This window comes from Streptomyces sp. NPDC060031 (assembly GCF_042736805.1).
GTDB lineage: Bacteria > Actinomycetota > Actinomycetes > Streptomycetales > Streptomycetaceae > Streptomyces.
Genome location: NZ_JBHWVM010000067.1, coordinates 1 through 44,219 on the forward strand (window position 1 = coordinate 1; position 44,219 = coordinate 44,219).

The following is a 44,219-nucleotide window of genomic DNA, read 5'->3' on the forward strand; positions in this document are numbered from 1 at the left end:
GCGCCCCTCGCGGGGCGCCGGGCGGTCCGGTCGGCGGCTGTCCGAGCAGGTCAGTAGCACCACTTCACAGGGGTGAGGTTCTTGACGTAGCGGGCCGCGACCCAGCGCTCGTGGTCCTTCGCGTCCTTCGCGATCGGGCCGCCGACCCCGCCGTCCATGCCGACGTTCTCGTTCCGGCCGTCCAGGAGGTACCAGAGGTCGTTGCCGTCGATCCGCTCGCCGCGCTTCTTGCACTCGATCGCGAGCTTCTGGTGCGGGAACACCACGCCCACCTTGTGTGCGTGCGTGCTCGGCCGGCTGCGGACGGTCAGCTTGCCGTGCGCGACCACCACGCCGCGGGCGTGCTTGTACTCCTGCTGCCCGTCGGGCTGGAGGAGGTAGTCATCGTCATCGTCATCGTCGGCCACGACGGCCGCGTGCCCCGGCATGTCGGGCATCGGGTCCGCGTCGGCGACCGCGGCGGCCGCCCCCGCCAGGCCGAGCACCAGGCTTCCGGCGGTGAGGGCGAGGACGGTCCTGGTGGGCTTCAGCATGAGCCGGCTCCTCTATGAAGACATCCACCCCGACCGCGGTACGCGGCGCGGGGGCGGCGACCTGGCGGCCGCCACGGACGACTATGGCGAGGTCGCGCCGCGCGAACCGGCTGACTCACCGCGGGTTAGCCCGATACGAGCCAATCTCCGATCATATGAGGAGGCCGGATTTCAGGCCTCCTTTCGGGGGACTCCCGTGCTCGCTCTGCGTAGCTAGCATTCTCGCCAGTGGTTGTCGTGCAATCCCATATGGGATTGCACGATCAGGTGTGTCGGGCGAGGGAGAGGTTGAATCATGCAGTTGACCAATGGCATGGCCGCGAACGAAATCCCGGGTGCGGTCTGGGTCAAGAGCGCGGCCAGCGTGGGAAACGGGAACTGCGTGGAAGTCGCCGCGCTGACCGGCGGCGGTGCGGCGGTGCGCAACTCGCGCTTCCCGGACGGTCCGGCACTGCTGTTCACCGCCGCGGAGATCGAGGCGTTCATCGACGGCGTCAAGCGTTCGGAATTCGATCAACTGACCTGATGGCGACCTGACCTCAGGCCAAAGCTTGGAGGGTGCGCATTCAGACCCCATTCTGGTGACTGACAACTTCCTCAGTCATATTGGAGTTTGTATGTCCGCCCTCCCCGACCCGCTGCCCGACCCCGGAGCCTCCGTCCTGTCCATGGGAAAGGAGCCCGGACGGGCGGCGGCCGACCGCATGCTGGGGCAGGAACTGCGGGCCCTGCGGGAGGCCCGGAGTCTCACGCTGCGGCAGGTGGCTCCGGTCATCCGCGGTTCGGTGTCGAAGATCAGCCGGCTGGAGCGCGGCGAGAGCCCTCCGAAGCGGCGGGACGTCCTCGACCTGGCCCGCCACTACGGCGCCAACGCCGACGACATGTGGATGATCGAGCGGCTCCTCGAACTCGGCCGGACCTCCGAGTGGTACGAGCAGTTCAGCGATGTGACGCCCGACTTCCTCAAGCGCCTGATCCAGATGGAGGGCGACGCGGAGGAGATCTGCGTCTACGAGAACCTCGTCGTCCCCGGCATCCTCCAGACCCCCGACTACGCCCGGTGCATGGTCGAGGCCGCCATGCCCAGTGCCCATCCCGACGAGATCGCGCGGGTGGTGGAACTGCGCCGCCAGCGGCAGCTGCGGCTCATGGAGGGCTCCCTGCCGCGCGTCACCGTCCTGCTGGAGGAGGGCATCCTCTACCGCCGTTACGGCGAGCATGAGGTGATGCGCGAACAGCTGGACCACCTGCTGGAGGCGTGTGGGGTCGCCAAGGTGAACATCCGCGTGCTGATGATGTCCCGGGCCTACAGCGCCACGCCGCCCTACCCGATCATGCACCTGAAGTTCGGCGACCCCGAGCAGTCCGAGCTGGCGTACGTGGAACACATCAGCAGCGCGACGTACGTGACCCGGCCGCGGGCCCTCGACGACTACCGCAACGCCCTCACCAAGCTCCGGCAGGCGGCGGAGTCGATGGACGACAGCCGGGCCCTGATCGAAGCGGCGAAGGGCCGGTTCGCGTAGGGCGTCCCTTTCGCCGTAGGGGCGGCGGCGGTCAGAGCCGGCCCACGCCGCCCCACTCGACCCAGTCCGTGGGCCGGTTGGGCATGGGTGGGGGCGGGGTGTCCGGCCGCCAGTCCACCACGTCCACCAGGTCGGGGTCGAGGATCCGCAGGCCGTCGAAGTACCGCCGCACCTCGTGGCGTTCGCGGACGCGGCCCCAACGGCTGTGCGTGATGACGTCCATGAGCCGGGTGACGTCATTCCGTACGACCGGGTCGTCACTGACGAGCTGGCAGATCACCATGAAGCTGCCCGGGGGCAGCAGTGCGGCCGTGTTCCGCACGACCGCCGCGGGGTCGGCGTCGCCGTCCGCATCCGGGAGGCAGTGCAGGACCGACACGAACAGTGCGGCGATGGGCTGCTTCCAGTCGAGGAAGCCGTCGGTGTCCTCGCGGATCGCCCGGGTCAGGCGCATGTCCCTGGGGATGACGAGGGTGCCGGTGTTCTCGTGCAGCGTGGTCAGGGCGTGCGCGAGGACCATGGGGTCGTTGTCGATGTAGGCGACCTTGCAGTCCGGGTGGGCCCGCTGGGCCACCTCGTGCACGTTGTCCTGGGTGGGCAGGCCCGATCCGTGGTCCAGGAACTGGCGGATCCCGTAGTCCTCGACGAGGATCCGGACGACCCGGCGCAGGAACGCGCGGTTGTTGCGGGCGAGGAGCTGGGTGCTGGGGGCGATCTCCAGCAGTGCGGCGCAGGCCTGGCGGTCGCTGTCGTAGTTCTCCACCCCGCCCAGGAGCCAGTCGTACATCCGGGCCACGCTCGGGGTGTGCATGTCAATCGGGGGAATCCGGGAGTTCTGCCCTAAATCCATGTCCTGGGCCCACCTTGGTCAGAGGTTCGGCGGCTGGGTGAACGGCCCATGTTAGGGAGTCCGCCGGGGGCAGGCCAATCACTCGTACGGGGGTTCTGGTGTACGGACGGCGCGCGTGGCGTGAATGGCGCGAGTGACCCGAGTGACCCGAGTGGCGCGAGTGCGGTGGGGGCGGGTGAAACGCCGCCCCCACGAGGGGTGTCAGGACTCCCGGCGCCGGCGGCGCAGGAGCCGCAGGACCAACGGGGAGCAGATCGTGCCGAGGGCGGCCGCCAGGAGGGCCAGCAGCGGGACCGTGGGTGCCGCTCGCGGATGGCTGAACACCAGGGCCACCGCGACCACGAGATAGACGGCCACGATCAGGGTCGACCAGAAGCGCGCCCTGATCTTGTCGTCGGCGGAGGTTTCCCGGGAGGGAGGGTCAGGGATAATGCTGGGGCGAGGTTCGGGGTCGTCTGCACGGCCAACCCGTTCCTTTCCGCAGGCCATGGTGTGCCTTTCTATGAGGTGACTGGTCTGTCGGGTGGTCCCGGGCTGCAACCCGGGACCACCACGCAAGTGGCCGTCGGCCACTGCGCGATGCGGCGATCCTACAGTCACTCCGGATCAATTCGCGGCCGCCTCCATTCATCCTTCCGCGGCGCCCATTCATGCAACGTTTCCCGCGTGCAAGCGGGGCGCTCGGTAATGCCCGATTTCCCGCGAACCCCGTTGCCTCGGGGTCATTCGTGATCGTCAATGATTGAAGTGGTGTTAATTGATGGCGTAATTCGACGGCCGAAATGCGGCTGCATCCGCAGATGCACGTGCAGATGGGAAAGTTGCGGCGTCGCATCCGTGAATTCCGCCCCATCCGGCCGCGGATGTAAGGGGCTTGGTCGGGTACGCTGCCCGCAAGACGGTTCGCCGGACGTGTTTGCGACCGGGCGGTCCCGGGCGCCTTCCCGCCCCCGCACAGCCCGTGCAACGGGAGCACGGCCGCAGACCAAACGCGTGAATGAGTGAACGCCCCGCGTCTACGCTCAGGGCAGAACGCCCGGGAGGTGACGGGGCCGTGCCCGCCCCCGAACGGGCACGGCCGCGCGGCGGACCCCGGGGGGAACGGGCCGCTACCGGTCGTCGGGAACGGCGCAGGGAGATCTACGGCCGACACCACCCCCGCCTCGCCCATCCACGGGTTGAAACCCGCCTACCCCCACGGGTGGTGACCTCCGTCGCCTCCCTGCGCCGCCGCCCGGTCTCGGCCCGCTGCGCGGCCGGCGCGCTCCTCGTCCTCCTGTGGGGCACCCGGCTCGCCGCCCGGCATCGGACCGCTCAGCGTGGGCGACGTGATCGCCCACCACGTCTCGGTGATCTCCGTCCAGACCGGTCTCGCCGGGTACGTGTTCTCCTCCGACCCGCCGACCGCCCGCCGGGCCCTGGACACCATCGGGGACAGTGCCCACGAGGCCCTCGCCGAGATGCGCCGGATGCTGGTCGTGCTCCGCGAGGAGGATGCGGCCCCCACCGAGCGGACGCCCCCCCGGGTCCGGCGGTCTCGGGGGGACTCGACGAGCTGGTCAAGCGGGTGGGCGAGGCCGGCGTACCGGTGGACGTACGGGTCACGGGGACGGCGTACGACCTGCCGCCCGGGATCGACCTGTGCGCGTACCGCGTCGCGCAGGAGGCGCTCACCAACGTGGACGACGGGACCGGCCGGGCCGCGCCGGCGCGCCCGCGGGCGAGGATCTGCCACGGCACGGTGATCGCCGAACCCGCCCCGGAGGGCGGCTTCGAGAGCAGCCTGCGCGTCCCCGTGCCCCGGGCCGGCAGCCGTGGCTCCTGAGGAGAGGGGGGCGGCGATGCTGAGGGTGCTCGTCGTCGACGACCAGTTCCTGATCCGCTCCGGACTGACCGCGCTGCTCACCGCGGCGCCCCGGCTTCGAGGTCGTGGGCGAGGCCGGGGACGGCGAGGAGGCCGTACGGCTCGCCGCCGAGACCCGGCCCGACGTCTCGTGCTCATGGACATCCGGATGCCCGGCACCGACGGGATCGCCGCCACCGGGCGGATCCTCGCGGAAGCCGACGCCAGGGCGCAGGCCGAGCCCGAGGCCGCCGTGCCGCGGCCCAAGGTGCTCGTGCTGACCACCTTCGACTCCGACGCGTACGTCTTTCGGGCCCTGCGGGTCGGGGCCGGCGGCTTCCTCCTCAAGGACACCCCGCCCGCCCGGCTGCTCGCCGCCATCGCCACCGTGCACGGCGGCGAGATGCTCCTCAGCCCCGGAGCCCTGTGCGGGCTCATCGACACCTACGCCGCCCCGGTCACCCGCACCCCGCACCCGGGCCTCGACGACCTGACCCCGCGCGAACGCGAGGTGCTGGGCCTGGTCGGCGCCGGCCCGTCCCACGCCGACATCGCAGGCCGGCTCGTGCTCAGCGCCGCCACCGTCGTGGCGTACGAGTTCGGTCTCGCCGCCCGAATGCCGTGACCGCGGCGGCCTGCGGATGCGGGCCGCCGCGGGCGCCGCCACAGTGGGTCCCATGGGAATCGAAGACTACGGCGGCGGCCCCGGCGCCGAGCAGACCGGCGTCCTGGTCGTGACGACCAACGACGTCCCCGGCTACCACGTCGAACGGGTGATCGGTGAGGTCTTCGGCCTCACCGTGCGCTCCCGCCACCTCGGCAGCCAGATCGGCGCGGGCCTGAAGTCGATGATCGGCGGCGAACTCAAGGGCCTCACCAAGACCCTCGTCGAGACCCGCAACCAGGCCATGGAGCGGCTCATCGAACAGGCGAAGGCGCGCGGCGCGAACGCCGTGCTGATGATGCGTTTCGACGTCACCGACGCGGCCGACGTCGGGACCGAGGTGTGTGCGTACGGGACGGCCGTGGTGCTGGTGCCCGCCTCCCCCTGATCCCCCTGATCCCCCTGATCCACGTAAGTCCAGGACGGCGCTCCGCTTTGTCCATGGGCCTGCCGTGCCGCGGTCCGCAAGCTGACTGATCAGTGAGCGGACCGCCCGTGCCTTCGAGCCGTGCGGTCTTGCGCCAAGCAAGCGCCGACTCCCGGAGGCCCCATGAGAACCCCCCTCTGGCCGGCCGCGGCCGCGGTGGCCGGCCTGGTCGCCACCCTGGTCGCCGGTTGGTCGTCGAGTTCAAGGTGACCGCCATCGAGGACACCGCCGCCCTGCGCGTGCGCAGCCTCGCGATCCCCGACCACACCCTGGTCAGCGTCCGCAGCGACCAGCCGGGCGCCGTGCCGGCCGCGGCGAACATGCACACCGCCACCACCGGCACCGGGGACACCTTCACCGCGCTCAAGGCGAACACCCCCGTGGACCCCGCCGCCGTGACGGTGATGTACGGCCTCGCCAACACCGGCAAACTCGCGGCGGCCATCGACTCCAACTCCCTTTACGACAGCCCCTCGGGCGGCACCGCCCGCGAGAACGGCCGCATAGGCTCCACCATCTGGCACACCCGGTGGTACACGGCCGCCGCGCCGATGCCGCACGAGATCACCCTCGACCTCGGGGCCTCGTACAACGTCTCCGACCTGCACTACCTGCCCCGGCAGACGCAGAGCAACGGGCGCATCGCCGACTACCAGGTGTTCACCTCGACCGACGGGGTCACCTGGGGGACGGCTGCGGCTTCCCGCACCTTCGCCGACAGCACCGCACAGCAGGACGTCTCCTTCACCGCCAGGACCGCCCGGTACGTGAAGCTCAAGGCCACGAGGGAGGTGGGCGGCAATGCGTGGACCTCGGTGGCGGAACTGAACATCGGCTACCGGCCGTAGGGTCCGCCGGGCAGACTGGGAGCCGTGACTTCACTGAACAAGGGCGCCAACCTGCCGATCGGGGCGACCGCGGTCCGGGCCGTGCTCGGCTGGTCGGCCGGCCCCGGGGTCCCGGACGTGGACGCGTCCGCGCTGCTGCTGGGCGGCGACGGACGCGTCCGCTCCGACGCCGACTTCGTGTTCTACAACCAGCCGCGGCACGCGTCCGGGGCCGTGAGCCACCACGGCAAGCGGCCCGGCGCCGACACGATCGCCGTCGACCTCGGTGCGATCGAGCCCGGCATCGAGCGCGTCGTGTTCGGCGCTTCGGCGGACGGCGGCTCCTTCGGGCAGGTGCCCGGGCTGCACCTGCTGCTGCTCGACGCGGTGTCCGGGGCCGAGCTGGTCCGCTTCGACATGGCGGCGGGCACGGAGACGGCGTACGTGAGCGGCGAGCTGTACCGGCGGGCCGGGGCCTGGAAGTTCCGGGCCGTCGGGCAGGGGTACGCCCACGGGCTGGCGGGCCTGGCGACCGACTATGGCATCAGCGTGAACGAGGATCCGGCGCCGACGACGTCCGCGGTGCCCGCACCGGCACCTGAACCGGCACCTGCCCCGGCCGCCGTCCCCGCCGCCGGCGCCGTCCGGCTGACCAAGGGCGAGGAACTGTTGCCCCCCGAGGTGCGCGAGCGCCTGTCGCTGCGCAAACGTCAGGTCGCGGTCAGCCTGAGCAAGCACGGGGTCGGCGCCCTCACCGCCCGCGTCATCCTCGTGCTCGACGCCTCCGGCTCGATGGCCTTCCACTACAGCCGCGGCACCGTCGCCCGCGTCGCCGAGCGGATGGCCGCCGTGGCGGCGCAGCTCGACGACGACGGCGAGATGCAGGCCTGGACCTTCGCCTCCAGCCCCGCGCGGCTCCCCGACCTCGTGATCGCCGAACTCCCCGAGTGGCTGCGGCTGCACGTACGCGTCGGTGAGCTGAGCCTGTTCAGCCGGCGCAAGCCGCGCAAGGGTCTGGTCCCGGGCCAGGTCGACATGCGCGCGGTCGGCGTGGGCAACGAGGAGCAGAAGGTCATCGCGCAGGTCCGCGCCTACGTCCGCGAAAGTCCCGTCCCGGACCCGACGCTGGTCCTCTTCTTCTCCGACGGCGGCGTCTACCGCGACAACGCGATCGAACGGGAGCTGCGCGCGGCGGTGGAGGAACCGCTGTTCTGGCAGTTCATCGGCCTCGGCAGGGCCAACTACGGGGTGTTGGAACGTTTTGACACCCTGCCCGGCCGTCGCGTGGACAACGTCGGCTTCTTCGCCGTCGACGACATCGAGACCCTCTCCGACCCGGAGCTGTACGACCGGCTGCTGTCGGAGTTCCCGTCCTGGATCCGCGCCGCCCGCCAGGCGGGCATCCTGGGGTGACGTACGGCGATGAAGGGGAGCGGATGAGCGATCACGGTTCTGCGGCTGAGGTGTTCGACGCGCTCGCCGAGCGCTACGAGGAGGCGTTCGGGCAGGTGCCCGCGCAACGGGAGGCCCTCGACTGGCTCACCGCCAGACTGCCGCGCGGCGCCCGGGTGCTGGACGTGGGCAGCGGCACGGGCCGGCCCACCGCCGAGGCCCTGGCCGCGGCGGGCTGCGCGGTGACCGGTATCGACGTCTCGCGGGAGATGGTCGCCCTCGCGCGCGCCCGGGTGCCGCGGGCGCGCTTCGAACAGGCCGACGTGCGCACGTACACGCCCGCGGAGGACGGCTTCGAGGCGGTGTGCTCCTTCTTCCCGCTGCTGATGATGGACCAGCCGGAAGTGGCCGCGGCCCTGGGGCGGATGGCGTCCTGGGTCGCGCCGGGCGGGTACTTCGTGATGGCCACGGTGCCGGGCGACATCCGCAACCTCGACATCGAGTGGATGGGCCACCGGGTCACGGTCAGCAGCCTCTCCACGGAGGACCACCTGACCACGCTGGCGGCCGCGGGCCTGGAAGTGCTGGACCACCACACGCGGGTCTTCCACCCCCAGGGAGGCCTGGCCGACCCCGAGGAGCACCTCTTCTGCTTCGCGCGCCGGCCCTGACGCGGGCATCGGCCGGCGCAGCGCAGGAGCCCGCGCGCCGACTGCTGGGCGCGGAACCGGACCGGGGCCATGCCCACCCTGCGGCGGATCGGGCGTAGCGCAGCGCGACGAGCAGCCCGTGGACCGCCGCCGCGGCCTCCACTTCCAGCAGCGGTCCGCCGCGCCGGGCCGCCCGTACGATCCCGTCGACCACGTGCAGCACCCCGGCACTCCCGCTCAGCGGCACCAGCGGGCGGTCCGGGGTGATGTAGCCGAGGACCACCGCCACGTGGTGGTCGAGCGCGCGGGGGCCGACGACCGGCAGGAGGCCTGCTGCACCCCCACCCCGAGGCAGACCAGGCCGAGCCGGCGGTGGTTGGCGGTCGGCGAGAAGTACCGCATCCAGCTGCTGTACGGGGGCGTTGCCATCTGCGGATTGTGATCCACAAGGCCGAGCGCCCTCAAGGGTGGGGGCGGGTGCGGGCCCTCAGGGAGCCGCCGGTGCCCGTTCCGCGCCGTTTTCCGCCACGGGTGCGGCGGGAGTGGCCGGACCCGCGGGGGTACGGCCCGGCCGAAGTCCCGCCGCCAGCCCGGCGATCACGACCCCGAGCCCCAGCCACACCGCGGGGCCGGGCACCCCGCCGCCGGTGAGGGCGCCGGCGGCCGCCGCGGCGAGCGGGGCGACCCCGGTCAGCAGCCCAGCCCGGCCCGCGCCGACGGCAGCCACCGTGCGGTACCAGAGCAGGAAGGCCACCGCGGTCACCATCACGGCCAGGTACCCGGCGGCCGCCCACTGCCCCGGCGCAACCGACGCCAGCTCGGAGGGCCCCTCGACGAACACCGTCAGCGCCGCGAACATCACCGCCCCCAGCCACACCGCGTGCACCGACACCCCCCAGGCGCCGTGCCGCCGCAGCACCGGCACCGCGAGCAGGGTGAACCCTGCCTCGCACCCCAGCGCCAGCGAGGCCCACGCCACCCCGGCGGCGTCGGTCCGGCCCGTCCCCTCCACGAGCACCGCCCCGGCCATCACCACCGGCGCGGCCAGCAGGACCTGTCGACTGGGGCGGCGCCCCTCCAGCAGCGGGCCCATCAGCCCGAGGAGGATCGGTACGGAGGCCACGGCGACCGCGATCACGGCCGGCTCCGCATGCGCCACGCCCCGTACGACGGCCAGGTTGAACAGCACCAGCCCGGTCGCCGCGATCCCGGCCAGCCACAGCCACTCCCGGCCGCGCGGCCGCAGGACCGCCACCCGGGCCAGTCGGGCGAGGACGAGCAGGATCAGCGCGGCCGCCGCGTACCGGACGGCCTGGACGCCGAACAGCGGGGCGTCGACGAGGGATCGGGAGACGGTGACACTGCTGCCGACGAGCGCCATGCCGGCGATGCCGGGGGCGAGGTCGCGCAGGGGAGCGGACGGTGTGTTCATACCGTCGAGCCTGACGCCAGAATGGACCCATGAGCAGGTCCAAAGAACACCCGACACTGGGGTCCAAAGCGGCGACCGGCGGCGTCGGGGCCGAAGCCGGCCCGGAGGCCAAGGCGAAGGCCAAACCCACGGTCCAGCCCACGGCCGGGCCCACGGCCGGGCCCACGGCCGGGTCGGACTTCCTGCAACTCGACATCGGCCGGGTCCCGGCGGGCGGCCGTACCGAGTGGCTGGCGGAGCGGCTGCGCGCCGCCATCGCCGACGGCACGCTCGCGGTCGGCAGCCGGCTCCCGGCCAGCCGGGTCCTCGCCGCGGAGCTCCGGGTCTCCCGGGGCCTGGTGACCGAGGCGTACCAGCGGCTGGCCGAGACCGGGCAGGTGGCCGGGCGCGGCCGGGCCGGGACCGTGGTCGTCGCGGCGCCGCCACCGGTGGCCGCGGCCTCGGCGCCGCCGCTTCGTGGCGGGCTCGTGGACGCCCTGCGCGCCGTACCGTGCCGGATCGACCTCTCGCCCGGCGTCCCCGACCTGACCGCCTTCCCGCGTACGGCCTGGCTCCAGGCCGAGCGCCGGGTCCTGGCCGGACTCACCCCCGCCGACTTCGGCTACGGCAACCCCCAGGGCACCCCAGCGCTGCGGGAGGCGATCGTCGGCTGGCTGGCCCGGAACCGGGGCATCCGCGCCGACCCGGGGGAGGTGGTCGTCGTCGCCGGCGTCGCGCAGGCGCTCGGGCTGCTGGCGCACGTCCTGCGCGAGGACGGCGTACGACGCGTCGCCGTCGAGGACCCCGGCTCGCTCGGAGCCCGGCAGCAACTGGAGTACGGGCGCCTGGAGACGGTCCCGGTACGGGTCGACGAGGGCGGGCTGGACGTTGCGGAGCTCCGGGCGAGCGGGGCGCGGGCGGCGCTGCTGACCCCCGCGCACCAGTTCCCGACCGGGGTCGTCCTGGACGGCGAGCGGCGCCGGGAACTCCTCGGCTGGGCCGCCGCCGGGGGAGTGGTCGTCGAGGACGACTACGACGCCGAGCACCGCTACGACCGCGCCCCCGTCCCCGCGCTGCGCGCCCTGCTGCCCGAAGCGGTCTGCTACGCCGGGAGCGTGTCCAAACTGCTCGCACCGGCCCTGCGGCTGGGCTGGCTGCTGGTCCCGCCGCGCCACCTGGACGCGGTGGTCGCCGCGAAGCGCTACGCCGACCTCGGCAACCCGGTCCTCGCCCAGCTCGTGCTCGCCCGGCTGATGGAGTCGGGCGAGCTGGAACGCCACCTGCGCTTCGTCCGGCGCCGTCACCGCGGGCGCAGGGACGCGATGCTGCGGGCCATCGCCGCCGAGCTGCCGGGAGCACGGGTGCACGGGGCGGCTGCGGGGCTGCACCTCATGGTCACCTTCGAGGGCGCGCACTTCGACGACACCGCCCTCGCGGCGGCGGCCCTGGAGCTCGGGGTCAAGGCCCACCCGCTGTCCTGGCACCGGATGGCCCCGGGCCCGCCGGGCCTGATCCTCGGTTACGCGGCGGGCCCGAAGGGCGAGATCGAGGAGGGCATCGCGGTCTTCGGCGCGGCCCTGCGCCGGCTCCGGGGCTCCGGCGCGTGAAGCGGCCGCCCGGTGGCGCGAAAAAACTTCGGAACCGGCGGCAACCTCCCCGGGGGTCGCGCGTCGTGCAGGGGTGAAGGGCGTGATCCGGCGCCCTTGCAACCGACCGTGGAGAACCACCTTGAAGAACCTGAAGCGCGTCCCCCTGTCCGTCCGCCGGGCAGCGGCCCTCACCGCCGCCGCCGCCGGGGTGGCCGTCGCTCTCGCCGGGCCGGCCCTCGCCGCGAGCGGCACCTCGGGCACGCCGTCCCCCGCCGTCAGCTCCGCCCCGAGCGCGGCGCCGAGCTCCTCGCCCAAGCCCACGCCGAGCCAGTCCGCCGGCGTACCCAGCGCCTCGCCGAGCCTGCACCCGAGCGCCGCGCCGAGCGTTGCGCCGAGCGCCTCGGTGAGCAACCCCCCGGGCGCCGCGCCGAGCGCCGCCCCCAGCGCCGCTCCGGGCGATTCGTCCGGCAGCCCCGAGCTTGCGCATACTGGCTCCTCCGCGACCAACACCGCCATCGGGACCGGGGCCGCGGTCCTGGTCGTCGCCGGGGCCGGGACCCTGTACGCCGTGCGGCGCCGCGCCAACGGCTGAGGATCCCCGTGCTTCACCTCGCACTGCCAATGAGCTCCGTCGTGCCCGGCTCCGGCCGGGTGCGGCGGGGCTTGTGGTCGTCGCTGCTCCGCCGCGAGCGCTCGGCCCCCACCACGCCCGCGCCGTCGTACGCGTACGGGCACGGGTACACGTACGAAGCCGGCGACGGCGGCACACCGCCGCCCACCGTCACCGCGCTCTACCACGCCCACCGGCTGCGGATGGTGCGGCTGGCGGTGCTGCTCGTGGACGACCTGGGCACCGCCGAGGACGTGGTGCAGGACGCCTTCACCGCCCTGTACCGGCGCCACGGGGAGCGGATAACCGAGGTCGACAACGCGCTGGGCTACTTGCGCACCGCGGTGGTCAACACCTCGCGTTCCGTGCTGCGGCGCAGGCGCACCGCCCGCGCCTGGACCCCGCCCGCACCGGCCGACGTACCGTCCGCCGAGGCGTCCGTGGTCCTCGACGAGGCACATCGGGAGGTGCTGGCCGCGCTGGGCCGGCTGACACCGAGGCGGCGCCAGGTCCTGGTGCTGCGCTACTGGGCCGACCTCAGCGAGGCGGAGATAGCCGAGACCCTCGGGATCAGCCGGGGCGCGGTCAAGTCGAACGCGAGCCGGGCGCTGGACGCGCTGGAGCGGATTCTGGAGGGTCGGATATGACGCCTGACGTCGAGCGTCGCGGTGAGCGACCGGTCGAGCGGCGGCTGCGCCGGGCCCTCGACGCCCGCGCGGCCGAGGTGACCGTGCGCGGGCTGCGGCCCGCCGATCCGCCGGGGCCGCACGTACGACGGCTGCGGCTGCCGCTCGCGCGGATGCGCGGGTTCACCCTGCCGCTGGCGGGTCTGGCCGCGGCGGCCGCCGCCCTGGTGGGGTACCTCGTACTGGCTCCGGACCAGACCCCCGCCCGCCCGGTGCCGCCGGCCTCGCCGCCCGAGATCACGGCCCCCGGTCCGCGGACTTCGCCGCCGCCGACCCCGGCCCCGTCGGTGGCACCCTCGGCATCCCCGTCGTCGCCGTCGCTGTCGCCCTCGTCACAGCAGCCGTCGTCGCCCAGGGCCGCGACGACTCCGGGGGGCCGCGCCTCCTCGGTGGGCAACCCGTCGGCGGCGAGCCCGTCGGCGGCGAGCCCGTCGAGGGCGCCGTCCGGCGGGCCGGGAGCCTCGGGCGGCCCCGCGCCGTCCTCGTCGCCCCCGGCGCTGCCTTAGGCGGGCCGCGCGTTCTCCACGGCCGCCACCAGCGGGGCGAGCTCCGGATTGCGCGCGGCCTCGTCCAGGGCCTCGCGCAGGGCGGTGTCGTTGGTGGGCCGGGCCGCACTCAGGAGAGCGAGGCCGGCCTCGCTGACGTCGGTGTAGATGCCCCGACGGTCGGTGTCGCAGATGTAGCGGTTCAGCAGCCCGCGGTCCTCCAGCCGGCTGACCAGGCGCGTCGTCGCGCTCTGGCTGAGCACCACCGAGTCCGCGACCTGGTGCATCCGCAGGTGGCCGCCCGGGCCGCTGTGCTGGCGGCTGAGGACGTCGAGCAGCGAGTACTCGCGCACGCTCAGTCCGTGCCCCGCCTGGAGCGCCCGCTCGATGTGGGCCTCGATCCGCCCGTGCAGCAGGGAGAGGGCGCACCAGCCCTGGGAGAGGGCGCTGAGCGCGCTGTCCGTGGCCGTCATGGGCTCCTCTTTCGATACCTGTGTCACCAGGATAGGCCACGTCCGCAATAGCCCGCGCTTGCAAATATCCCGCGCCTGCAATTAATGTGGACGCCCGTAAGCGGCGACCGCATCAACGCGTCGCGTCGACAGCGGCCCGCGCCGCGCCAGCGGCCACCCGCCGCGACAGCGACACCACCTCCCCTGAAGGGCACCTCCCTCATGCCTCTCGCACTCCTCGCCCTCGCCATCGGAGCCTTCGGGATCGGCACCACCGAATTCGTGATCATGGGCCTGCTCCCCGAGGTCGCCGGCAGCTACGGCGTCTCCATCCCCACTGCCGGCTTCCTGGTCACCGGCTACGCCCTCGGCGTCGTCCTCGGCGCGCCGCTCATGACCGTCCTCGGCACCCGCATCCCCCGCAAGCGCATGCTGATGCTGCTCATGGGCCTGTTCATCGTCGGCAACGTGCTCTCCGCGCTCGCCCCGGCCTTCGGCGTCATGCTCGCCGGACGCGTCGTCGCCTCCCTCGCCCACGGCGCCTTCTTCGGCATCGGCTCGGTCGTCGCGGCCGAGCTCGTCGCCCCCGAGAAGAAGGCCGGTGCCATCGCCATGATGTTCACCGGCCTGACCGTGGCCAACGTCATCGGCGTCCCGCTCGGCACCCTCGTCGGCCAGCACCTCGGCTGGCGCGTCACCTTCCTGATCGTCGCCGCGCTCGGCGTCCTGGGCATGCTCGGCATCGCCCGGCTCGTCCCCGAGCTGCCCCGGCCCGAGGGGGTACGGATCCGCCACGAGCTCGCCGCCTTCCGCAACGTCCAGGTGCTGCTCGCGATGGCGATGACCGTTCTCGGCTTCGGCGGGGTGTTCGCCGCCGTCACCTACATCACCCCGATGATGACCAACGTCACCGGCTTCGCCGACACCTCCGTCACCTGGCTGCTGGTCCTCTTCGGCCTCGGCATGGTCGCCGGCAACCTCGTCGGCGGCCGGTTCGCCGACCGTGCGCTGATGCCGATGCTCTACGTCTCCCTCGGTGCGCTGGCCACCGTCCTCGCGGTGTTCACCCTCACCGCCCACACCAAGACCGGCGCCGCCGTGACGATCGTCCTCATCGGCGCGTTCGGCTTCGCGACCGTGCCCCCGCTGCAGAAGCGGGTCCTGGACCAGGCCGCCGGGGCCCCCACCCTGGCCTCCGCCGTCAACATCGGCGCCTTCAACCTCGGCAACGCGCTCGCCGCCTGGCTCGGCGGGCTCGTCATCGCCGCCGGACTCGGCTGGACCGCCCCGAACTGGGTCGGCGCCGCCCTCGCCGCCTCCGCCCTGCTGCTCGCCGTCGTCTCCGGCGCCCTGGAGCGGCGGACCGGGGCCCGGGGCGGCCGGGTCGTCGCGGCCGGCGCCCCCGCGGCGCCCGCGGCCGTCGCCGTCCACCACTGATTCACGAGCCCGCGTACGACTCCACGCACCACAGGAGAAACCGGCATGACCGCCACCGCCCGCTGACCACCGAGGACGCCGACCTGCTCCTCGCCGCCACACCCTGCCCACCGCGCTCGACCGGCCGCTGCTGTTCGTCGCGGGCGGGCTGCCCCTCCACCGCGACGGCCGCCTCGTCGGCATGAGCCGTCCGGTCGCGTGCCCGTGTCCCCCGTGCCACTTTGGTACGGGGGACACGGGTGCATGATGCGGAATCCAAGGCAGTACGGGAGAGTCCACGTCATCGCGACGGCCACGGTCGCCGCGCTGGTCACCCTTGCCGTCCCGGCCTGTACGGCGGCCTCGGAGCAGGCCCGCCCGACCGGCCCGGCCACCGCGGCGACCGCCGCCCCCGCGCCCTCTTCGGCCACGCCCGCCGGGGCCACCCCCTCCCCGACCCCCTCCTATCCCCTGTCCACGGCCCCGCGCACCATCCCGGCCGTACGGGAGCACGTGGCGGCCCGCGGCCCCGGCTGGAAGCCCGCCGAGGGCGCCCGGGTGGTCGTCGCGCCGGGCGACGGTGCGGCCCTGGCCGACGAGGGCCGGCTGCTCGCCGGTGAACTGCACATCGGATTCTCGGAGTCGGCCGAGGTGCGCCGCGGCGACGTCGAACTCGACCTGGGCGCCAAGGGCTCCGGCGCGCCCGAGTCCTACACCCTCACCGTGCAGAACGGGCAGGTCCGCATCACCGGACCCGACGAGGCCGGGGTCTTCTACGGGACCCGAACCCTCAAACAGGAGGTGGCGGCGGGCGGTTCGGCCCCCGAGGGCACCGTCCGCGACGCCCCGGCCCGGCCCCAGCGCGGCCTCAACCTCGACATCGCCCGCAAGAACTTCACCGTCGGCTGGATCGAGGAGCGGCTGCGCGAGATGGCGGACCTGAAGCTCAACCAGTTCGGCCTGCACTTCTCCGACGACCAGGCCTTCCGCATCGAGTCCACCTCCCACCCCGAGATCGTCTCCACCCCGCACCTCACCAAGGCCGAGGTCAGGCGGATCGTGGCACTCGCCCGGAGCCTGCACATCACCGTCGTCCCGGAGATCGACTCGCCCGGCCACCTCGGCGCGGTGCTGCGCGCCCACCCGGACCTGCAACTGCGCGACGTACGGGGCAGGGCGGTCAAGGGCGCCGTGGACATCTCCGACCCGGCCTCGGCGAAGCTGGTCGACGAGCTGCTGCGCGAGTACCTGCCGTTGTTCCCCGGCGGAGCCTGGCACCTCGGCGCCGACGAGTACCAGGCACTGGTGGTCGGCGACCCGCAGGCCTCCTTCCCGCAGCTCGCCGCCGCCGCCCGCAAGCGGTTCGGGCCCGCCGCCCGGGTGCAGGACCTGGCGACGGGCTGGCTCAACGACCGTGCGGCCGTCGTCCGGCCGTCCGGCAAGGCGCTCAAGGCGTGGAACGACGGCTTCTTCGCCGGCGGGGTGACCCAGGCCGCGCGGGACCTCCAGGTCGAGTACTGGACCGGCAAGGAGATCGGCGCCCGCCCGCCGCTGGAGTACCTGCGCGAGGGCCGCAAGCTCGTCAACCTCAACGACGAGTTCCTCTACTACGTACTGGGCGAGCCGAACCAGTTCACCTACCCCACCGGCCGCCGGATCTACGAGCAGTGGACCCCGCTGGTGCTGCGCGGCACCACGGCCGTGCCCGCGAGCTACAGCGCGCAGATCCTGGGCGCCCGGCTCGCCGTCTGGTGCGATCTGGCCGGCTCCCAGACCCAGGCGCAGGTGGCGGCCGGCATCCGGCTGCCGCTGGCGGCGCTGTCCCAGAAGGTCTGGGACGCGCGGACCCCGCAGCCGACCTGGGAGCAGTTCAAGGCCCTCGCCGACCGCCTCTGAGCCGGCTCATCCCGCCCGATCTGCTCGCGCTCAGTGCTGTGCGGGGGTGCGGTCGCGGCGCTGCCAGCGGCGCCTGGCCCACTGGCCGACCAGGGGCAGCGCCAGGACCACGGTCAGTATCCAGGTGGCGGCGAAGCCCCAGATCAGCGGCTCGGCCACGGTGATCGACGCGGCGATCAGCAGCGCCACCGTCAGCGCACCGAGCAGGCAGGCCGCCGCGGTGCGCCGACGCCGGTGCGCGGACCGTACGAAGCGGTCCAAGGACCGGTCCAGGGACCGGTCGCCCTTCAATTGGGCCTCGATCTCGGAAAGGGCGCGCTGCTCGCGATCGGAGAGTCCGGCTCCGTCCATGGCCACGTACCTCCACCGGCTGGCGCCGCCCTGCGCGGACCGCAGCCTCTGGCGTGCGAATACCCTGCCTGGGGCGGTCCAACCCCCGGGGGGAGCGGCGGCGCCGGCGGTTGGTCACCAGATGGAGTTGACCCACTCCGGGTGGTCGATGAACGGGTTCCGGTTGTGCTGGTAGGTGTCGTATATGACCTGGTTGCGACGCTGCTCGAAGGCGTCCGGCGGGTCCTGCAGGTTCCACTGCTTCAGGACGCTGATCCGGCCGATGGCGGGCGCGGAGCCGTTGTTGACCTTGTCGTTCATCTCCAGGTCCGCGAAGCCGTCGCCACCGTCGTAGCGGACGGCCATGTAGAGCAGCATCCGCGCCACGTCGCCCTTGACCGCGTCGCGCGGTTCGAAGGAGTCGGAGTCGGTGAAGCTGCCGGGGGCCTCGGAGACCGGGCTGCCGCCCTTGTCGAAGTCCTTGTTGCCGCGGGTGCTGTTGACCGTGACGTCCTCGGGCCGCAGGTGGTGCAGGTCGGTGCCCGGGCCGGTGGCGGTGCCGAAGTCTCCGTGGCTCTTGGCCCAGACGTGCTCGCGGTTCCAGTCGTTGACGCCGCCGCCGTTGGAGGACTTGGACTGGGAGCGGCCGGAGTAGACCAGGATGACGTTGTTCGGGTTCGCCGGGTCCTGGTCGGTGACCTTCAGGGCGTTCCACACGCCGTCGTAGGTGACCTTGGACTGGGTCTTGATGATGGTGTGCAGCGCGGTCTTCAGCGCGGCTCCGGTCTTGCCCTCGGCAGTCGCGTAGTACGCGTCCACGGCGGAAGCGGCGGTGGACGCGGAGCCGGCGGCGGGAGCCGCGGCCCGCTGCTGGCCGGCGGAGGCCGAGACCGGTACGAGGAACAGCGCTGCCGCGGCGAGCGCGGCCGCGCAGGGAGTCAGGCGGGAGATTCTCATGACGTGGGGGACCTCTCCACAGGCACCGTCCCCGCCCGGGGAATTGGCGGGGTGTCAGGTGGGCAGAGCGAGACTCACATTGTCATGTGCCCTACAGATGAAGACCATGTGTCGGGAGCCCGGACTTTGGCCCCTGCCCGTTTCCCTTGGGCCGGGCGGGGCGAAGGGGAGGCTCCCCATTCCCTTGTGAAGTGTCGGGATCCGGGACTGACGGGACGCCGGTCGTGTGCTGAGGTGGGTGCCTCAACCGTTGCTGTTCGCACGGCAGTCGAAGGGACACACCGTTGACCGGAACTCTGGGTCGACGCGGTTTCATCGGAGCGGCCGCCGCCCTCGGCGCGGCCGCGCTCGCCGGACCCCTCGCCCCCCTCGCGCAGGCACAGCCCGCCGCACGGTCCGCCGCGCGGCGCCCCGACTCGATCGCCACCCCGGCCGGTTTCCAGCCCGAGGGCATAGCCGTATCGGCCCGGGGCGTCCTCTACACGGGTTCGCTGATCGACGGCTCGATCTACCGCGCCGACCTCGCCACCGGCGCCGGCCGGATCATCACCACGGGCCAGGGCCCCATGTCGGTCGGCCTCAAGCTGGACACGTACGGCAGGCTGCTGGTCGCCGGCGGCGCGAGCGGCCAGATCCGCGTCGTCCACGCAGGCGACGGACGGGTCCTTGCCACCCACCAGGCCGCCACCGGCTCGACCTTCGTCAATGACGTCACCGTCGGCTGTGGCGGAGCCTGGTTCACCGACTCCTTCAACGACGTCCTGCACTTCCTCCCGGCGGGCCGCGATCTCGCCGGCCCCGGCGCCGCCCCCCGTACGCTCGCCCTCGGCGGCGAGTGGACCCCGACCCCGCCCGGCGGCAAGTACTGGGGTTCCAACGGCATCGAGCGGACTCCGGACGGCCGGGCGCTGCTGGTGGTGCACGACACCGCGCAGGCCCTGTTCCGCGTCGACCCGCGCACCGGCGCCGCCACCCGGACCGTGCTCGACGGCGGGTCGGTCGCCAACGGCGACGGGCTGCTGCTCCACGGCCGCACCCTGTACGTCGTACGCAACTGGGCCTACGCCATCGACGTGTTCATGCTGAGCGCGGACGGCCTGCGGGCCCGGTTCGTCCGCCAGATCACCGACCCGCGCTTCGACGAACCGACGACGGCGGCCGTCCACGGGGGCCGGCTCCACGTGGTCAACGCGGCCTTCGACTCCGACTGGTCGGACCCGGCGACCGCCTCGACGATCGTCAGCTGCCCGCTGTGATCTGCGGGGCCGGCTCGTACTTGTAGTTCGCCGATCCGAAGTTCTTCTTCACGGCGGCCTCCCAGGAGCCGTCCGCGACCATCTTCTTGAGGGCGGTGTTGATCTTGCCCTGCAGAGCGGTGTCGCCCTTCTTCACGCCGATGCCGTAGTTCTCGTTGCTCAGGCTCAGTCCGACCAGCTTGAACTTGCCCTCGTTGCCCTTCCGGGCGGCGAACCCGGCCAGGATGGAGTTGTCCGTGGTCATGGCGTCGACCAGGTTGTCCTGGAGGGCGACGAGGCACTCCGAGTAGCCGAGGAGCTCGAGGAGGCTCGCCTTGGGGGCGAGCTTGTTCTTGACGTTCTCCGCCGAGGTGGAGCCGGTGACCGAGCAGAGCTTCTTGTTGTTGAGGTCCTCGGCCTTGGTGATGGTGGTGTCGTCGGCCCGGACCAGCAGGTCCTGGTGCGCGAGGAAGTACGGGCCGGCGAAGTTGACCTTCTCCTTGCGCTTCTCGTTGATCGAGTAGCTGGCGGCGACGAACTTGACCTCGCTGTACTGGAGCAGCAGCTCCCGGTCCGAGCTGTCGACCTGCTTGAACTCGATCCGGTCCGGCTTGTAGCCGAGCTCCTTGGCCACGTATGTCGCCACGTCCACGTCGAAACCGGAGAAAGTGCCGTCCGACTCGCGCATGCCGACGCCCGGCTGGTCGAACTTGATGCCGATGGCGATGGTCCCCTTCGCTCCGTCGTCACCGCCGCACCCGGAAGCGGTGAGGACGAGGCCGATCACTGCGGCGACCGCACCGGCCTTGGGAACCTTCATGCTGCACTCTTTCCTCGGAACGCGGGACGCGGATCGCGCGGGTACGCGGGAACGCGGGTACGGGCACGCGGAAGCAGCACGGTGGTGCCGGGATCACCGGAGCACGGAACCGCGCGCACGTGAAGACGCGTGTATGAGGAAGCTAGGAAAGTGACAGGCGCAGTGTCACTGGATCTGAGGAAAACTTGAGGTAACGATCCGGTTCGGCCGCAGATTCGGCGGCCGGCCCGGACCCGGGCGGGAGAGGGGCTGGGTGCGTGGCTGCTGGTGGGGTAAGGGTCGACGGGAATGCGCTGGTACTGGGCGCGGCGAGGGTCAGCTTCATGCGGACCCTGCGGCTGCCGGAGTCGGGCACGCACGGGCTGCCGCCGGGACTGGGGCAGTTCCCGCTGCGGCGGGTGGAGGACTATCCGGACACGGCGCCGCCGCAGTGGCTGGCCAAGGGCGGGGTGATGCTCCCCGTCTACCTGCGCGAGGCGATGTGGCTCGGCTTCGGAGGGACCCTGGAGCCCACCGCGGTCCAGGTCGGCGTCGGCAAGGTGTGCGCGGTCTCCGGTGAGCGCTGGACGGGCCGGCTCGCGCGGCGCCCGCAGAACTACGTGGTGCCGCCCCGCCAGCCCTGGCTCGACGGGATCAACTCCGGCGACGGGACGGTGCGCCAGTTCGTGGCCGTACCGCTCGGCCTCGGCGCGACCGTGGAGGGGCAGGTCACCGGCGAGGAGACCACGGGCGGGGTGCAGCTCCAGGCGTTCGCGCTGAGTCCGGAGCCGCTGGCGCGGTGGCGGGAGGCGGAGCAGCGGAGCGCGATGCGGACGCGGGGCTTCACCGGCGGCTACGGGGGCGGACCGGTGCCGCCCCCGATGGCGGCCGCCCCGGGAGCGGCGCCCGCGATGCCCCAGCCGGGCGGCGCGGCTCCGGCGGCCCCCGCGATGGGGCTCGGCGTCGGCGGGTCCATGCGCCAGGAGGTGTACGGGGACGACCGGCCGCTGTCCGACTGGGCCGAGGAGGCGGCCGGGCGGGTCTTCGTCCACCTGGTCACCCCGCCCGCGTGGCGCCGGATCACCGGGGAGGAGCCGCCGCCCTCACCCGTCGACCGGGCCGCCTACACCAAGGCCGGGCTGCCCTGGTTCGACTACTACGACGAGTCCGCCGCCGACCTCGCGCCGGCCGGCCCGCTGACCGAGGTGCGGCCCGTGGGGGAGTGGCTCGGCGACGACCACGCCCCCTGGACCCCGCCCGCCCCGGGCCAGGTCAAACCGCTCGGCAACGCCCCGCGACCGGGCGTACCGGTCGAGGACGGCGACTGGTGAGCCCGGCCGGCGCTGGCCGGTTACGTACGGTCGGCCGGGGCGGACCGCCGGCCGCGTGACAGCATGGCGGGGCAACGCAGGACTGTGGAGGGGGAGTTCGGTGAGCGGAGTACGCAAGGGCCTGGCCAAGGTGGAGATCGCGCTGCGGTGGGACCCCAGCCCGGCCGGAACGCCCGCGCACGACCTGGACATAGTCGCCGCGGTGTACGGGGCCGCGGACCCGTACGGCCGGCCGGTCCACCTGGTGCACTTCGGCAGCCGGTCCCCCGACGGCACCATCACCCTGAACCGGGACAGCCACACCGGACAGGGGTTCGGCTTCGACGAGGTGATGACCTTCGAACTGGACCGGATGGCAGCGGAGTTGCGCCGCGTGGTGGTGGGCGTCGTGATCCAGGCCGGGTCGACGACGTTCGCCGATGTCGCCGGCAAGGGGCTCAGGATCCGGGAGGGCTACACCGACCTCGCGGAGGGTGACTTCGCGGGCGTCCCGGACGCCACCGCGGCCACCGTCGCCGAATTCACGCGCGACGACTCCGGCGCCTGGTCGCTGGACGCCGCGGTACGGGGCTTCGAGGCCGATCCGGAGGAGTACGCCCGGGTCATGGGCGCCGCCCGGGGCTGACGTCCGCCGGGCCGCGCAGATCGGACGGCGGTCACTCCCTGAGGGTGACCGCCGCCCGGTCCGGGTGGCGCGCTGCCGCCGTCCCCACGAGGCAGCGCGGGCAGGTCGCCGTCCGGTCATCGAAGACGGCGGCCCGCCGGGTTCAGGAGGCCGAAGCGGCCGGGGGTGCGGCGCTCGCGGGTGCGGCGTCCGCAGGGGAGGCGTCCGCGGGGGAGGCGGAGCCCAGGCCCAGGGCCGGAAGCAGGGCCGCCTCGACGAACCGGACCAGGTAGTCGGCGTCGGCGTACCGCCCCTCCAGCACCGGCCGGATGCGCAGCACGCCCATCAGCTGGGCGGGCAGGAACTCCACGGCCGGGTGCTCCGCGGCGATCTCGCCGCGCGCCACCGCCCGCCCGACCATCGCGTCGAACGCCGCCAGCTCCGGCTCCACCAGCGCCTCGCGCAGCGCCGCCTGGAGCTCCTCGTCGCTGAGCACGGCGTGCCCCAGAGCCTGCGTGAGCAGGGTGTCGCGCCCCGAGGTGCCGGCCGCGATCCGGGCCGCCTCGCGCAGGTCCCCGGCCAGGGTGCCGGTGTCCACGGCGGCGAGCGTGCCCTGGCGGTTCGCGCGCAGGGCGGCCGCGACGAGCTGGGGCTTGGTCTTCCACTGCCGGTAGAGCGTGGACTTGCCGCAGCAGGCCCGGGCCGCGATGCCCTCCATGGTCAGGGCCTCGTAGCCCTGCTCGCGCAGCTGCTCCAGGACGGCGTCGTAGAACTGCCGCTCCCGCTCCGGGGTGATCTTCGAGCGGCGCGCGATGCTCGGCGTCGGCGACGTCATGTGGTGCGGCTCTCCTCGGGGGCGCCTCGGTGCCTTCATGGCTGGATCTCGTTCCAGTCGAAGTCTACGGGAACGCAAGCGTATCGGTACACCCTCGTATCGATACGCCAATGTATCGATACACTGGCGTGTCGATGTGTGCCCGTGTACAGGAAGAGAGACCGGGGGATGACCTCCCAGACCACGCCCGCCGAGGCAGGTGCCGGACCAAGAACCGATCAGCGCCGCCGCCTCATACGCGAGCTGCTGCTCGTCGCGGGCCTCTTCGCCGTCTACAAGGCGGGCCGGATGCTCTCGACCGGCCGCACCGACGAGGCCTTCCGCAACGCCACGCGCGTCTGGGACGCCGAGCGCGCCCTGCACCTGCCGGGTGAGGGAACGATCCAGCGGCTGCTCCTGCACGGCGACGCACTCGTGCAGAGCGCGAACACGTACTACGCGGCCGTGCACTTTCCGGCCACCGCGCTCTTCCTGGTCTGGCTCTACCTGAAGCGGCCCGCGCACTACCTGTGGACACGGCGGATCCTCGCCCTGCTGACCGGCGCCGCCCTCGCCCTGCACCTGTCCTTCCCGCTCGCGCCCCCGCGGATGCTCGGCGAGGCGCACCTGGTCGACACCGGCCAGGTCTACGGGCCCACCGTCTACGGGGCCGCGCCCGCCACCGACACCATGGCGAACCAGTTCGCCGCCATGCCCTCCCTGCACTTCGGGTGGGCGCTGATGCTGGCCCTCGGGATGATCGCGGCCACCCGGTCCCGCTGGCGCGTCCTGTGGCTCCTCCACCCCTTGCTGACCCTGCTGGTGATCGTCGGCACGGCCAACCACTACTGGCTCGACGCCGTCGTGGCGACCGTGCTGCTCGGTGCGGCCCTGCTGCTGATCCCGCGCCCGGCCGGCCGGTCCCTGGTGGCCGTACGGAGCCTGCCGCGGCAGCGGGAAGCCGCCGCCGGTGCCGGTGCCGCCGCCGGCGCGGAGACCGCGGGAGCCGCGCGGTGAACGCCACCCTCGTCGCCGTCGCACTCTGCCTCGCCGCGGCCGCCACCTACGCGGCGGCCGCCGTGGCCCAGGAGCGGCTCGCCCGCCGCGCCATCGCCCGCAGCGCCAAGTCCCTGCTCGGCAACAGCGCCTGGTGGTGGGCGGCCGGCCTGAACGCCGCCGCCGCACTCCTGCACGCGGCCGCCCTGCGCTACGGGCCGCTCACCCTGGTCCAGCCGCTCGGCGCCCTCACCCTCGTCGCGGCCGTCCCGCTGGGCGCGCACGGCGCCGGACGCCGGGTCGCCGCCACCGAGTGGCGGGGCACCCTGGCCACCGTCCTCGGGCTCGGCCTGCTCCTGCTCCCGGCCTCCGGACCGGCGCCCGACGACACCCTCACCCTGGCCGAGGCCCTCGCCGTATCGGGCGCGACGGCCGCGGTGATCACCCTGCTGACCGTACGCAGGGACACGCGCTCCGGGCTGCGCCACGCGACGGCGTCCGGGCTGGCCTCGGCGGCCGCCTCCGCCCTGACCCAGACCGTCGCCGTGGCGGCCGGCCGCGGCGGGGCCCTGCTCAGCCTCCGGGTCGTCGCCGTGGCCCTGCTCGTGGTGCTCTTCGCGGTCGGCGGCCTGCTGCTGTCCCAGCGCGCCTACCGCGGCGGCCTCGGAGCCCCGCTCGCGGTGGTCAACCTGGCCAATCCGCTGGCCGCGGCCGCGATCGGAATGGTCCTGCTCGGCGAACGCCTCCAGGGCGGCGCGCTCGGGCTGCTGCTGGCCGTGGCGGGCGCCCTCGCGGCGGCCCGCGGGGTCCTGCTGCTCACCCGTACCGCCCCGCCGGCCGTACCCGCGGCGGCGGCCGTACCCGCCGCCACGGCGGCGGCCGCGATGACCCATGCGGCGGCCTGACCGGCCACGGCGGAGAACCGTTCCGCCCGGGTGCGCGTCCTCGGGGGTGAGTACGCGCACACGAACGAAGCGGAGTGACAGGCATGGGTATCGTCAGCTGGATCATCCTGGGACTGCTGGCCGGGGCGATAGCCAAGTTCCTGCTGCCCGGCCGGGACCCCGGCGGCCTGATCGGGACCACCCTCATCGGCATCGCGGGCGCCTTCATCGGAGGCTGGCTCTCGGCGAAGTTCCTGGACCGCACGGTCCAGAACGACTTCTTCGACCTCACCACCTGGACCTCCGCCGTCACGGGCTCCCTGGTCCTGCTCGTCGGCTACCGGATCCTGTTCGGCAACTCCCGCGACTGAGCCCCGGGACCCGCGTCCCAGGGTGGGCCCGCACAACGCGGACGAACGGCGAGGAGCCCAGAACCAGATGAGCGTCACCCCGGTGTCCATCACCCCCGTCCCCACCGCCGACCTGTACGACGAGCACGGCGAGGCACTCGGCATCTGCGCCACGCAGCTGCGCCGCTTCGGCGGCCGCCGCATGTTCGCCGGACCGGTGCGGACCCTCTCGTGCCACGAGGACAACGCCCTGCTGCGCGAGCTCGTCCACACGCCGGGCGGCGGCGCGGTCCTGGTGGTGGACGGCGGCGGCTCCCTGCACACCGCGCTGGTCGGCGACGTGCTCGCCGGGGCGGCGGAGCGGAGCGGCTGGGCCGGTCTGATCATCAACGGCGCCGTGCGCGACAGCGCGGCGCTCGGCGCCCTGGACCTCGGCATCAAGGCCCTGGGCACCGTCCCCCGCAAGAGCGGCAAGACGGGAGCGGGCACGGTGGACGAACCCGTCACCATCGGCGGCCTCACCTTCCGCCCGGCCGACGTCCTGCACGCGGACGACGACGGCGTGGTCCTCCTCCCCACCACGACCTGACCCCCGCCCCCGCCCCCGCCGAGGCCCGGCCCCGCCGCGTACCGGCGAGATCCGGCCAGAGGTGGGCGGTGGCTCTGGCGGGGTGCGGGGCGGCCGCGTTTCACTGCGGGTCCATGAGACGACACAGGATCATGGGTCTGCTCGGCGCGCTCGCGCTGGCCACGGCCACCCTGGCCGCCGCGGGACCCGCGAGCGCGGCCGCCACCGCCGGCCCCACCCCGCCGGCGGAGTTCGGCACCGACTGGCACGACCCCCTCACCGCGGCCCCGCCCGTCGCCCGGCCCGCGACCCGGGCCTGCGAGGTGACCTTGGCGGAGGCGCAGTTCCGGGACTACACCCCGTACCGGGGGACCTACGCCCCGCCCACGGCCTGCGGCACCGGATCCTGGGCCAAGGTGGTGCTCCGCCTCGACGGCAAGGTCAAGGGCCGTCAGTACGACCGCCTCGGCCACCTCTCCGTCGGCGGCGTGGAGATCTTCCACACCTCCACCCCCGAGCCCTCGCCCGACGGCATCACCTGGTCCGTCGAGAAGGACGTCACCCACTACCGCGACACCCTCAGCCGTCCGCAGCCCGTCGAGATGCTCATCGGCAACGTCGTCAACGACACCTACACCGGCGTCATCGACGTCAAGGTCACCCTGACCTTCTACGCCGCCGACCGCCGCACCCCGGCCCCCGAGACGCCCGACCGCGTGCTGCCGCTCACCGGCCCGACCGTCACCACCCCGCGCAACACCGAACGGCTCCTCGCCGAGGTGTACGCCACCGGCTCCGGCGGCGGCTGCGAGGAGTACTGGTACATGACCACCCCCGACGCGGCCCCGTACTCCTGCAAGGCCGCCGACGGCCCCTACCGCGAGGTCCAGGTCTCCGTGGACGGGCAGCTCGCAGGCCTCGCCGCACCCTTCCCCACCGTCTGGACCGGCGGCTGGTCCAACCCGTTCCTCTGGTACGTCACCCCCGGCCCCCGCGCCTTCGACGTCCAGCCGGTCCGCTACGACCTCACCCCCTACGCGGCCGTCCTCAACGACGGCCTCCCGCACCGGGTCGAGGTCCACGTCGCCGGGGTCCCGGCCGGGCAGAGCGGCTGGAACACCCCCGCCAACCTGCTGCTCTGGCAGGACGGGGCCCGCGAGGTCGTCACGGGCGCGCTGACCCGGCACGAGGAGGGCGCACCCGAAGGCTCCTCCCGCTGGACGCCCGCCGCACCCGGCGCCGAGCACCGGCTGGACACCGAGGGCGGCCACCGCCTCACCGTCGCCGGGCACCTCGACACCTCCCACGGCCGCGTCACCACCACCGTGACGCGGGCCGTGCGCAACACCTCCGCCCACCGCTGGACGGAGGGCGAGAACAAGGACGCGCTCACCGCCACGTGGACCGACGAGGAGACGGTGACCCGCGGGGCGAACGCCACCCGCACGCAGCGCACGTACACGATGGACGGCGAGACCACCCTCGGCGCCGACGACCGGCTGCGCACCGTCCTCTCGCTCGGCGACCGCGCGGACACCGTGACCCTGCGCGGCGGCCGGCAGGTGGACTGGTCCCGCCTGGACGACCGGTACACGGGCGACGCCTCGTACACGGCCGACGTCCCGCGCGATCAGCGCCACGCCGTCGGCGCGACCACCGCCCGCTACCGGCTCCTGGGCTCGGACGCGCCCGGCGGCTGCTACGACCGTACGGTGGCCACCGCGCAGGGCACCGTGACGGTGGACCGCCGACGCTGCTGACACCGGCGGCCCCTACGATGACCGGCCATGGACAACAGTGAGGCCGGCAGACAGCTGATCGGCGGGCGCTTCGAACTGATCGCCCCCCTGGGCAGCGGCGGCATGGGAACGGTGTGGCGCGCCCGTGACATCGCATTGCACCGCGAGGTCGCACTCAAGGAGGTGCGCCCGCCGGACCCGGCGACCGCCGCCGCTCAGCCGGCTCTCGCCGACCAACTGCGCGAACGGGCCGTCCGCGAGGCCCGTGCGCTGGCCCGCCTCGCACACCCGCACGTGGTCACGATCCACCACATCGTGGAGCCGGCGGACGGCGCCGAAGGGCATCCGTGGATCGTGATGGAGCTGGTCAAGGGCGGCTCCCTGTACGACCGGCTGGCCTCGGGGCCGATGCCGGTGGCCGAGGTGCTGCGGCTCGGACTGGACGTGCTGTCGGCGCTGCGGGCCGCGCACGCCGAGGGGGTCCTGCACCGGGACGTGAAGCCGGCCAACGTGCTGCTGCGGCCCGACGGTTCGGCCGTGCTCACCGACTTCGGGATCGCGGCGCTGCACGGGTCGACCGCGCTCACCTCCACGGGGGTGCTGATCGGCTCGCCCGAGTACATCGCGCCGGAGCGGGTGCGCGGCGCGGAGGGGCTGGCGGCCTCCGACCTGTGGTCGCTGGGCATGCTGCTGTACGTGGCCGCGGAGGGGGTCCATCCGCTGCGCCGGGCCACGAGCCTGGCCACGGTGGTCGCCGTGCTGGACGAGCCGATCCCCGCGCCGGTCCGCTCCGGGCCGCTGGGGCCCGTACTGGAACGGCTGCTGGTACGGGATCCGGTTGCGCGTCCGGGCGGCGAGGAACTGGAAGCTCTGCTCCGGAATGCGAGCAGTGCTCTTGGTGGCGCCACCCCGGTGACGCCTCCCGTCGCGCTGGGCCAGTACGGGCCGCCGACACCGCCCCCGCCCCTGCCCCCGGCGCCGGGGTCCAACCCGTACGCGACCACCGTGCCCGTCGCGGCCCCGGCCGCCGCGCGCCGCCGGCCGGTCCTGATCGCCGGGCTGCTCGCGATGGCCCTGGCGGGCGGCGTGGCCGGCGCGGTGAAGTGGCTCCCGGACGGGGACACCCGCGGCGGCGACGCGAAGGGCGGCGCGAGCCCCGCCGCCTCGAGCGCCGGCCCGAACCCCTCCCCGAGCCGGACCCCGGGCCGGACCCCCGGCCTGACCCCGAAAGCGAGCACCCCGCCGTCAGGCGCCCCCGTCGATCCGCCCAAGGGCACGCTGATCACGCCCGCCAACATCCGCACCGCCATCGAGGCGTTCAAGCAGCAGACCGGCACCACCACCTTCGTGAACATGCGGATCTACGACGACTACGTGATCACTTCGATCCCCACCGCCCCCGGAGCCAGGACCGTCGACTCGTGGCAGTACCGCAACGGCGCCGCCAAGCGCAGCGGCCCGGCCGGCACGGTCAAGGACGGCGACCCGCTCATCGACATGGCCAAGGTCAACTGGGACGCCCTGCCCGCCCTCCTGGAACAGTCCGAGAAGGACCTGGGCGTCCCGAACCCGACCTCGCGCTACATCAACGTCGAGACCTGGCAGGACGGGACCCCGTCCATGCGCCCCTACCTCAGCGACCCGTACGGCCAGGGCGGTTATGTCCTCGCGGACACCGATGGCAAGGTCAAGAAGGTCTACCGGAACTGACGAGGGAGCTCGACCGCCATGCCCACCTGGCGCACCACGCTGACCGCGGCCGGGATTCGCGACCCCCGGCTGCGGGCGGACTACACGCACGCCGCGCGCCGGGTGCTGCGCCGCGAACCGGCCCCGTACCTGGCCCTGCGGCTGCTGGCCGCGCCGCCCCTGGTGCCCTGGCTCGCCGCCGGCCTCGCCTTCATGAACCGCGTCGACGACATCGCCGAGACCGGCACCCCGGAGCAACGGGCGAAGGGACTGGAGGAGTTGGCCGCCGAGGTGGACACCGCCCTGCGGGACGGGGGGAGCCCCGACCCGCTGCTGCGCGCCTACGCCCACGCCGTCGGCTCCCGCGCTCTGCCCGCCCACTGGGTCACGCGCTTCCTCGAGGGCGCGGCCACCGCCGAAGCCGGCTTCGGCGGATTCGCCACCGAGGAGGAGTTCCAGGAGTACCTCGACGCCTATGCCTGGCCCGGGGTGGTGGTCTTCACCGGCCTCCAGTACCAGGGCGGCCCCGACGCCGAACAGGCCGCGGGATGGCGGCGGTTCGTGGACGCCGCCCAGCGGGTCGACTTCCTGGCCGACCTCGCCGGGGACCTCGCGGAGGGCCGTCTGTGCATTGCGGGCTCGCGCCTGGCCGAGCACGCCGTGACCCGCGCCGATCTGGAACGGGCCCGCGACACCCCGGCCGTACGCGAGCTCCTCGCCGCCGAGTGCCGGCGCGCCCGCACCGCGTTGGCGGCCGCCGACGGCATCCTCGGCCTCGCCGAACCGGGGCTGCGGCCGGTGATCGCCACCATGACGGAGCTCATGGAGTATCAGCTGGCCGCCGTGGAGCGGGCCGGGGCCGGCGCCCTGCGCAAGGACATCGGCTACGGGGTCGCCGCGCCCCTGCGCACCTTGGTCCGCGCCCGGGTGCGAAGGCGGCGTGTCACCGCATGACGCGTGATCCGTGCCGCCGGGCGTTGGCGCTGTCCCTGCGCGTGCTGACCGATGAGGTCAAGGCCCGGTCGGACGTGTCGGATCGGGGTGCGGCGTACCGCAGGCACGGGGGGCCTGAGGCGCCGGCGCCCGACCACGCGCCGGATCAGTACGGGCCGTTGACGTTGTCGATCGAGCCGTAGCGGGCGGCCGCGTAATTGCAGGCGGCCGTGATGTTGGCGACCGGGTCGTAGGAGTCCTGGGACGTGCCGGCGACGTGATAGGCGCGGAAGGTCGGGTCGATCACCTGGAGCAGGCCCTTGGAGGGAATGCCTGCGGCGGCGTTGGAGTCCCAGTTGTTGATGGCCAGCGGATTGCCGGAGGACTCTCGCATCACGTTGCGGTGAATTCCGTCGTAGCTGCCGGGAATTCCGTGCTGCGCCATGACGTCGAGGGACTCGCGGATCCAGCCGTCGAGGTTGTTCGTGTAGGTCTTGGCGGGCTTCGCGACCGCCTGGACTGCCTGGACCGCCGTCGCGGTGGTCTTCGCCTCGGTGCCGAGCGTCAGCTTGAGGCCGGGGCGGATGACCGACGGGTCGGAGCCGACGGTGCCCCGGTTCGCCTCGTACAGCTGCTGCCAGCCGCCGCTGACGGCGTGCTCCGCCGCGATCTTGGAGAGGGAGTCGCCGCTGACTACCGAGTACGTCGTCGGCGCGGCCGCCACCTGCGCCGCACCGGCCGTGGTCGCGCTGATCAGCGGGAGGGCCAGGGCCGCGCCGCCCGTGCCTGCGAGGGCCAGCTTGCGGGTGAGCGGGTGGTGCTTCGGCCGACGGTGCTTTCCCTTTGCGGGCATGGCGGAATTCCTCACGTGCGGGGTACGGGAGAGCCCTGGTGGTGGCCGGATGAGACAGCTGACCACTGGGAACGAGGCGACCGTAAGTGAGCCCGCACGGCTGGAACAAGGCTTGAATTCGACCCGGAGATCCACATCCCGCTTTCAACTCGCCAAATGACCTTGAAAGGGCTTGCGGGGAATTGCCAACTTTCCCGCCGGGAAAAGGGAATCGGCCATTTCGGGGAAATGATGTTGAAGTGGCCGGAGTGACTCACATCACGGGCAGGGGCGGCGCGTCCCAATACGGGCAAGTCGCCTCTCCGCATGCCTGATTCGGGCGACTCGCGCGTTATCCGCGAATCGCCCATTCAGGACTCTTTCGGGACTCTTCCAGAGCTCTTTCCGTCGCCGTCGCCGTCGGGGGGGCCCGGGGGGGCCGGGCCCCCCGGCCCCCCGGACCCCGCGGTCCTAGAACTCCGTGAGCTGCTTCAGCGCCGCCGTCACCGCATCCGGGCTCGCCGGGAGCAGCGGGAGGCGCACGTCCGGGGTCGGGATACGGCCCTGGGCGTGCAGCACCCCCTTGACGACCACCGGATTGGGCTCGCTGAAGGCCGCCGCGGAGAGCGGGGCCAAGGCGTGGCCCAGGGAGCGCGCCCGCTCCGCCTCGCCCGCCCGCCAGGCCGCCGCGAGCTCCACGAACCGCGCCGTTTCGAGGTGCGCCGAGGCGAGGATCCCGCCCGCCGCACCGAGCGCGAGCAGGGGCGAGACCAGTGCGTCGTCGCCCGCCAGGACGGCGAAACCGTCCGGCAGTTCACCGAGCAGCGCCACCGTGTCCTCGTCGATGCCGCCGGCCGCGTACTTCACCCCGGCCACCCCGGCGAGCGACCCCAGGGCCCGCAGCGCGGCCGCGTCCAGCGGCTGCCCGGTCCGGTACGGGACGTGATAGACGATCAGCGGTACGGGGCTCACCTCGGCCAGACGCGCGAAGTGCGCCAGCGTCCCGGCCGCCCCCGCCCGGACGAAGGACGGCGCCGTCACCAGCGCGGCCCGCACCTCCGGCCACCGCGCCAGCCGGGCGAGCGAGGCCTCGGCGGCGCGGGTGCCGCTCGCCCCGGCCCCCACGGTCAGGGGCGCGCCGTGCTCCCGGCAGACTCGCGCGCAGACCTCGGTGACCAGGTCGCGCTCCGCTTCGTCGAGGGCGGCCGTCTCGGCGGTGGTGCCGAGCGCCACGATCCCGGCGGCGCCCGCGTCGAGCACCTCGTGCGCGAGGGCTTCCAGGGCGTCGGCGGCGATGTCCCCGCCGGCCGCGAAGGGGGTGATCAGGGGTACGTGGATCCCGTGCAGGGAGAGTTCCTGTCGCATGCCGTCGAGCCTGGCCTGCCCGGAGCGTCGAATCCAGTTCGCGTTTCTTACTCGAACCGTAAGCTGGGCCGATGCTCGACGTACGACGCCTGCGCCTGCTGCGCGAACTCGCCCGCCGCGGAACCATCGCCGCCGTGGCCGAGGCCCTCTCCTTCAGCCCTTCGGCGGTGTCCCAGCAGCTCGGCGTCCTCGAACGGGAAGCCGGGCTGCCGCTGCTGGAGCGCACCGGCCGCCGGGTCCGGCTCACCCCCGCCGGACAGAACCTGGTCGGGCACGCCGAAGCTGTGCTGGAGCGGCTGGAACAGGCCGACGCCGATCTTGCCGAGGCCCGTAGCGGCCTGGCCGGGGGGCTGCGGATCGGGGCCTTCCCCACGGCCACCCGGGCCATCGTCCCGGCCGCGCTGGTTGCCCTGGGCCGCCGCCATCCGGGGCTGGAGCCGATGGTCTCGGAGACCGACCCGGCGGCGGTCGCGCACGCGCTGCGGGCCGGGGACCTGGACGTGGCCCTGGTCCACGAGTACGACTTCGTGCCGACCCCGGACGAGCCGGGGCTGGCCACCGAGCCGCTGTACCGGGAGGCGATGTACCTGGCGGCGCCGGCGACCGACCCGGGGCGGACCGGCCCCGGCTCCGGCTCCGGCCCCGGCCCCGACTCCGGCCCGGGCACCGGCCCCGACTCCGGCGCCGACCAGGGCGCGGTTCTGCGTACGTACGCCGACGCGCCCTGGATCACCGCCACGCCCGGCACGCTCTGCCGGGCCATGACCGTGCGGGCCTGCCAGGCCGCCGGGTTCACCCCGCGGGTCCGCCACCAGGTCGACGAGTTCGCCACCGTGCTCGCGCTGGTCGCGGCCGGACAAGGGGTGGCGGTGGTACCCCAGCTCGGGGTCGCGGGACCCACGGATCCGGCCGTCGTCCTCACCCGCCTGCTCATGGAGCGCCGTACGAAGGTGGCGTTCCGCAGCGGAGCCGCCACCCACCCGGCCGTGGCGGCCTTCGGCGCGGCCCTGCGGGAGGCGCTTCCGCCGGAATTGGCCGGATCGCGCGCCGGGATGTGACACAACTCCCTTGTGCGGTGGTGTCCGTGTACGTTGCTCATGGGATCCGAACCAGATCGAGAGCGGGGTAGCACGTGACACATCGCGTACGAGGGGTCATCGCCCGGAGCAAGGGCGCGCCGGTGGAGACGACGACGATCCTCGTACCCGACCCGGGACCCGGCGAGGCGCTCGTGCGGGTCCAGGCCTGCGGGGTCTGCCACACCGACCTGCACTACCGGGAAGGTGGGATCAACGACGAGTTCCCCTTCCTGCTCGGCCACGAGGCCGCCGGAATCGTCGAATCGGTCGGCCCGGACGTCACCTCCGTCGCGCCCGGCGACTTCGTCGTCCTCAACTGGCGTGCGGTGTGCGGCACCTGCCGTGCCTGCAAGCGCGGTCGCCCCTGGTACTGCTTCTCCACGCACAACGCCACCCAGCCGATGACCCTGGAGGACGGCACCCCGCTCTCGCCCGCCCTCGGCATCGGGGCCTTCGCCGAGAAGACCCTGGTCGCGGCCGGGCAGTGCACCAAGGTCGACCCGGCCGCCGCGCCCGCCGCCGCCGGACTGCTCGGCTGCGGCGTGATGGCCGGCCTCGGCGCCGCCCTGAACACCGGCAACGTCGGCCGGGGCGACTCCGTCGCTGTCATCGGCTGCGGGGGAGTGGGCAACGCGGCCGTCGCCGGCGCCCGGCTGGCCGGGGCCTCGCGGATCATCGCCGTGGACCTCGACGACCGCAAGCTGGAGTGGGCGCGGGGCCTGGGCGCCACGCACACCGTCAACGGCCGCAGCGAGGACGTGGTCAAGGCCATCCAGGGTCTGACCGGCGGCAACGGCGCGGACGTGGTCGTCGAGGCCGTGGGCCGCCCCGAGACCTACCGGCAGGCCTTCTACGCGCGCGACCTGGCGGGCACCGTGGTCCTCGTCGGCGTCCCGACCCCGGACATGAAGCTCGAACTCCCGCTCATCGACGTCTTCGGACGCGGCGGCGCCCTCAAGTCCTCCTGGTACGGGGACTGCCTGCCCGAGCGGGACTTCCCCCTGCTCATCGACCTCTACCTGCAGGGCCGGCTCGACCTGGACGCCTTCGTGTCCGAGACGATCCCGCTGGACGGGGTCGAGGACGCCTTCGCGCGGATGGAGCGCGGCGAGGTGCTCCGGTCGGTCGTGGAGTTCTGACGGCCCGCCCGTAAGGCCCGAGCCGCAGGTAGACCCCGTACTAGACTCGGGTGAACCGCACCCGCGCCCCGACCGTGACCCGGTCGGGGCGCGGGTTTCCGCACCTCCTCGTACCCCAGGGGCAGTCCGTGACCACCGCGCACACCTACCGTCAGCCCGGCACCGTCCTGACCGACCACCACTTCACCGTCCCGCTCGACCACGACCGCCCCGACGGCGAGCGGATCGAGCTGTACGCGCGCGAGATCGTCGCCACCGGCAAGGACCCGGCCGCGCTGCCCTGGCTGCTGTACCTGGAGGGTGGCCCCGGCTTCGGCGCCCGGCGGTTCATCGGCCGCCAGGCCTGGCTGGAGCGGGCCCTCGCCGAGTACCGGGTGCTGCTCCTCGACCAGCGCGGAACCGGCCGCTCCACCCCGGTGAACCGGCAGACCCTGCCGCTGCGCGGCGCGCCCGCCGAACAGGCCGAGTACCTCGCCCACTTCCGGGCCGACGCCATCGTGCGCGACGCCGAGGCGATCCGCCCCGCCCTGACCGGCGGCGCGCCCTGGACCGTGCTCGGGCAGAGCTTCGGCGGCTTCTGCGCCACGCGCTACCTCGCCGCCGCCCCCGAGGGCCTCGCCGCCGTCCTGATCACCGGCGGTCTCCCCTCGCTGACGGCCACCGCCGAGGAGGTGTACGAGGCGGCCTACCCCCGCATGGAGCGCAAGAGCCTCGCGCACTACGCCCGTTACCCCATGGACGTGGAGCGGGCCCGGCATATCGCCGCCCACCTCGCCGCGCAGCCGGCCGAACTCCCCGGCGGGTACCGCCTCACCGTCGAGGGCTTCCAGTCCCTCGGCATCCTCCTCGGCACGGGCGACGGCAGCCACCAGCTGCACTACCTCCTGGAGGACGCCTTCGTCCCGACCCCGGCCGGACCCGCCCTCTCCGACGCCTTCCTGGAGGACGTCCGCGGGCTCCTCTCCTTCGCCGGGCACCCCCTGTACGCGCTGATCCACGAGTCGATCTACGCCCAGGACCCCGCCGCCCCGACGGGCTGGGCGGCCGACCGGGTGCGCGCCCGGCACCCGCGCTTCGACGCGGCCAAGACCCTGGCGGGCGACGAGCCGCTGCTCTTCACCGCGGAGAACGTCCACCCCTGGCACTTCGCCGCCGACCCGGCCCTGGCCCCGCTGCGCGAGACCGCCGAGCTGCTGGCCGCCCGTACCGGCTGGCCGGCCCTCTACGACCCGGCCGGGCTCGCCGCCAACGAGGTGCCGGTGGCCGCCGCCGTCTACCACGACGACCTCTACGTGGACACCGGGCACTCCCTGGAGACGGCGCGCGCGATCCGGGGCCTGCGGACCTGGGTCACCGACGAGTTCGAGCACGACGGCGTCCGGGCGGGCGGCCCGCGCGTACTCGACCGTCTGCTGGCCCTCGTACGGGACGACGTGGCCCGGTAGCCGGCGAGGGCTCCCGCCGCACGCACCCGGGCCCGGCCGCCCGATCACGTCCGGCCCGGGCCCGGGCCCGGTTCAGGCCTCGTCGAGGAGGATCCGCGCGAGTTCGGCGGGCCGGGAGAACATCGGCCAGTGGCCGGTGTCCATCTCGACGAGCCGCCAGTGCTCGCTCGTGAGCAGCTTGGCCACGTCCTCGCTCGGCTCGGAGCCGTCCAGCAGGCACTTGATGTACGTCGCCGGAAGATCGCCGAGCGGCCGAGCCAGCACGGCCGGCTCGGACAGCGTGGCGCCGGGGTGCGGCGTCGAGCCGTTCACGATGCGGGCTATCTGCTCATCGGTGAGGTCCTGGCCTTCGTATTCGTCGGCGGTCCGCGGAGCCCAGAAGCCGCCGTTCCCCGCGAGCTCGGCCTCCATGCTCGCCGGGCCCTCCCACCAACCGGAGACGAACGACTCGCCGTCCGTCGGAACATTGGCATCGACGAACACCACCCGTCCCAGCCGGTCGCCGATCCGCTCGGCGGCCTGCCCGACGGGAATGCCCGCGTAGCTGTGTCCGACCAGGACGACGTCGCGCAGATCCCGGCGCTCTATCTCCTCGACTATGTCCTGGACATGGGTCTGCTGCCCCGCCGTCACCCCCCGCTTCTCGGCGACTCCGGACAGCGTGACGGGGTGGGCGCCGTGACCGGCTCCGCGCAGGTGCGCCGCCACCTCCTCCCACGCCCACGAACCGAGCCAAACGCCTGGTACCAATACGAAATCCGTCATGGGGGCACCGTAGCCGCCGGGTCTGACAACGCCCCCGCCAGCACTCGCTTATTGTGCGGCGTATGAGCGAACAACAACGCGACCAGCTCGCGCCCTTGCAGCCCATGCCCACCGACTGGACGCGCGCCCTCGCCGTCGTCGCCCACCCCGACGACCTGGAGTACGGCTGCGCGGCCGCCGTCGCGGACTGGACGGACGGGGGCCGGGAGGTCGTCTACCTCCTCGCCACGCGCGGCGAGGCCGGCATCGACACCGTCGCTCCCGAAACCTGCGCCGCGCTGCGCGAGGCGGAGCAGCGCGCGAGCGCGGCCGTGGTCGGGGTCCGCGAGGTCGAGTTCCTCGACCACCGTGACGGGATCGTCGAGTACGGCCTGGGCCTGCGCCGGGACATCGCGGCCGCGATCCGCCGACACCGCCCGGAGCTGGTGATCACCCTCAACCACCGCGACACCTGGGGCGGGGTGGGCGGCGGCGGTTTCTGGAACACCCCCGACCACAAGGCCGTCGGCCGGGCCACCCTGGACGCGGCCAGTGACGCGGGCAACCGGTGGATCTTCCCCGAACTCATCGCCGAGCAGGGCCTGGAGCCCTGGAACGGGGTGCGCTGGGTGGCGGTGGCCGGCTCCAGCACCCCGACCCACGCGGTCGACGCCGGGCCCGGCCTGGAGCGTTCGGTCAAGTCCCTGCTGGAGCACAAGGCGTACATCGAGGTGCTCACCGACCAGGACCCCGAGGAGTACGTGCGCACCTTCCTGACGGGCAACGCCCAGCAGGCGGCGGCACGGTTCGGCGGCCGCCCCGCGGTGCCGTTCGAGGTCTTCCCGCGCTGATCGGCGCCCCCTAAGGTGACGGGGTGATCGACACCATCAGCACGGAGATCGCGGAGGGGGAGGAGCGGATCCGTCTGGACGTCGCGGACGGGATCGGGCTCCTCACCCTGTGCCGGCCGGACAAGCTCAACGGCTGGAGCTGGGAGTCCACGCGCCAACTGGGCCTGCTGGCAGACAGGATCCGCTTCGACACCGAGATACGGGTGGTCCTGCTGCGGGCCGAGGGCCGGGCGTTCTGCGCGGGCATCGACGTGACGGCCCCGGGCGGCGCGATCGCGGGGGAGACCCCGGCGGAGCGGACCCGCAACTACTACGAGGGCATCCGCTGGGTCCACGAGCGCTTCGCGGTCCTGGCCCGCCTCCCGCAGCCGGTGGTGGCCGCGGTCCAGGGGTACTGCCTGGGCTTCGGCTTCGAGCTGGCCCTGATGGCCGACATCCGGGTGGCGGCGGACGACGCCGTCTTCGCCCTGCCGGAAGCCGGCTTGGGCGTGGCCGTGGACGCGGGCGGAGACCTGCGCGTAGCCCGTGAGGCGGGCGCGGGCTGGGCCAAGTTCCTCGCGCTGACCGGACGCCGGATCGACGCGGCCACGGCGGAGCGGCTGAACCTGGTCCAACTGGTGGTCCCGCCAGAGGACTTGGCGCAGACTTCCCGGTCGGTGGCGGCGGAGATCGCGGCGAACGCCCCGCTCGCGGTCCAGGGCATCAAGCGCGCGATCGACGGCTACGCGGACGCCGCCCTGCCCGCCGCCCTCGACCGCGTCGCGATGACCGCGGCCCTCACCCTCACCTCGGACGACTGCCGGGAGGGCTACACCGCCAAGGCCGCGCGCCGGCCCCCGCGCTTCACCGGAGGCTGAGGACGGGGCGGACCGAGAACGAGTCGATGACGTCCTCCCCGTCCGGTCCGTGGACGAACTCGGCCATGGCGGGGTTGATGTTGGCGGTGGCCAGCGGCAGCCATTCCCGCAGCCTGCCGTAGCCGCCGCAGACGGCCTCGCCGCCGTCCCCGCCGTGCACGGCGCGCCCGCCGCTGCTCAGCTCGGCGGTGTAGACGTCGTACGCGATGCGCAGCCCCAAGGCGTTCCGCTCGAGCCGCGGCCCGGTGGCGCCGCCGTCCCCGCCGCCGTACGGAGCGGCGTCGAGGGGGTACGCGTCGCCCCACCGGAACAGCGTCGTGGCGCCGGCCCCGCAGGCGTGCTCCCACTCGTCGGGGTCGGGCATCCGCAGCCCGCGCGCCGCCAGGACCCCGGGCATGTCGGCCGGAGGCCCGGTCAGTTCCTCCGCCTCGACCGCCATGAGCACGGCGGCGAGCTCCACGGTCCGGGGCGGGCTGAGCTCATCGGCGAGATGGGCCTTGATGTCGGGCGACCAGGCGAAATCCTCTGCCAGGCACTCGGCGTAGTCCGCGACCTGCTCCGGCGTCGGCTGCCACGCCTCCAGGTCGAAACCGAGCCGCACCCGCCCGCCCGGTATCAGGGCGAACTCCCGCCCGTCCCGCTCGACGAGCGCGCGGTGCAGCGGGGCGCCGAGGTGCTCGACGGTCTCGACCAGGCGCACCCGGCCGCCCACGTCCGCCGCGGCCTCCCGGGCCAGCCGCCGGGCGGCCGCCAGGTCGAAGGAGCGCCACTGGGCGAGGGTCAGTTCCGCGAGGGTCATACGGGCCATGGTGCCCCGGGCCACTGACAACGCGGGGCGCGGGGTGGGTGCGCTACCCGGCAGGCGGCGGCAGCGTGAAGGGGCCGCGGCCCAACTGCTCCCGGACGGGGAGCACCTCGGGGTTCACCAGGGACCGGCGCTGCCAGTTCGCGCCGTCCACCACCAGGGTGTGTCCCGTGATGAACCGGGCGTACGGCGAGGCCAGGAAGGTGGCCGCCCAGCCCAGTTCGCGCGGGGCGCCGACCCGCAGGGCGGGCTGACGGTGGTCCTTGGCGTCGGGCGCGGCCCGTTCCAGGCCGCCGCGGATGTCCTCGGTCATGTCGGCGTGCGGGAACAGTCCGGGGACCAGGCCGTTGATCTGGATGCCGTACGGGCCCCACTCGACGGCGAGCGTCTCCACCAGGTTCTTCACACCGGCCTTCGCCGCCGCGCTGTGGGCGAAGCCCGGACCGCCGGTCCAGGCGTACGAGGCGCCGATGTTCACGATCGACCCGGCGCTGCCCGCGGCGAGGTGGCGCCGGCCGAACTCGCGGGTCATGAACCAGGTGCCCGTCAGGGTGATGTCGACGACCGCCCGCCAGGCGTTCGGGGACAGGTCCTCCGCCGGGCAGGGGAAGTTGGCGGCCGCGTTGTTGACCAGTACGTCCGGTAGTCCGAAAGCCGCACCGGCCGCGTCGAAGGCCGCCGCGACCCGCTCCGGATCCCGGATGTCGCAGACGGCCGCGGTCACCCGGCCCGCGCCCGGTACGGCGGCGAGCTCCTCCCGCGCCGATTTCAACTGCTCGGCCCGGCGCCCCGCGATCACCAGGTCGGCGCCGAGCCGCGCGAACTCGGTGGCGATGGCCTTGCCCAGCCCGGTGCCGCCGCCGGTCACGAGCACCACTCGGCCCGCGTACGTGCCCGGCGGCAGGGCGGCGGCGCCGAGCGGCGGCGGAGCGGGCAGGCCGGGCAGGCTGGGCAGTCGGGGCGTGCCGGACGGGCTGCTATCGGGGGAACGCATGGGCCCATCGATAGCGTGCCCGCCTCCAGATCACCATGCCCGTGTCCGCACGGGGCCCGATGTGCCCGGTTCCGGGCGGCCGGGTGCGGCGGCCGGGTTCCCAACGACACAAGCGACCGCTTAGTATGCCGCCGAGCGTGGTTCCTCGACGGCGGCTGGAGGCCCCGGATGCAGGCATGGCGAGTACATACCCCCGGCGAGCCCCGAGAGGCCATGCGCCTCGAGGAGGTTCCCGAACCGGTGCCCGGCGAGGGCGAGGTGAAGCTCAGGGTGCTCGCCGCCAACGTCAACTTCCCCGACGCCCTGCTCGTGCGCGGCCAGTACCAGATCCGCCCGCCCCTGCCCTTCACCCCCGGCGTGGAGATCTGCGGCGAAACCGAGGACGGCCGCCGCGTCATCGCCAACCCGAGCCTGCCGCACGGCGGCTTCGCCGAGTACGTCACCGCCCCCGCGCGCGCCCTGCTCCCCGCGCCCGACACCCTCGACGACGCCGAGGCGGCCGCCCTGCACATCGGCTACCAGACCGGCTGGTTCGGCCTGCACCGCCGGGCCCGGCTGCAAGCCGGCGAGACCCTGCTCGTGCACGCCGCCGCCGGCGGGGTCGGCAGCGCCGCCGTCCAGCTCGGCAAGGCCGCCGGCGCCACCGTCATCGGGGTCGTCGGAGGCAAGGCGAAGGCCCGTACCGCCGAGGAACTCGGCTGCGACCTCGTCATCGACCGCACGAGCGAGGACCTGGTCTCCCGCGTGAAGGAGTTCACCGCGGGACGCGGCGCCGACGTCGTCTACGACCCGGTCGGCGGCGACGCCTACACCGCCTCCGCCAAATGCGTGGCCTTCGAGGGCCGGATCGTCGTCGTCGGCTTCGCGAGCGGCACCATCCCCGCCCCCGCCCTCAACCACGCGCTGGTGAAGAACTACTCGGTCCTCGGTCTCCACTGGGGGCTGTACGCCACCAAGGAACCCGCCTCGATCGGCGCCTGCCACGCCGAGCTCACCCGCCTCGCCGCCGAGGGCGCCATCAAGCCGCTGGTCAGCGAGCGGGTCCCGCTCGCCGGGGCCGCCGACGCCGTCCAGCGCCTCGCCGACGGGACCACGACCGGCCGGCTGGTCGTCGTACCGGCCCTGGGCCGGACCTCCGACCCGGCCCCGGACGGCGGTGCCCGATGACCGTCACCGCCGAGGAACTGCGCGCCCGCGCAGCCGAACTGCTCGTCGCCCACCGGCCCCGTTCGGGAGCGGACGCGGCCCGCACCGACTTCCTGCGCGCCCGCTTCGACGCCGGCCTCGCCTGGGTCCACTACCCCGAGGGCCTCGGTGGCCTCGGCGCCCCCCGCTCGCTGCAGGCCGTCGTCGACGCCGAGCTGGAGGCGGCCGGCGCCCCCGACAACGACCCGCGCCGCATCGGCATCGGCCTCGGCATGGCCGCGCCCACGATCCTCGCGTACGGCACCGAGGAGCAGAAGCGACGCTTCCTGCGCCCCCTGTGGACCGGCGAAGAGGTCTGGTGCCAGCTCTTCAGCGAGCCGGGCGCCGGCTCCGACCTCGCCGCCCTCGCCACCCGCGCCGTGCGCGAGGAGGCGACCGGCGACTGGATCGTGGACGGGCAGAAGGTGTGGACATCCAGCGCCCACACCGCCCGCTGGGCCATCCTGATCGCCCGCACCGACCCCGCGCTCCCCAAGCACCAGGGCATCACGTACTTCCTCTGCGACATGCACGCCCCCGGCGTCGAGGTGCGGCCGCTGCGCCAGATCACCGGCGAGGCCGAGTTCAACGAGGTCTTCCTCACCGGCGTCCGCATCCCCGACTCCCAGCGCCTCGGCGCCGTCGGCCAGGGCTGGGCGGTCGCCCGCACCACCCTGATGAACGAGCGCGTCTCCATCGGCGGCATGCGGATCCCGCGCGAGGGCGGCATGATCGCACCCGTCGTCGACGCCTGGCGCGAGCGGCCCGAACTGCGCACCCACGCGCTGCACCAGCGCCTGCTGGAACTGTGGGTCGAGGCGGAGGTCGCCCGGCTCACCGGCGAGCGGCTGCGCCAGCAGCTCGTCGCCGGCCAGCCAGGCCCGGAGGGCTCGGGGATGAAGCTCACCTTCGCCTGCCTCAACCAGCAGATCAGCGCACTGGAAGTGGAGCTCCTCGGCGAGGAGGGCCTCCTGTACGGGGACTGGACCATGCGCCGCCCCGAACTGGTCGACTTCACCGGCCGCGACGCCGGATACCGCTACCTGCGCGCCAAGGGCAACAGCATCGAGGGCGGCACCAGCGAAATCCTCCTCAACATCGTCGCCGAACGCGTCCTCGGCCTGCCCCCCGAGCCGCGCGACGACAAGGACCTCGCATGGAAGGAGCTCGCCCGATGACAAAGCCGACAGGGCTGCCTGAGCCGACGGAGCCGACCGTGCCGAGCGTGCCGAGCGCCACCCTCGACCTGCTCTACTCCGAGACCGAGGAAGAGCTCAGGTCCGCGGTACGCTCCCTCCTCGCCGACCGCTGCGACCCCGCGGGCATCCTCGCCCGGGCCGAGACCGGCCGCCCGCACGACCCGGCCCTGTGGGGCACCCTCGCCGCCGGGATCGGCACCGCCGGACTCCTCGTACCGGAGAAGCTCGGCGGCCAGGGCGCGAGCCACCGGGAGGCGGCCGTGGTCCTGGAGGAGCTCGGCCGGGCCGTCGCGCCCGTCCCGTACCTGACGAGCGCCGTGCTGGCCACCGAGATCCTGCTCGGCTGCGACCCCGGAACGGACGAAGTGGGCGCGCTGCTGCGCGAGCTGGCCGCCGGGCGGCAGATCTGCGTACCGGCCGTGCCGCTGACACTGGCTCCCGGCGCGCCGCTGCCCGCGGCGGTACGGGACTCCGGTGGCGGGGTGCTGACCGGCGCCGTCACCTCCGTCGCCGACGCGGTGGCCGCCGATGTGCTGCTGGTCCTCGCCGACACCGGGCTGTACGCCGTGCCGGCCGCGTCCGCGGCGGTGGCCGCGCTGGTCCCGCTGGACCTGACCCGGCCGCTCGCCACCGTCACCCTCGACGCGTCGGCCGGCACCCGGCTCGCCGACCCGGCCACCGCCCGGGCGGCCATCGCCGGAGCACTGCTCTCCGGGGCCGGGCTGCTCGCGTCGGAGCAGCTCGGGCTGGCCGAGTGGTGCCTGACGGAGACCGTCGGATACGTCCGGGGCCGCCACCAGTTCAACCGGCCCGTCGGCTCCTTCCAGGCCCTCAAGCACCGACTCGCGCAGCTCTGGCTCGACGTCGCCTCGGCCCGCGCCGCGGCCCGGGCCGCCGCCGACGCGCTCGCCACCGGCGCTGCCGACGCGCCGCTGACGGTCGCGGTGGCCCAGGCCTACTGTTCGGGCGTCGCCGTCCGCGCCGCCGAGGAATGCGTCCAGCTGCACGGGGGCATCGGCATGACCTGGGAACACCCGGCCCACCTCTACCTCAAGCGCGCCAAGGCCGACTCGCTGGCGCTCGGGACGGCCGGCCACCACCGCGCACTCGTCGCCGATTTCGCGGAGCTGCCGACGCCCTAGTTGTATTGCCCCGGGAGGTTGTGGACGGGTGATCGAGGTCTCGGCTGAGGAGTCTTGAACGGGTGAGGGCCTTCCGGGTTCGGTGTGGATTGCGAC

The 44,219-nt window shown here is 73.5% G+C and carries 46 protein-coding genes and 3 pseudogenes; 34 read left to right on the forward strand and 15 right to left on the reverse strand.

Annotation, left to right across the window (positions count from 1 at the left end; translation table 11 throughout):
- Positions 1 to 50: 50 nt before the first annotated feature.
- The gene (locus ACFWB8_RS25905; RefSeq protein ID WP_385231693.1) at positions 51 to 533 is read right to left on the reverse strand and encodes a hypothetical protein; all 483 of its coding nucleotides are present in this window, start codon (positions 531 to 533) and stop codon (positions 51 to 53) included.
- Between the two features lie 295 nt (positions 534 to 828).
- On the opposite strand from ACFWB8_RS25905, the gene ACFWB8_RS25910 reads away from it, so the two are divergent.
- Together ACFWB8_RS25910 and ACFWB8_RS25915 are read left to right on the forward strand one after the other, a co-directional pair.
- Positions 829 to 1,059 (forward strand): DUF397 domain-containing protein, encoded by a 231-nt coding sequence (locus tag ACFWB8_RS25910; protein ID WP_385231696.1) that lies wholly within the window; start codon positions 829 to 831, stop codon positions 1,057 to 1,059.
- Positions 1,060 to 1,150: 91 nt separating this feature from the next.
- Positions 1,151 to 2,059: a helix-turn-helix domain-containing protein gene (locus tag ACFWB8_RS25915; RefSeq protein WP_385231699.1), complete on the forward strand. Its 909-nt coding sequence runs from the start codon at positions 1,151 to 1,153 to the stop codon at positions 2,057 to 2,059.
- 31 nt (positions 2,060 to 2,090) lie between these two features.
- Here ACFWB8_RS25915 and ACFWB8_RS25920 read toward each other — a convergent pair whose 3' ends face one another.
- Both ACFWB8_RS25920 and ACFWB8_RS25925 read right to left on the reverse strand, forming a co-directional pair.
- A complete protein-coding gene (locus ACFWB8_RS25920) occupies positions 2,091 to 2,909 on the reverse strand; it encodes an SAM-dependent methyltransferase (RefSeq protein WP_385231702.1) in 819 nt (272 codons plus the stop codon).
- A gap of 201 nt (positions 2,910 to 3,110) precedes the next feature.
- Positions 3,111 to 3,266 carry a hypothetical protein gene (locus tag ACFWB8_RS25925; protein ID WP_385231705.1) on the reverse strand — a complete coding sequence of 52 codons (156 nt, stop codon included), beginning with the start codon at positions 3,264 to 3,266 and terminating at the stop codon, positions 3,111 to 3,113.
- Positions 3,267 to 4,291: 1,025 nt separating this feature from the next.
- Between ACFWB8_RS25925 and ACFWB8_RS25930 the strand changes: the two are divergent.
- From ACFWB8_RS25930 to ACFWB8_RS25960, 7 genes and pseudogenes are all read left to right on the forward strand, one after another.
- Positions 4,292 to 4,345 (forward strand): annotated as a pseudogene (locus ACFWB8_RS25930) (hypothetical protein); the annotation flags it as partial.
- 131 nt (positions 4,346 to 4,476) lie between these two features.
- Entirely contained in the window at positions 4,477 to 4,734 is a 258-nt protein-coding gene (locus ACFWB8_RS25935) for a hypothetical protein (RefSeq protein ID WP_385231825.1), read from the forward strand.
- A gap of 16 nt (positions 4,735 to 4,750) precedes the next feature.
- Positions 4,751 to 5,377: a response regulator gene (locus ACFWB8_RS25940; protein WP_385231708.1), complete on the forward strand. Its 627-nt coding sequence runs from the start codon at positions 4,751 to 4,753 to the stop codon at positions 5,375 to 5,377.
- A gap of 52 nt (positions 5,378 to 5,429) precedes the next feature.
- Positions 5,430 to 5,804 carry a YbjQ family protein gene (locus ACFWB8_RS25945; RefSeq protein ID WP_385231711.1) on the forward strand — a complete coding sequence of 125 codons (375 nt, stop codon included), beginning with the start codon at positions 5,430 to 5,432 and terminating at the stop codon, positions 5,802 to 5,804.
- A 227-nt stretch (positions 5,805 to 6,031) separates the two neighbouring features.
- Positions 6,032 to 6,691, forward strand: coding sequence for a discoidin domain-containing protein (locus ACFWB8_RS25950; RefSeq protein ID WP_385231716.1), 660 nt, complete (start codon positions 6,032 to 6,034; stop codon positions 6,689 to 6,691).
- Positions 6,692 to 6,715: 24 nt separating this feature from the next.
- Positions 6,716 to 8,083, forward strand: a complete 1,368-nt coding sequence (locus ACFWB8_RS25955; RefSeq protein ID WP_385231719.1) for a VWA domain-containing protein — start codon at positions 6,716 to 6,718, stop codon at positions 8,081 to 8,083.
- A gap of 23 nt (positions 8,084 to 8,106) precedes the next feature.
- Positions 8,107 to 8,733 carry a class I SAM-dependent methyltransferase gene (locus tag ACFWB8_RS25960; RefSeq protein ID WP_385231722.1) on the forward strand — a complete coding sequence of 209 codons (627 nt, stop codon included), beginning with the start codon at positions 8,107 to 8,109 and terminating at the stop codon, positions 8,731 to 8,733.
- Between the two features lie 85 nt (positions 8,734 to 8,818).
- On the opposite strand, the pseudogene ACFWB8_RS25965 reads toward ACFWB8_RS25960, so the two are convergent.
- Positions 8,819 to 9,141 (reverse strand): annotated as a pseudogene (locus ACFWB8_RS25965) (AraC family transcriptional regulator); the annotation flags it as partial.
- A 58-nt stretch (positions 9,142 to 9,199) separates the two neighbouring features.
- A complete protein-coding gene (locus ACFWB8_RS25970; RefSeq protein ID WP_385231725.1) occupies positions 9,200 to 10,144 on the reverse strand; it encodes a DMT family transporter in 945 nt (314 codons plus the stop codon).
- A 29-nt stretch (positions 10,145 to 10,173) separates the two neighbouring features.
- Between ACFWB8_RS25970 and ACFWB8_RS25975 the strand changes: the two genes are divergently transcribed.
- The 4 genes from ACFWB8_RS25975 to ACFWB8_RS25990 all read left to right on the forward strand — a co-directional run bounded on the left by ACFWB8_RS25975 (position 10,174) and on the right by ACFWB8_RS25990 (position 13,514).
- Positions 10,174 to 11,730: an aminotransferase class I/II-fold pyridoxal phosphate-dependent enzyme gene (locus tag ACFWB8_RS25975; protein WP_385231728.1), complete on the forward strand. Its 1,557-nt coding sequence runs from the start codon at positions 10,174 to 10,176 to the stop codon at positions 11,728 to 11,730.
- 121 nt (positions 11,731 to 11,851) lie between these two features.
- Entirely contained in the window at positions 11,852 to 12,304 is a 453-nt protein-coding gene (locus ACFWB8_RS25980; protein WP_385231730.1) for an LPXTG cell wall anchor domain-containing protein, read from the forward strand.
- A 29-nt stretch (positions 12,305 to 12,333) separates the two neighbouring features.
- Positions 12,334 to 12,969: a SigE family RNA polymerase sigma factor gene (locus tag ACFWB8_RS25985; RefSeq protein ID WP_385231732.1), complete on the forward strand. Its 636-nt coding sequence runs from the start codon at positions 12,334 to 12,336 to the stop codon at positions 12,967 to 12,969.
- The gene (locus tag ACFWB8_RS25990) at positions 12,966 to 13,514 is read left to right on the forward strand and encodes a hypothetical protein (RefSeq protein ID WP_385231734.1); all 549 of its coding nucleotides are present in this window, start codon (positions 12,966 to 12,968) and stop codon (positions 13,512 to 13,514) included. Before ACFWB8_RS25985 ends, ACFWB8_RS25990 begins: the two co-directional genes overlap by 4 nt.
- Here the strand turns inward: ACFWB8_RS25990 and ACFWB8_RS25995 are convergent.
- Entirely contained in the window at positions 13,511 to 13,966 is a 456-nt protein-coding gene (locus tag ACFWB8_RS25995) for a MarR family winged helix-turn-helix transcriptional regulator (protein ID WP_385231736.1), read from the reverse strand. The two genes, ACFWB8_RS25990 and ACFWB8_RS25995, sit on opposite strands and share 4 nt — an antisense overlap.
- A 201-nt stretch (positions 13,967 to 14,167) precedes the next feature.
- On the opposite strand from ACFWB8_RS25995, the gene ACFWB8_RS26000 reads away from it, so the two are divergent.
- From ACFWB8_RS26000 to ACFWB8_RS26010, 3 genes and pseudogenes are all read left to right on the forward strand, one after another.
- A complete protein-coding gene (locus ACFWB8_RS26000) occupies positions 14,168 to 15,382 on the forward strand; it encodes an MFS transporter (protein ID WP_385231738.1) in 1,215 nt (404 codons plus the stop codon).
- Positions 15,383 to 15,473: 91 nt separating this feature from the next.
- A pseudogene (locus ACFWB8_RS26005) lies at positions 15,474 to 15,563 on the forward strand (heme-binding protein); the annotation flags it as partial.
- 65 nt (positions 15,564 to 15,628) lie between these two features.
- Positions 15,629 to 17,257 carry a glycoside hydrolase family 20 protein gene (locus ACFWB8_RS26010; protein ID WP_385231822.1) on the forward strand — a complete coding sequence of 543 codons (1,629 nt, stop codon included), beginning with the start codon at positions 15,629 to 15,631 and terminating at the stop codon, positions 17,255 to 17,257.
- A 30-nt stretch (positions 17,258 to 17,287) separates the two neighbouring features.
- Here the strand turns inward: ACFWB8_RS26010 and ACFWB8_RS26015 are convergent, their stop codons facing one another.
- Entirely contained in the window at positions 17,288 to 17,608 is a 321-nt protein-coding gene (locus ACFWB8_RS26015; RefSeq protein WP_385231741.1) for a DUF3040 domain-containing protein, read from the reverse strand.
- A 114-nt stretch (positions 17,609 to 17,722) separates the two neighbouring features.
- Complete coding sequence (locus ACFWB8_RS26020) at positions 17,723 to 18,544, reverse strand: endonuclease I family protein (RefSeq protein ID WP_385231744.1); 822 nt, start codon at positions 18,542 to 18,544, stop codon at positions 17,723 to 17,725.
- Between the two features lie 284 nt (positions 18,545 to 18,828).
- On the opposite strand from ACFWB8_RS26020, the gene ACFWB8_RS26025 reads away from it, so the two are divergent.
- The gene (locus tag ACFWB8_RS26025) at positions 18,829 to 19,800 is read left to right on the forward strand and encodes an SMP-30/gluconolactonase/LRE family protein (protein WP_385231747.1); all 972 of its coding nucleotides are present in this window, start codon (positions 18,829 to 18,831) and stop codon (positions 19,798 to 19,800) included.
- On the opposite strand, the gene ACFWB8_RS26030 is transcribed toward ACFWB8_RS26025, so the two are convergent.
- Entirely contained in the window at positions 19,784 to 20,599 is an 816-nt protein-coding gene (locus tag ACFWB8_RS26030) for a glutamate ABC transporter substrate-binding protein (RefSeq protein WP_385231750.1), read from the reverse strand. The genes ACFWB8_RS26025 and ACFWB8_RS26030 overlap by 17 nt on opposite strands.
- Before the next feature lie 257 nt (positions 20,600 to 20,856).
- Between ACFWB8_RS26030 and ACFWB8_RS26035 the strand changes: the two genes are divergently transcribed.
- Both ACFWB8_RS26035 and ACFWB8_RS26040 read left to right on the forward strand, forming a co-directional pair.
- Complete coding sequence (locus ACFWB8_RS26035) at positions 20,857 to 21,909, forward strand: hypothetical protein (RefSeq protein ID WP_385231753.1); 1,053 nt, start codon at positions 20,857 to 20,859, stop codon at positions 21,907 to 21,909.
- Positions 21,910 to 22,009: 100 nt separating this feature from the next.
- Positions 22,010 to 22,534, forward strand: coding sequence for a TerD family protein (locus ACFWB8_RS26040; protein ID WP_385231756.1), 525 nt, complete (start codon positions 22,010 to 22,012; stop codon positions 22,532 to 22,534).
- A 142-nt stretch (positions 22,535 to 22,676) separates the two neighbouring features.
- Here the strand turns inward: ACFWB8_RS26040 and ACFWB8_RS26045 are convergent, their stop codons facing one another.
- On the reverse strand, positions 22,677 to 23,348 hold the full coding sequence (locus ACFWB8_RS26045; RefSeq protein ID WP_385231759.1) for a TetR/AcrR family transcriptional regulator: 672 nt from the start codon (positions 23,346 to 23,348) through the stop codon (positions 22,677 to 22,679).
- Positions 23,349 to 23,516: 168 nt separating this feature from the next.
- Here ACFWB8_RS26045 and ACFWB8_RS26050 point away from each other — a divergent pair, with 168 nt between their 5' ends.
- The 7 genes from ACFWB8_RS26050 (at position 23,517) to ACFWB8_RS26080 (ending at position 30,507) form a co-directional block, all read left to right on the forward strand.
- Positions 23,517 to 24,344, forward strand: a complete 828-nt coding sequence (locus tag ACFWB8_RS26050; protein WP_385231762.1) for a phosphatase PAP2 family protein — start codon at positions 23,517 to 23,519, stop codon at positions 24,342 to 24,344.
- Positions 24,341 to 25,228: a hypothetical protein gene (locus ACFWB8_RS26055; RefSeq protein ID WP_385231765.1), complete on the forward strand. Its 888-nt coding sequence runs from the start codon at positions 24,341 to 24,343 to the stop codon at positions 25,226 to 25,228. Before ACFWB8_RS26050 ends, ACFWB8_RS26055 begins: the two co-directional genes overlap by 4 nt.
- Before the next feature lie 83 nt (positions 25,229 to 25,311).
- On the forward strand, positions 25,312 to 25,578 hold the full coding sequence (locus ACFWB8_RS26060) for a GlsB/YeaQ/YmgE family stress response membrane protein (RefSeq protein ID WP_385231768.1): 267 nt from the start codon (positions 25,312 to 25,314) through the stop codon (positions 25,576 to 25,578).
- A 67-nt stretch (positions 25,579 to 25,645) separates the two neighbouring features.
- A complete protein-coding gene (rraA, locus tag ACFWB8_RS26065) occupies positions 25,646 to 26,146 on the forward strand; it encodes a ribonuclease E activity regulator RraA (RefSeq protein ID WP_385231771.1) in 501 nt (166 codons plus the stop codon).
- A 113-nt stretch (positions 26,147 to 26,259) separates the two neighbouring features.
- Complete coding sequence (locus ACFWB8_RS26070; protein WP_385231774.1) at positions 26,260 to 27,885, forward strand: peptide-N4-asparagine amidase; 1,626 nt, start codon at positions 26,260 to 26,262, stop codon at positions 27,883 to 27,885.
- Positions 27,886 to 27,912: 27 nt separating this feature from the next.
- Entirely contained in the window at positions 27,913 to 29,574 is a 1,662-nt protein-coding gene (locus ACFWB8_RS26075) for a serine/threonine-protein kinase (protein ID WP_385231777.1), read from the forward strand.
- Positions 29,575 to 29,592: 18 nt separating this feature from the next.
- Complete coding sequence (locus ACFWB8_RS26080) at positions 29,593 to 30,507, forward strand: squalene/phytoene synthase family protein (RefSeq protein ID WP_385231780.1); 915 nt, start codon at positions 29,593 to 29,595, stop codon at positions 30,505 to 30,507.
- Positions 30,508 to 30,652: 145 nt separating this feature from the next.
- Here the strand turns inward: ACFWB8_RS26080 and ACFWB8_RS26085 are convergent, their stop codons facing one another.
- Entirely contained in the window at positions 30,653 to 31,339 is a 687-nt protein-coding gene (locus tag ACFWB8_RS26085) for a transglycosylase SLT domain-containing protein (protein ID WP_385231783.1), read from the reverse strand.
- Between the two features lie 450 nt (positions 31,340 to 31,789).
- Positions 31,790 to 32,683, reverse strand: a complete 894-nt coding sequence (locus ACFWB8_RS26090; protein WP_385231786.1) for a dihydrodipicolinate synthase family protein — start codon at positions 32,681 to 32,683, stop codon at positions 31,790 to 31,792.
- A 71-nt stretch (positions 32,684 to 32,754) separates the two neighbouring features.
- On the opposite strand from ACFWB8_RS26090, the gene ACFWB8_RS26095 reads away from it, so the two are divergent.
- The 3 genes from ACFWB8_RS26095 to ACFWB8_RS26105 all read left to right on the forward strand — a co-directional run bounded on the left by ACFWB8_RS26095 (position 32,755) and on the right by ACFWB8_RS26105 (position 36,346).
- Entirely contained in the window at positions 32,755 to 33,741 is a 987-nt protein-coding gene (locus tag ACFWB8_RS26095; protein WP_385231789.1) for a LysR family transcriptional regulator, read from the forward strand.
- A 74-nt stretch (positions 33,742 to 33,815) separates the two neighbouring features.
- Complete coding sequence (locus ACFWB8_RS26100; RefSeq protein WP_385231792.1) at positions 33,816 to 34,901, forward strand: S-(hydroxymethyl)mycothiol dehydrogenase; 1,086 nt, start codon at positions 33,816 to 33,818, stop codon at positions 34,899 to 34,901.
- A 128-nt stretch (positions 34,902 to 35,029) separates the two neighbouring features.
- Positions 35,030 to 36,346 (forward strand): alpha/beta fold hydrolase, encoded by a 1,317-nt coding sequence (locus tag ACFWB8_RS26105; RefSeq protein WP_385231795.1) that lies wholly within the window; start codon positions 35,030 to 35,032, stop codon positions 36,344 to 36,346.
- Between the two features lie 72 nt (positions 36,347 to 36,418).
- On the opposite strand, the gene ACFWB8_RS26110 is transcribed toward ACFWB8_RS26105, so the two are convergent.
- Positions 36,419 to 37,111 carry an alpha/beta fold hydrolase gene (locus ACFWB8_RS26110; RefSeq protein WP_385231798.1) on the reverse strand — a complete coding sequence of 231 codons (693 nt, stop codon included), beginning with the start codon at positions 37,109 to 37,111 and terminating at the stop codon, positions 36,419 to 36,421.
- A gap of 62 nt (positions 37,112 to 37,173) precedes the next feature.
- Between ACFWB8_RS26110 and ACFWB8_RS26115 the strand changes: the two genes are divergently transcribed.
- Together ACFWB8_RS26115 and ACFWB8_RS26120 are read left to right on the forward strand one after the other, a co-directional pair.
- The gene (locus ACFWB8_RS26115) at positions 37,174 to 37,941 is read left to right on the forward strand and encodes a PIG-L deacetylase family protein (protein WP_385231801.1); all 768 of its coding nucleotides are present in this window, start codon (positions 37,174 to 37,176) and stop codon (positions 37,939 to 37,941) included.
- A 23-nt stretch (positions 37,942 to 37,964) separates the two neighbouring features.
- Positions 37,965 to 38,798 (forward strand): enoyl-CoA hydratase/isomerase family protein, encoded by an 834-nt coding sequence (locus ACFWB8_RS26120; RefSeq protein WP_385231804.1) that lies wholly within the window; start codon positions 37,965 to 37,967, stop codon positions 38,796 to 38,798.
- On the opposite strand, the gene ACFWB8_RS26125 is transcribed toward ACFWB8_RS26120, so the two are convergent.
- Positions 38,785 to 39,597, reverse strand: a complete 813-nt coding sequence (locus ACFWB8_RS26125) for a hypothetical protein (protein WP_385231807.1) — start codon at positions 39,595 to 39,597, stop codon at positions 38,785 to 38,787. The genes ACFWB8_RS26120 and ACFWB8_RS26125 overlap by 14 nt on opposite strands.
- Before the next feature lie 52 nt (positions 39,598 to 39,649).
- Positions 39,650 to 40,597 carry an SDR family oxidoreductase gene (locus ACFWB8_RS26130; protein ID WP_385231810.1) on the reverse strand — a complete coding sequence of 316 codons (948 nt, stop codon included), beginning with the start codon at positions 40,595 to 40,597 and terminating at the stop codon, positions 39,650 to 39,652.
- 168 nt (positions 40,598 to 40,765) lie between these two features.
- Between ACFWB8_RS26130 and ACFWB8_RS26135 the strand changes: the two genes are divergently transcribed.
- Genes ACFWB8_RS26135 through ACFWB8_RS26145 form a run of 3 tightly spaced genes read left to right on the forward strand, consistent with a single transcriptional unit; the run spans position 40,766 to position 44,123 of the window.
- Complete coding sequence (locus tag ACFWB8_RS26135) at positions 40,766 to 41,764, forward strand: NADPH:quinone oxidoreductase family protein (protein WP_385231813.1); 999 nt, start codon at positions 40,766 to 40,768, stop codon at positions 41,762 to 41,764.
- A complete protein-coding gene (locus tag ACFWB8_RS26140; RefSeq protein WP_385231816.1) occupies positions 41,761 to 42,960 on the forward strand; it encodes an acyl-CoA dehydrogenase family protein in 1,200 nt (399 codons plus the stop codon). Before ACFWB8_RS26135 ends, ACFWB8_RS26140 begins: the two co-directional genes overlap by 4 nt.
- Positions 42,957 to 44,123, forward strand: coding sequence for an acyl-CoA dehydrogenase family protein (locus tag ACFWB8_RS26145; protein ID WP_385231819.1), 1,167 nt, complete (start codon positions 42,957 to 42,959; stop codon positions 44,121 to 44,123). Before ACFWB8_RS26140 ends, ACFWB8_RS26145 begins: the two co-directional genes overlap by 4 nt.
- Positions 44,124 to 44,219: the final 96 nt, after the last annotated feature.

Excerpts from the sequence above, each read along its gene's own strand:
- ACFWB8_RS26090 (WP_385231786.1), bottom strand. The coding sequence starts at position 32,683 with ATGCGACAGGAACTCTCCCTGCACGGGATCCACGTACCCCTGATCACC.
- ACFWB8_RS26115 (WP_385231801.1), top strand. The coding sequence starts at position 37,174 with ATGAGCGAACAACAACGCGACCAGCTCGCGCCCTTGCAGCCCATGCCC.
- rraA (WP_385231771.1), top strand. The coding sequence starts at position 25,646 with ATGAGCGTCACCCCGGTGTCCATCACCCCCGTCCCCACCGCCGACCTG.
- ACFWB8_RS26135 (WP_385231813.1), top strand. The coding sequence starts at position 40,766 with ATGCAGGCATGGCGAGTACATACCCCCGGCGAGCCCCGAGAGGCCATG.
- ACFWB8_RS26075 (WP_385231777.1), top strand. The coding sequence starts at position 27,913 with ATGGACAACAGTGAGGCCGGCAGACAGCTGATCGGCGGGCGCTTCGAA.
- ACFWB8_RS26020 (WP_385231744.1), bottom strand. The coding sequence starts at position 18,544 with ATGAGAATCTCCCGCCTGACTCCCTGCGCGGCCGCGCTCGCCGCGGCA.
- ACFWB8_RS26140 (WP_385231816.1), top strand. The coding sequence starts at position 41,761 with ATGACCGTCACCGCCGAGGAACTGCGCGCCCGCGCAGCCGAACTGCTC.
- ACFWB8_RS26070 (WP_385231774.1), top strand. The coding sequence starts at position 26,260 with ATGAGACGACACAGGATCATGGGTCTGCTCGGCGCGCTCGCGCTGGCC.
- ACFWB8_RS25975 (WP_385231728.1), top strand. The coding sequence starts at position 10,174 with ATGAGCAGGTCCAAAGAACACCCGACACTGGGGTCCAAAGCGGCGACC.
- ACFWB8_RS25940 (WP_385231708.1), top strand. The coding sequence starts at position 4,751 with ATGCTGAGGGTGCTCGTCGTCGACGACCAGTTCCTGATCCGCTCCGGA.
- ACFWB8_RS26030 (WP_385231750.1), bottom strand. The coding sequence starts at position 20,599 with ATGAAGGTTCCCAAGGCCGGTGCGGTCGCCGCAGTGATCGGCCTCGTC.
- ACFWB8_RS26060 (WP_385231768.1), top strand. The coding sequence starts at position 25,312 with ATGGGTATCGTCAGCTGGATCATCCTGGGACTGCTGGCCGGGGCGATA.
- ACFWB8_RS25990 (WP_385231734.1), top strand. The coding sequence starts at position 12,966 with ATGACGCCTGACGTCGAGCGTCGCGGTGAGCGACCGGTCGAGCGGCGG.
- ACFWB8_RS26010 (WP_385231822.1), top strand. The coding sequence starts at position 15,629 with ATGCGGAATCCAAGGCAGTACGGGAGAGTCCACGTCATCGCGACGGCC.
- ACFWB8_RS26125 (WP_385231807.1), bottom strand. The coding sequence starts at position 39,597 with ATGACCCTCGCGGAACTGACCCTCGCCCAGTGGCGCTCCTTCGACCTG.
- ACFWB8_RS25985 (WP_385231732.1), top strand. The coding sequence starts at position 12,334 with ATGAGCTCCGTCGTGCCCGGCTCCGGCCGGGTGCGGCGGGGCTTGTGG.
- ACFWB8_RS26080 (WP_385231780.1), top strand. The coding sequence starts at position 29,593 with ATGCCCACCTGGCGCACCACGCTGACCGCGGCCGGGATTCGCGACCCC.
- ACFWB8_RS26110 (WP_385231798.1), bottom strand. The coding sequence starts at position 37,111 with ATGACGGATTTCGTATTGGTACCAGGCGTTTGGCTCGGTTCGTGGGCG.
- ACFWB8_RS25970 (WP_385231725.1), bottom strand. The coding sequence starts at position 10,144 with ATGAACACACCGTCCGCTCCCCTGCGCGACCTCGCCCCCGGCATCGCC.
- ACFWB8_RS26050 (WP_385231762.1), top strand. The coding sequence starts at position 23,517 with ATGACCTCCCAGACCACGCCCGCCGAGGCAGGTGCCGGACCAAGAACC.
- ACFWB8_RS25995 (WP_385231736.1), bottom strand. The coding sequence starts at position 13,966 with ATGACGGCCACGGACAGCGCGCTCAGCGCCCTCTCCCAGGGCTGGTGC.
- ACFWB8_RS25915 (WP_385231699.1), top strand. The coding sequence starts at position 1,151 with ATGTCCGCCCTCCCCGACCCGCTGCCCGACCCCGGAGCCTCCGTCCTG.
- ACFWB8_RS25910 (WP_385231696.1), top strand. The coding sequence starts at position 829 with ATGCAGTTGACCAATGGCATGGCCGCGAACGAAATCCCGGGTGCGGTC.
- ACFWB8_RS26095 (WP_385231789.1), top strand. The coding sequence starts at position 32,755 with ATGCTCGACGTACGACGCCTGCGCCTGCTGCGCGAACTCGCCCGCCGC.
- ACFWB8_RS26015 (WP_385231741.1), bottom strand. The coding sequence starts at position 17,608 with ATGGACGGAGCCGGACTCTCCGATCGCGAGCAGCGCGCCCTTTCCGAG.
- ACFWB8_RS26145 (WP_385231819.1), top strand. The coding sequence starts at position 42,957 with ATGACAAAGCCGACAGGGCTGCCTGAGCCGACGGAGCCGACCGTGCCG.
- ACFWB8_RS25920 (WP_385231702.1), bottom strand. The coding sequence starts at position 2,909 with ATGGATTTAGGGCAGAACTCCCGGATTCCCCCGATTGACATGCACACC.
- ACFWB8_RS25905 (WP_385231693.1), bottom strand. The coding sequence starts at position 533 with ATGCTGAAGCCCACCAGGACCGTCCTCGCCCTCACCGCCGGAAGCCTG.
- ACFWB8_RS26130 (WP_385231810.1), bottom strand. The coding sequence starts at position 40,597 with ATGCGTTCCCCCGATAGCAGCCCGTCCGGCACGCCCCGACTGCCCAGC.
- ACFWB8_RS25960 (WP_385231722.1), top strand. The coding sequence starts at position 8,107 with ATGAGCGATCACGGTTCTGCGGCTGAGGTGTTCGACGCGCTCGCCGAG.
- ACFWB8_RS26000 (WP_385231738.1), top strand. The coding sequence starts at position 14,168 with ATGCCTCTCGCACTCCTCGCCCTCGCCATCGGAGCCTTCGGGATCGGC.
- ACFWB8_RS26085 (WP_385231783.1), bottom strand. The coding sequence starts at position 31,339 with ATGCCCGCAAAGGGAAAGCACCGTCGGCCGAAGCACCACCCGCTCACC.
- ACFWB8_RS26045 (WP_385231759.1), bottom strand. The coding sequence starts at position 23,348 with ATGACGTCGCCGACGCCGAGCATCGCGCGCCGCTCGAAGATCACCCCG.
- ACFWB8_RS25945 (WP_385231711.1), top strand. The coding sequence starts at position 5,430 with ATGGGAATCGAAGACTACGGCGGCGGCCCCGGCGCCGAGCAGACCGGC.